The sequence below is a fragment of the Streptomyces sp. NPDC057137 genome, from assembly GCF_042670825.1.
GTDB lineage: Bacteria > Actinomycetota > Actinomycetes > Streptomycetales > Streptomycetaceae > Streptomyces.
The window spans coordinates 1-55468 of record NZ_JBHUUW010000031.1 but is presented as its reverse complement, the minus strand read 5'-3'; the positions used below and the strand labels follow the sequence as shown (position 1 = coordinate 55468).

General features: G+C 70.4%; 53 protein-coding genes and 2 pseudogenes (1 of these 55 cut by a window edge). 30 read left to right on the top strand and 25 right to left on the bottom strand.

Features of this window, described 5'->3' with window-relative positions:
- From atpA to ACFT9I_RS23525, 5 genes are all read left to right on the top strand, one after another.
- Positions 1-467 carry the 3' portion of a F0F1 ATP synthase subunit alpha gene (gene atpA / locus ACFT9I_RS23545; RefSeq protein ID WP_356586553.1) on the top strand. Its footprint begins 1132 nt before the window's first position, so 467 of the gene's 1599 nt are visible here — the last part of the coding sequence; its start codon lies off the left edge, out of view; the stop codon is at positions 465-467.
- A 20-nt stretch (positions 468-487) separates the two neighbouring features.
- Positions 488-1429 carry a F0F1 ATP synthase subunit gamma gene (locus ACFT9I_RS23540; protein ID WP_382567152.1) on the top strand — a complete coding sequence of 314 codons (942 nt, stop codon included), beginning with the start codon at positions 488-490 and terminating at the stop codon, positions 1427-1429.
- Entirely contained in the window at positions 1429-2883 is a 1455-nt protein-coding gene (gene atpD / locus ACFT9I_RS23535) for a F0F1 ATP synthase subunit beta (protein ID WP_382567150.1), read from the top strand. Before ACFT9I_RS23540 ends, atpD begins: the two co-directional genes overlap by 1 nt.
- A 141-nt stretch (positions 2884-3024) precedes the next feature.
- Positions 3025-3399, top strand: coding sequence for a F0F1 ATP synthase subunit epsilon (locus ACFT9I_RS23530; protein WP_354604884.1), 375 nt, complete (start codon positions 3025-3027; stop codon positions 3397-3399).
- 134 nt (positions 3400-3533) lie between these two features.
- Positions 3534-3980, top strand: coding sequence for a DUF2550 domain-containing protein (locus ACFT9I_RS23525; RefSeq protein ID WP_354604883.1), 447 nt, complete (start codon positions 3534-3536; stop codon positions 3978-3980).
- Between the two features lie 71 nt (positions 3981-4051).
- Here ACFT9I_RS23525 and ACFT9I_RS23520 read toward each other — a convergent pair whose 3' ends face one another.
- The 3 genes from ACFT9I_RS23520 to ACFT9I_RS23510 all read right to left on the bottom strand — a co-directional run bounded on the left by ACFT9I_RS23520 (position 4052) and on the right by ACFT9I_RS23510 (position 7956).
- Complete coding sequence (locus ACFT9I_RS23520; RefSeq protein WP_382567148.1) at positions 4052-5914, bottom strand: glycosyl hydrolase family 18 protein; 1863 nt, start codon at positions 5912-5914, stop codon at positions 4052-4054.
- 195 nt (positions 5915-6109) lie between these two features.
- Positions 6110-6760, bottom strand: coding sequence for a response regulator (locus tag ACFT9I_RS23515; RefSeq protein WP_382567146.1), 651 nt, complete (start codon positions 6758-6760; stop codon positions 6110-6112).
- Positions 6757-7956: a sensor histidine kinase gene (locus ACFT9I_RS23510; RefSeq protein WP_382567144.1), complete on the bottom strand. Its 1200-nt coding sequence runs from the start codon at positions 7954-7956 to the stop codon at positions 6757-6759. The genes ACFT9I_RS23515 and ACFT9I_RS23510 overlap by 4 nt, the downstream gene beginning before the upstream one ends.
- A gap of 151 nt (positions 7957-8107) precedes the next feature.
- Between ACFT9I_RS23510 and ACFT9I_RS23505 the strand changes: the two genes are divergently transcribed.
- Complete coding sequence (locus ACFT9I_RS23505) at positions 8108-8686, top strand: hypothetical protein (protein WP_382567141.1); 579 nt, start codon at positions 8108-8110, stop codon at positions 8684-8686.
- Positions 8687-8693: 7 nt separating this feature from the next.
- Here ACFT9I_RS23505 and ACFT9I_RS23500 read toward each other — a convergent pair whose 3' ends face one another.
- Genes ACFT9I_RS23500 through ACFT9I_RS23490 form a run of 3 tightly spaced genes read right to left on the bottom strand, consistent with a single transcriptional unit; the run spans position 8694 to position 10865 of the window.
- Entirely contained in the window at positions 8694-9266 is a 573-nt protein-coding gene (locus tag ACFT9I_RS23500; RefSeq protein WP_382567139.1) for a cob(I)yrinic acid a,c-diamide adenosyltransferase, read from the bottom strand.
- Positions 9267-9302: 36 nt separating this feature from the next.
- Positions 9303-10070 carry an ABC transporter permease gene (locus tag ACFT9I_RS23495; RefSeq protein WP_382567138.1) on the bottom strand — a complete coding sequence of 256 codons (768 nt, stop codon included), beginning with the start codon at positions 10068-10070 and terminating at the stop codon, positions 9303-9305.
- A gap of 12 nt (positions 10071-10082) precedes the next feature.
- On the bottom strand, positions 10083-10865 hold the full coding sequence (locus tag ACFT9I_RS23490) for an ABC transporter ATP-binding protein (protein ID WP_382567136.1): 783 nt from the start codon (positions 10863-10865) through the stop codon (positions 10083-10085).
- 105 nt (positions 10866-10970) lie between these two features.
- On the opposite strand from ACFT9I_RS23490, the gene ACFT9I_RS23485 reads away from it, so the two are divergent.
- The 4 genes from ACFT9I_RS23485 to ACFT9I_RS23470 all read left to right on the top strand — a co-directional run bounded on the left by ACFT9I_RS23485 (position 10971) and on the right by ACFT9I_RS23470 (position 15941).
- A complete protein-coding gene (locus tag ACFT9I_RS23485; protein WP_382567134.1) occupies positions 10971-11609 on the top strand; it encodes a TetR/AcrR family transcriptional regulator in 639 nt (212 codons plus the stop codon).
- A gap of 166 nt (positions 11610-11775) precedes the next feature.
- On the top strand, positions 11776-12624 hold the full coding sequence (locus ACFT9I_RS23480) for a 3-hydroxyacyl-CoA dehydrogenase family protein (protein WP_382567132.1): 849 nt from the start codon (positions 11776-11778) through the stop codon (positions 12622-12624).
- 178 nt (positions 12625-12802) lie between these two features.
- Entirely contained in the window at positions 12803-13126 is a 324-nt protein-coding gene (locus ACFT9I_RS23475) for an STAS domain-containing protein (RefSeq protein ID WP_356586576.1), read from the top strand.
- 271 nt (positions 13127-13397) lie between these two features.
- The gene (locus tag ACFT9I_RS23470; RefSeq protein WP_382567129.1) at positions 13398-15941 is read left to right on the top strand and encodes an ATP-binding protein; all 2544 of its coding nucleotides are present in this window, start codon (positions 13398-13400) and stop codon (positions 15939-15941) included.
- A 193-nt stretch (positions 15942-16134) separates the two neighbouring features.
- Here ACFT9I_RS23470 and ACFT9I_RS23465 read toward each other — a convergent pair whose 3' ends face one another.
- Positions 16135-17379: an MFS transporter gene (locus ACFT9I_RS23465; protein WP_382567128.1), complete on the bottom strand. Its 1245-nt coding sequence runs from the start codon at positions 17377-17379 to the stop codon at positions 16135-16137.
- 146 nt (positions 17380-17525) lie between these two features.
- Here ACFT9I_RS23465 and ACFT9I_RS23460 point away from each other — a divergent pair, with 146 nt between their 5' ends.
- Positions 17526-18002 carry a hypothetical protein gene (locus ACFT9I_RS23460; protein WP_382567126.1) on the top strand — a complete coding sequence of 159 codons (477 nt, stop codon included), beginning with the start codon at positions 17526-17528 and terminating at the stop codon, positions 18000-18002.
- Between the two features lie 34 nt (positions 18003-18036).
- A complete protein-coding gene (locus tag ACFT9I_RS23455) occupies positions 18037-18387 on the top strand; it encodes a hypothetical protein (protein WP_382567124.1) in 351 nt (116 codons plus the stop codon).
- Positions 18388-18421: 34 nt separating this feature from the next.
- Here the strand turns inward: ACFT9I_RS23455 and nucS are convergent, their stop codons facing one another.
- Positions 18422-19093, bottom strand: a complete 672-nt coding sequence (gene nucS / locus ACFT9I_RS23450) for an endonuclease NucS (RefSeq protein WP_354605251.1) — start codon at positions 19091-19093, stop codon at positions 18422-18424.
- 214 nt (positions 19094-19307) lie between these two features.
- On the opposite strand from nucS, the gene ACFT9I_RS23445 reads away from it, so the two are divergent.
- A complete protein-coding gene (locus ACFT9I_RS23445; protein ID WP_023538618.1) occupies positions 19308-19700 on the top strand; it encodes an SCO5389 family protein in 393 nt (130 codons plus the stop codon).
- 195 nt (positions 19701-19895) lie between these two features.
- On the opposite strand, the gene ACFT9I_RS23440 is transcribed toward ACFT9I_RS23445, so the two are convergent.
- Entirely contained in the window at positions 19896-20924 is a 1029-nt protein-coding gene (locus ACFT9I_RS23440; RefSeq protein ID WP_382567122.1) for an LLM class flavin-dependent oxidoreductase, read from the bottom strand.
- A gap of 211 nt (positions 20925-21135) precedes the next feature.
- On the opposite strand from ACFT9I_RS23440, the gene ACFT9I_RS23435 reads away from it, so the two are divergent.
- The gene (locus tag ACFT9I_RS23435) at positions 21136-21465 is read left to right on the top strand and encodes an ATP/GTP-binding protein (protein WP_382567120.1); all 330 of its coding nucleotides are present in this window, start codon (positions 21136-21138) and stop codon (positions 21463-21465) included.
- 80 nt (positions 21466-21545) lie between these two features.
- Here ACFT9I_RS23435 and ACFT9I_RS23430 read toward each other — a convergent pair whose 3' ends face one another.
- The 7 genes from ACFT9I_RS23430 to mce form a co-directional block, all read right to left on the bottom strand.
- On the bottom strand, positions 21546-22394 hold the full coding sequence (locus tag ACFT9I_RS23430; protein ID WP_382567118.1) for an ABC transporter permease subunit: 849 nt from the start codon (positions 22392-22394) through the stop codon (positions 21546-21548).
- Positions 22391-23617, bottom strand: a complete 1227-nt coding sequence (locus tag ACFT9I_RS23425; RefSeq protein ID WP_382567116.1) for an ABC transporter ATP-binding protein — start codon at positions 23615-23617, stop codon at positions 22391-22393. The genes ACFT9I_RS23430 and ACFT9I_RS23425 overlap by 4 nt, the downstream gene beginning before the upstream one ends.
- 196 nt (positions 23618-23813) lie before the next feature.
- Positions 23814-24593 (bottom strand): ABC transporter permease subunit, encoded by a 780-nt coding sequence (locus tag ACFT9I_RS23420; protein WP_382567114.1) that lies wholly within the window; start codon positions 24591-24593, stop codon positions 23814-23816.
- Between the two features lie 3 nt (positions 24594-24596).
- On the bottom strand, positions 24597-25583 hold the full coding sequence (locus ACFT9I_RS23415; RefSeq protein WP_382567111.1) for an ATP-binding cassette domain-containing protein: 987 nt from the start codon (positions 25581-25583) through the stop codon (positions 24597-24599).
- A gap of 147 nt (positions 25584-25730) precedes the next feature.
- On the bottom strand, positions 25731-26669 hold the full coding sequence (locus ACFT9I_RS23410) for a cellulose-binding protein (RefSeq protein WP_382567109.1): 939 nt from the start codon (positions 26667-26669) through the stop codon (positions 25731-25733).
- Positions 26670-26783: 114 nt separating this feature from the next.
- A complete protein-coding gene (scy, locus tag ACFT9I_RS23405; protein ID WP_382567107.1) occupies positions 26784-30524 on the bottom strand; it encodes a polarized growth protein Scy in 3741 nt (1246 codons plus the stop codon).
- 160 nt (positions 30525-30684) lie between these two features.
- Positions 30685-31122 carry a methylmalonyl-CoA epimerase gene (gene mce, locus ACFT9I_RS23400; protein WP_382567105.1) on the bottom strand — a complete coding sequence of 146 codons (438 nt, stop codon included), beginning with the start codon at positions 31120-31122 and terminating at the stop codon, positions 30685-30687.
- 141 nt (positions 31123-31263) lie between these two features.
- On the opposite strand from mce, the gene ACFT9I_RS23395 reads away from it, so the two are divergent.
- A complete protein-coding gene (locus ACFT9I_RS23395; protein ID WP_382567103.1) occupies positions 31264-32466 on the top strand; it encodes an acetyl-CoA C-acetyltransferase in 1203 nt (400 codons plus the stop codon).
- Positions 32467-32512: 46 nt separating this feature from the next.
- Positions 32513-33472 carry a methylmalonyl Co-A mutase-associated GTPase MeaB gene (meaB, locus tag ACFT9I_RS23390; protein ID WP_382567101.1) on the top strand — a complete coding sequence of 320 codons (960 nt, stop codon included), beginning with the start codon at positions 32513-32515 and terminating at the stop codon, positions 33470-33472.
- Between the two features lie 90 nt (positions 33473-33562).
- Here the strand turns inward: meaB and ACFT9I_RS23385 are convergent, their stop codons facing one another.
- Complete coding sequence (locus ACFT9I_RS23385) at positions 33563-34408, bottom strand: PepSY domain-containing protein (RefSeq protein ID WP_382567099.1); 846 nt, start codon at positions 34406-34408, stop codon at positions 33563-33565.
- Positions 34409-34523: 115 nt separating this feature from the next.
- Between ACFT9I_RS23385 and ACFT9I_RS23380 the strand changes: the two genes are divergently transcribed.
- Positions 34524-35186 (top strand): response regulator transcription factor, encoded by a 663-nt coding sequence (locus tag ACFT9I_RS23380; protein WP_382567096.1) that lies wholly within the window; start codon positions 34524-34526, stop codon positions 35184-35186.
- Positions 35183-36775 (top strand): sensor histidine kinase, encoded by a 1593-nt coding sequence (locus ACFT9I_RS23375; RefSeq protein WP_382567094.1) that lies wholly within the window; start codon positions 35183-35185, stop codon positions 36773-36775. The genes ACFT9I_RS23380 and ACFT9I_RS23375 overlap by 4 nt, the downstream gene beginning before the upstream one ends.
- On the opposite strand, the gene ACFT9I_RS23370 is transcribed toward ACFT9I_RS23375, so the two are convergent.
- The 4 genes from ACFT9I_RS23370 to ACFT9I_RS23355 form a co-directional block, all read right to left on the bottom strand.
- A complete protein-coding gene (locus ACFT9I_RS23370) occupies positions 36725-37201 on the bottom strand; it encodes a MarR family winged helix-turn-helix transcriptional regulator (protein ID WP_382567091.1) in 477 nt (158 codons plus the stop codon). The two genes, ACFT9I_RS23375 and ACFT9I_RS23370, sit on opposite strands and share 51 nt — an antisense overlap.
- Positions 37202-37306: 105 nt before the next feature.
- Positions 37307-38056 (bottom strand): AIM24 family protein, encoded by a 750-nt coding sequence (locus ACFT9I_RS23365; protein WP_382567188.1) that lies wholly within the window; start codon positions 38054-38056, stop codon positions 37307-37309.
- Between the two features lie 23 nt (positions 38057-38079).
- Positions 38080-38730, bottom strand: a complete 651-nt coding sequence (locus ACFT9I_RS23360) for an AIM24 family protein (protein WP_382567089.1) — start codon at positions 38728-38730, stop codon at positions 38080-38082.
- Positions 38730-39368, bottom strand: coding sequence for an AIM24 family protein (locus tag ACFT9I_RS23355; protein ID WP_382567087.1), 639 nt, complete (start codon positions 39366-39368; stop codon positions 38730-38732). Before ACFT9I_RS23355 ends, ACFT9I_RS23360 begins: the two co-directional genes overlap by 1 nt.
- Before the next feature lie 178 nt (positions 39369-39546).
- On the opposite strand from ACFT9I_RS23355, the gene ACFT9I_RS23350 reads away from it, so the two are divergent.
- From ACFT9I_RS23350 to ACFT9I_RS23335, 4 genes are all read left to right on the top strand, one after another.
- Positions 39547-39891: a DUF3817 domain-containing protein gene (locus tag ACFT9I_RS23350; RefSeq protein ID WP_382567085.1), complete on the top strand. Its 345-nt coding sequence runs from the start codon at positions 39547-39549 to the stop codon at positions 39889-39891.
- Positions 39888-40181, top strand: a complete 294-nt coding sequence (locus ACFT9I_RS23345; protein ID WP_382567084.1) for an MTH1187 family thiamine-binding protein — start codon at positions 39888-39890, stop codon at positions 40179-40181. Before ACFT9I_RS23350 ends, ACFT9I_RS23345 begins: the two co-directional genes overlap by 4 nt.
- Before the next feature lie 402 nt (positions 40182-40583).
- Positions 40584-42350 carry a glycosyltransferase family 2 protein gene (locus ACFT9I_RS23340; RefSeq protein WP_382567082.1) on the top strand — a complete coding sequence of 589 codons (1767 nt, stop codon included), beginning with the start codon at positions 40584-40586 and terminating at the stop codon, positions 42348-42350.
- Between the two features lie 3 nt (positions 42351-42353).
- Positions 42354-44312 carry a galactose oxidase-like domain-containing protein gene (locus ACFT9I_RS23335; RefSeq protein ID WP_382567081.1) on the top strand — a complete coding sequence of 653 codons (1959 nt, stop codon included), beginning with the start codon at positions 42354-42356 and terminating at the stop codon, positions 44310-44312.
- A gap of 16 nt (positions 44313-44328) precedes the next feature.
- Here ACFT9I_RS23335 and ACFT9I_RS23330 read toward each other — a convergent pair whose 3' ends face one another.
- On the bottom strand, positions 44329-45345 hold the full coding sequence (locus tag ACFT9I_RS23330; protein ID WP_382567079.1) for a glycoside hydrolase family 6 protein: 1017 nt from the start codon (positions 45343-45345) through the stop codon (positions 44329-44331).
- A 70-nt stretch (positions 45346-45415) separates the two neighbouring features.
- Positions 45416-46291: pseudogene (locus tag ACFT9I_RS23325) on the bottom strand (DUF5937 family protein); the annotation flags it as partial.
- On the opposite strand from ACFT9I_RS23325, the pseudogene ACFT9I_RS23320 reads away from it, so the two are divergent.
- From ACFT9I_RS23320 to ACFT9I_RS23305, 4 genes and pseudogenes are all read left to right on the top strand, one after another.
- Positions 46291-46853: pseudogene (locus ACFT9I_RS23320) on the top strand (MFS transporter); the annotation flags it as partial. The pseudogenes ACFT9I_RS23325 and ACFT9I_RS23320 sit on opposite strands and share 1 nt — an antisense overlap.
- Before the next feature lie 10 nt (positions 46854-46863).
- Positions 46864-47373, top strand: a complete 510-nt coding sequence (locus ACFT9I_RS23315; RefSeq protein WP_382567077.1) for a MarR family winged helix-turn-helix transcriptional regulator — start codon at positions 46864-46866, stop codon at positions 47371-47373.
- A 45-nt stretch (positions 47374-47418) separates the two neighbouring features.
- Positions 47419-47745 (top strand): DUF3817 domain-containing protein, encoded by a 327-nt coding sequence (locus tag ACFT9I_RS23310; protein WP_382567075.1) that lies wholly within the window; start codon positions 47419-47421, stop codon positions 47743-47745.
- Positions 47746-47829: 84 nt separating this feature from the next.
- A complete protein-coding gene (locus tag ACFT9I_RS23305; RefSeq protein WP_382567073.1) occupies positions 47830-49548 on the top strand; it encodes a methylmalonyl-CoA mutase in 1719 nt (572 codons plus the stop codon).
- A gap of 14 nt (positions 49549-49562) precedes the next feature.
- Here the strand turns inward: ACFT9I_RS23305 and ACFT9I_RS23300 are convergent, their stop codons facing one another.
- Positions 49563-50042, bottom strand: a complete 480-nt coding sequence (locus ACFT9I_RS23300; protein WP_382567071.1) for a MarR family transcriptional regulator — start codon at positions 50040-50042, stop codon at positions 49563-49565.
- Positions 50043-50122: 80 nt separating this feature from the next.
- On the bottom strand, positions 50123-50752 hold the full coding sequence (locus tag ACFT9I_RS23295) for a TetR/AcrR family transcriptional regulator (RefSeq protein WP_382567069.1): 630 nt from the start codon (positions 50750-50752) through the stop codon (positions 50123-50125).
- Positions 50753-51116: 364 nt separating this feature from the next.
- Here ACFT9I_RS23295 and ACFT9I_RS23290 point away from each other — a divergent pair, with 364 nt between their 5' ends.
- The 4 genes from ACFT9I_RS23290 (at position 51117) to ACFT9I_RS23275 (ending at position 55387) form a co-directional block, all read left to right on the top strand.
- Positions 51117-52097, top strand: a complete 981-nt coding sequence (locus ACFT9I_RS23290) for a tetratricopeptide repeat protein (protein ID WP_382567067.1) — start codon at positions 51117-51119, stop codon at positions 52095-52097.
- 610 nt (positions 52098-52707) lie between these two features.
- Positions 52708-53337 (top strand): DUF6230 family protein, encoded by a 630-nt coding sequence (locus tag ACFT9I_RS23285; RefSeq protein WP_382567065.1) that lies wholly within the window; start codon positions 52708-52710, stop codon positions 53335-53337.
- 117 nt (positions 53338-53454) lie between these two features.
- Positions 53455-54075: a DUF6114 domain-containing protein gene (locus ACFT9I_RS23280; RefSeq protein ID WP_382567063.1), complete on the top strand. Its 621-nt coding sequence runs from the start codon at positions 53455-53457 to the stop codon at positions 54073-54075.
- Positions 54065-55387, top strand: coding sequence for a hypothetical protein (locus ACFT9I_RS23275; RefSeq protein ID WP_382567061.1), 1323 nt, complete (start codon positions 54065-54067; stop codon positions 55385-55387). The genes ACFT9I_RS23280 and ACFT9I_RS23275 overlap by 11 nt, the downstream gene beginning before the upstream one ends.
- Positions 55388-55468: the final 81 nt, after the last annotated feature.

Sequence of the window (55468 nt, the reverse complement as noted above, 5' to 3'; positions counted from 1 at the left end):
TCGGCGGCTCCGCCCAGCACCGGGCCATGCGCCAGGTGTCGGGCCGACTGCGCGTGGACCTCGCCCAGTACCGCGAGCTGGAGGCGTTCGCCGCCTTCGGTTCCGACCTGGACGCCGCGTCGAAGGCGTCGCTCCAGCGTGGTCAGCGCATGGTCGAGCTGCTGAAGCAGCCGCAGTACGCGCCGTACCCCGTCGAGGAGCAGGTCGTCTCCATCTTCGCCGGCACCACCGGAAAGATGGACGACGTCCCGGTCGAGGACATCAGCCGCTTCGAGACCGAGCTGCTGGAGCACCTGCGCCGCGAGCGCAAGGAGCTGCTGACCAGCATCGCCGAGGGCGGCAAGATGTCGGACGACACGGTCGAGTCCATCGGTGACGCCATCGCCAACTTCAAGAAGCAGTTCGAGACCTCGGACGGCAAGCTTCTGGGCGACGACGCCCCGGCCGGCGTCAACGTCTCCAAGTGACGACGGAAGGGACCTGACTCATGGGAGCCCAGCTCCGGGTCTACAAGCGTCGCATCAAATCCGTCACCGCGACCAAGAAGATCACCAAGGCGATGGAGATGATCGCCGCCTCGCGCATCGTCAAGGCGCAGCGCCAGGTGACGGCATCCACGCCGTACGCGACCGAGCTCACCCGCGCGGTCACGGCGGTGGCGACCGGATCCAACACCAAGCACCCCCTGACCACGGAGGTCGAGTCTCCGGTCCGGGCCGCGGTACTGCTCGTCACGAGCGACCGCGGACTGGCCGGCGGCTACTCCTCCAACGCCATCAAGGCGGCGGAGCGGCTCACCGAGCGGCTCACGAGTGAGGGCAAAGAGGTCGACACGTACATCGTCGGCCGCAAGGGTGTCGCCTACTACGGCTTCCGTGAGATCAAGGTCACGGAGTCGTGGACCGGCTTCACCGACAGTCCGACCTACGCGGACGCCAAGAAGGTCGCGGGGCCGCTGATCGAGGCGGTCCAGCGGGACACGGCGGACGGCGGCGTGGACGAACTCCACATCGTCTTCACCGAGTTCGTCTCGATGCTGACGCAGACGCCGGTACAGAACCGGCTGCTGCCCCTCTCCCTCGCCGACGCGTCGGCGAGTCAAGGGGACGACGACAAGACAGACGCGGCGCAGAAGCACGAGATCCTGCCGCTGTTCGACTTCGAGCCGTCGGCGGAGGACGTCCTCGACGCCCTGCTGCCGCGCTACGTCGAGAGCCGAATCTACAACGCGCTGCTCCAGGCCGCCGCTTCCAAGCACGCGGCCACCCGCCGCGCGATGAAGTCGGCGACCGACAACGCCGGGGATCTCATCAAGAGCCTCTCCCGGCTTGCCAACGCGGCCCGCCAGGCCGAAATCACCCAGGAAATCAGCGAGATCGTCGGTGGCGCCAGCGCCCTGGCCGACGCGACCGCGGGGAGTGAAAAGTAATGACGACCACAGTTGAGGCGGCCACCCCGGGAAGCACGGCCACAGGCCGCGTGTCCCGGGTCATCGGCCCGGTCGTCGACGTGGAGTTCCCCGTCGACGCGATGCCGGAGATCTACAACGCACTGCACGTCGAGGTGGCCGACCCGGCCGAGGACGGCAAGAGGAAGACGCTGACGCTCGAAGTCGCCCAGCACCTGGGTGACGGAGTCGTTCGCGCCGTCTCGATGCAGCCGACCGACGGTCTGGTCCGCCAGGCCGTGGTGTCGGACACCGGCGCCGGTATCTCGGTGCCCGTCGGTGACGTCACCAAGGGCAAGGTGTTCAACACCCTCGGCGAGATTCTGAACGACCCGGAGGGCAAGGCTCAGATCACCGAGCGCTGGCCGATCCACCGCAAGGCCCCGGCCTTCGACCAGCTCGAGTCCAAGACCGAGATGTTCGAGACCGGCCTGAAGGTCGTCGACCTGCTGACCCCGTACGTCAAGGGCGGCAAGATCGGTCTGTTCGGTGGAGCGGGCGTCGGCAAGACGGTCCTCATCCAGGAAATGATCATGCGTGTGGCGAAGCTGCACGACGGTGTTTCCGTGTTCGCCGGTGTCGGTGAGCGCACCCGTGAGGGCAACGACCTCATCGACGAGATGACCGAGTCGGGCGTCCTGGACAAGACCGCGCTGGTCTTCGGCCAGATGGACGAGCCGCCGGGCACCCGTCTTCGGGTCGCCCTGTCCGCCCTGACCATGGCGGAGTACTTCCGCGATGTGCAGAAGCAGGACGTGCTGCTCTTCATCGACAACATCTTCCGCTTCACCCAGGCCGGTTCCGAGGTCTCCACGCTGCTCGGCCGTATGCCGTCCGCGGTGGGTTACCAGCCGACCCTGGCGGACGAGATGGGTGTGCTCCAGGAGCGCATCACCTCGACCCGCGGTCACTCGATCACCTCGATGCAGGCGATCTACGTGCCGGCGGACGACCTGACCGACCCGGCCCCGGCCACGACCTTCGCGCACCTCGACGCGACGACCGTGCTGTCGCGTCCGATCTCGGAGAAGGGCATCTACCCGGCGGTGGACCCGCTGGACTCGACGTCCCGCATCCTGGACCCGCGTTACATCTCGCAGGCGCACTACGACACGGCCAGCCGCGTCAAGGGAATCCTGCAGAAGAACAAGGACCTCCAGGACATCATCGCGATCCTCGGTATCGACGAGCTGGGCGAGGAGGACAAGCTCGTTGTCCACCGTGCCCGTCGCGTCGAGCGCTTCCTGTCGCAGAACACCCACGCCGCCAAGCAGTTCACCGGCCTGGACGGCTCCGACGTACCGCTCGACGAGTCGGTCGCCGCGTTCAACGCGATCTGCGACGGGGATTACGACCACTTCCCGGAGCAGGCGTTCTTCATGTGCGGTGGTATCGAGGACCTGAAGGCGAACGCCAAGGAGCTCGGCATCTCCTGAGCCGTCGACTCACCCGAGTCGTCGACTCGTTCGGCGGGGGGCGGGCTCGAACCGCCCCCCTCCGAAGCGCCGATCGTGAACCCCATAGAATCTAGACCAACACCCGGCGACAAAGCCGGGTGGTGACCCGAGGAGCCACCCTTGGCTGCTGAGCTGCACGTCGAGCTGGTCGCCGCGGACCGCAGTGTCTGGTCCGGCGAGGCCACCCTGGTCGTCGCGCGCACCACGTCCGGCGACATCGGCGTCATGCCCGGTCACCAGCCGCTGCTCGGTGTGCTGGAGTCGGGCCCCGTGACCATCCGTACGACCGAGGGCGGAACGGTCGTCGCCGCTGTGCACGGCGGTTTCCTCTCGTTCGCCGACAACAAGCTCTCGCTGCTCGCGGAGATCGCCGAGCTTGCCGACGAGATCGATGCCCAGCGCGCCGAGCGCGCGCTGGAGCGTGCCAAGTCGGGTGAGGACGACGCCGCCGAGCGTCGCGCCGATGTCCGACTGCGCGCTGTGGCGGTGCGCTGACGCACCGCTCCTGGAATTACCCTCAGCCGCGGCCCGTTCTGGAGTCATCCAGACCGTGTCGCGGCTGAGGTGATGCGGCCGCTGTTTCTGTTCGTTCGTACGGGTTACTCGATGAGGCGAGGAGGTCGGTATTGATGGTCCTCGCTCTGCTTGTCTGTGGACTCGTCGTCGTACTGGTTGCGGTGGGGCTCTTCGTCTTCGGGCTGCGCCGACGGCTGATCCAGCGGTCCGGAGGGACCTTCGACTGTTCACTGCGCTGGAACGTGGCCGAGGAACCCGACACGTCCGGCAAGGGCTGGGTGTACGGCGTGGCCCGCTACAGCGGCGACCGGATCAACTGGTTCCGGGTCTTTTCGTACTCCCCGCGGCCCCGCCGCAGCCTTGAGCGCTCGGCCATCGAGGTGCGCGCCCGGCGCGCGCCCGAGGGCGAGGAGGAGCTGGCGCTGCTCTCCGACTCCGTCGTGCTCGGCTGCGACCACAAGGGGACGCGCCTGGAGCTGGCGATGAGCGAGGACGCGCTGACCGGCTTTCTCGCCTGGCTGGAGGCGGCGCCGCCCGGCCAGCGGGTGAACGTCGCCTGAGTTCCTCACGGCATGACGAAGGGGGACGGTGCCCATGGGCGCCGTCCCCCTCGCCGTACCACTCAGGTGTGCTACTTCAGACCGTTGCTGATCGCGGTCACGAGTTCGCCGTTCGCGGTGTCACCGGTGAAGTCCCAGAAGAACGCGCCGCCGAGACCCTGGCTCTTGGCCCAGGTCATCTTCGAGGCGATCGTCGCCGGGGTGTCGTAACTCCACCAGTTGCTGCCGCACTTGGCGTACGCGGTGCCGCCGACGGTGCCGGTGACGGGGCAGGTGTTCTTGAGGACCTTGTAGTCCTCGATGCCCGCCTCGTACGTGCCGGGGGCCGCGCCCGTCGCCGTACCGCCCGGTGCGGCCTGCGTGACGCCGGTCCAGCCGCGTCCGTAGAAGCCGATACCGAGCAGCAGCTTCTTCGCCGGGACGCCCTGCGCCTTGTACTTGGCGATCGCGTCGGCGGAGTTGAAGCCGGCCTGCGGGATGCCCGGGTACGAGGTGAGCGGGGAGTGCGGGGCCGTGGGGCCCTGGGCGGCGAAGGCGCCGAAGAAGTCGTACGTCATGACGTTGAGCCAGTTCATGTACTGCGAGGCGCCGGCGTAGTCGGCGGCGTCGATCTTGCCGCCGCTGGACGCGTCGGCGGTGACGGCCGCGGTGACCAGGTAGTTGGCACCGAACTTGGCGCGCATGGCCTGCATCATGTTCTTCATCGCCGCCGGGCCGCTGGTGTCACAGCTCAGACCACAGGCGTTCGGGTACTCCCAGTCCAGGTCGATGCCGTCGAAGACATCCGCCCAGCGCGGGTCCTCGATCAGGTCGTAGCAGGACTGCGCGAACGCGGCCGGGTTCTTCACCGCGTCACCGAAGCCGCCGGACCAGGTCCAGCCGCCGAAGGACCAGAGGACCTTGATGTTCGGGTTGGCGGCCTTGAGCTTGCGCAGCTGGTTGAAGTTGCCGCGCAGCGGCTGGTCCCAGGTGTCCGCGACGCCGTCGACGGCCTGGTCGGCGGTGTACGCCTTGTCCGTCGCGGCGTACGCGTCACCCATGGTGCACTTGCCACCCTGGACGTTGCCGAACGAGTAGTTGATGTGGGTGATCTTGGACGCGCTGCCGGACGTCACCAGGTTCTTGACGTGGTAGTTGCGGTCGTAGACGCCCCACTCGGTGAAGTAGCCGAGCTTGACCTGGTCGCCGGGCGGGGTGCCCGGGTCCGTGCCGCCGCCGGTGGTCCTGACGGCCACCGAGCCGCTGACCGGGCCGGTCTGGTCGGCCGTGTCACGGGCCTGGACGCTGTACGAGTAACTGGTGCCCGCGGTCAGGCCGGTGTTCGTGTACGTCGTACCGGTGACCGTGGCGATCTTCGCGCCGTCCCGCAGGACGTCGTAGTTCTTGATGCCCTTGTCGTCGGTGGCCGCGCTCCAGCTGAGCTTCGCCGACGTGTTCGTGATCTCGCTCGCGGTGGGGGTGCCCGGGGCGGTGGGGGCCGTGTCGCCGGGGACACTGCCGCCGTCGCAGGAGGCGCCGTTGAGCTTGCAGCCGGAGGGGGAACCGGAGCCGGAGCCGGTGCCGTTGAAGCCGAAGGTGACGGAGGCGCCCGGGTTGAGGGTGCCGTTCCAGCCGACGTTCTTGGCGGTCCAGTGGTTGGTGCCGCTCTTGGTGACCGTGGCGTCCCAGGCGGAGCCGACGCCGGTGCCGGCGGGGAAGTCCCACTCGACGGTCCAGGAACTGAGGGTGGTGGTACCGGTGTTCTTCACCGTCCACGAGCCTTCGAAGCCGGTGCCCCAGTCGGACTTCTTGGTGTACGTGGCGGTCGCCGAGGTGGCGGCCTCGGCGGGGGAGGCCAGGCCGACCATGGCGGCGAGGGGGAGGAGCAGTGCGGTCAGCGCCGCGACGGATCTGGATCTGAATCTGGCTCTTCGGACGGACGTCTTCGTGCTCAAGGGGTACTCCTCGAGTGAGTTCGGAGCAGTTCGGGGATGGTCCGGGTTGGTCCGTGACACCCGACTCTTGCGAAAGCTCGCGCACTAGTCAGTGGCGTGAGAGTAAGGAGGTCTGGACCAATCGTCAATAGGTCCAGACCAAAGGCGTGACGAGGTTCGTCACGGCATCTGGTACGTCCCCGGCCCGGGGTCCGTTCAGATCCCCAACTCCTGCGCCAGAACCGCCGCTTGCACCCGGCTGCGCAGCTCCAGCTTGCCCAGCAGCCTGCTGACATGCGTCTTGACCGTCGCCTCGGCCATGTCGAGCCGCCGCGCGATCTCGGCGTTCGATAGCCCGTCGCCCAGGCTCGACAGCACCTCGCGCTCGCGTCGGGTGAGGGCGTCGAGCACCGTGAGGTCCGGCGCGTTCGCCGGTCGTACGGCCTTCGGCGAGGCGAACTCCGCGATCAGCCGGCGCGTCACGGCGGGCGCGATCAGACCCTCGCCACGCGCCACCGTCCTTACCGCCTCGATCAGTTCCCGCGCCTCGGTGTTCTTCAGCAGGAACCCGGACGCGCCGGCGCGCAGCGCGCCGAAGACGTACTCGTCGAGGTCGAACGTCGTCAGTACGAGGACGTCGGCCAGCTTCTCCTCGACCACCTGCCGCGTCGCGGACACCCCGTCGAGACGCGGCATCTGAATGTCCATCAGCACGAGATCCGGGCGCAGTTCGCGGGCCAGCCGGACGGCCTCCTCGCCGTCCCCGGCCTCGCCCACGACCTCGATCTCCTTCGAGCTGCGCAGGATCAGCACCAGTCCCGCGCGCACCGCCGACTGGTCCTCGGCCACCAGAACCCGGATCGTCATGAAGCGCCGTTCCCCTCGTCGACGGGCAGTTCCGCCCGTACCCGCCAGATCTTGCCGCCGTCCGCGTCGTCCGACGTGACCGGTCCCGCCTCGAACTCCCCCTCCAGCAGGGCGACTCGCTCGCGCATCCCGACGAGCCCGGCGCCGGAGCCCGGCGCGCGGGGGCCGGGCCGGTCGCCGTACCTGCTGACGACCTCGACGCGCAGCGCGCGCCGCGAGTGGTCCAGGGACACCGTCACCGGGCCCGGCGGCGCGTGCTTGAGCGCGTTGGTCAGCGACTCCTGGACGATGCGGTACGCCGCCATCTCGACCGGCGCGGGCAGCGGCGCGCCCTCGCCCCGCCGGTCCGCCAGTGTGAACGTGAGCTCGCTGGACGCGCCGTTCGTACGGGCCTGCTCGACGAGCGAGTCGAGCGCCCGCAGCGTCGGCGCCGGGGCCGGGTCCTGGTCGTCGGCGGCGTCCCGCAGCAGCCCGATGAGCCGCCGCATCTCGGCCAGTCCGGCGACGCTGTTCTCACGGATCACCGTCAGCGCGTCCTTCGTGGTCCGCGCGTCGTCGAGCGAGAGCGCGGCGGTGGAGTGGATCGCGATGGCCGAGAGATGGTTGGCGACCATGTCGTGCAGCTCACGGGCCATCCGCGCGCGCTCGGCCGTCACGGCCTGCGTACGGTCCATCTCGGCCAGCAGCGCGGTCTGTTCGGCCCGCAGCCGGGCGGCCTCGGCGGCGTCGCGGTGATTGCGCACCAGGACACCGGTGGTGGCCGGGGCGACACTGATCGCGGCGGCGACCACACCGAGCAGCAGCGCCTCGGGCGTACGGAGCCAGCTCAGCGTCCCCACGGTGATGCTGATCGAGATCAGCGCCGTGCCCCAGGGGATCCGGCGGGCGGCGGACGGGCTCCCGTACAGCACCGCCGCGTACACGAGGTCCGTGAACATCGCGATCGTCGCCACACTGCCGGTGGTGAACTGGTCCGCGACCAGTGCCACGGTGCCGACGGCCAGGGCCGTGCGGGGCGCGCTCCTGCGCACCAGCTCCATCAGGGAGATGACGACGAGGGGCACCAGCACCCAGAAGCCGGACAGCCACCGGCCGCCCTGGGTGTGCAGCCCGAGCGACCACAGCAACACGCCACCCAGCAGGCCGCCCGCGCCGATCAGGACGTCCTCGCGGTGCGGGCGCGGGAAATCGGTCATCCCACCATCAAACACGGCGCCGCGCGCGGGCACGTCCCCGTAACGGCCGAGGAGGCGGTACATCGAAGGATGCAGTCACGGTTCGTCACTGCCGACGACGATCGGGGCCCGGAACGGCGGGAGGCTTGGAGTGAGCCGGAAGGGGGCTGTCGTGATCGTCACGCTGATCATCATCTGTGAGGTCGGGTTCTGGGTGCTGCTGGGCATCGGGCTCGCCCTGCGCTACTTCGCCAGGATGCCGCGCGCCTCGGTCGCGGTGCTGCTGTGCGAACCGCTGTTGGAGGTCCTGCTGCTGGTCGTGACGGCGATCGACCTCAAGAACGGCGCCGAACCGGACTGGAAGCACGGCCTCGCGGCGGTGTACATCGGGTTCTCCGTGGCCCTCGGCCCGGAGCTGATCAAGTGGGCCGACGCGCGCTTCGCCCACCGCTTCGCGGGCGGCCCGCCGCCGGTGAGGCCGCCGAAGTACGGCAAGGCCCGCGCGATCCACGAGTGGTGGACGGCTGCGCGGTGGATCGTGGCGTCGGGCATCGCCATCGCTCTGCTCCAGGCCGCGATCTGGTACGTCGGCTCCGACGGGAAGATCGACTCGCTGCGGATGTGGCAGCAGAAGATGGTCTTCCTGATCGGCGTCAACATGGTGTGGGCGCTCGCCTACACGGTCTTCCCGAAGAGGGCCCCGGGCGGGACCGCCGACGCGGAGCGGGCCAAGTCCCTCAGCGACCGCTGAGGTCCGGTCAGCGCTCGCCGCCCGGCACCCACAGCACGTCTCCGACCTCCTTGTTGGCCACCCTGGCCAGGATGAACAGGAGGTCGGAGAGCCGGTTGAGATACGTGGCCGTCAGCGGGTTCATGGTCTCCCCGTGCGTCTCGAACGCCGCCCACGTCGAGCGCTCCGCGCGCCGTACGACCGTGCACGCCTGGTGCAGCAGCGCCGCCCCCGGCGTACCGCCCGGCAGGATGAAGCTCCGCAGCTTCTCGACTTCCTCCAGGAAGAGGTCGCAGTCCGCCTCCAGCTTGTCGATGTACGACTGCTCGACCCGCAGCGGCGGGAACTCGGGCGCCTCGACCACCGGCGTGGAGAGGTCGGCGCCGACGTCGAAGAGGTCGTTCTGGACCCGCACGAGGACCTTCACGACGTCGTCCCTGAGCTGCCCCAGCGCGATCGCCCCGCCGATGACGGCGTTCGCCTCGTTGGCGTCGGCGTAGGCGCCGATCCGCGGATCGGTCTTGGCGGTACGGCTCATGTCACCGAGCGCCGTGGTGCCCTGGTCGCCGGTACGGGTGTAGATACGCGTCAGATTGACCATGTGCCCAGCCTAGGTCGCCCCGGCGGCGTGTGGGGCTCAGGCGTCGGCCTTGCGGAAGACCCGGGTGCCGACGGTCAGTGACACCGCCGCGAGGGCCACCGCCATCAAGGCGCCGTACAGCATCGCGGCGCTCGTGTAGTCGCCCACGTATCCCGCCCGTACCGCGTCCACCAGGAAGCGCAGCGGTACGACGCGCGACAGCAGGTCGAGCCAGTGCGGGGCAAGGGTCATCGGCAGCACCAGACCGGAGAGCAGCATCGCCGGCATCGTCAGCGCGTTGATGACGGGGCCGAACTCCTGCGGCGTCGAGACGTTCATCGCCAGGGCGTACGAGAGCGAGGCCAGCGCGGCGGCCAGGACACCCACGAACACGAACCCGATGAGCACCCCGCCCAGCGGCGCCCGCAGTCCCATCAGCAGCGCGGCGAGGACCAGCAGCACGGACTGGAACACGAAGAGCGCCGCGTCGCGCAGCACCCTCCCCAGCAGCAGGGCGAGCCGGCTGACCGGTGTCACCCGCATCCGTTCGAGCACCCCCGTCTGCTTCTCGATCAGGATCGAGAACCCCGCGAACGAGGCGCCGAGCAGCGCGAGTTGGAGTACGAGTCCGGGCACCAGGATCTGCCAGGAGTCCGCCTTCGTGCCGAGCGGCAGATCGGTCAGCAGCGGCCCGAAGAAGAACAGGAACAGCAGCGGCATCAGGATGCCGAAGAGGATCTGGAACTTGGAGCGCAGGGTCTGGCGGGCGTACCGCCCGAAGACCAGCGCGGTGTCCGAGAGCAGGGACGAGACGAGTGGGGACACGACGGGAGCCTCCTAGACGGCTACGGGAACGGCGTCGCCCGGCGCCGGGGCGCGGCCGGTGATCGCGAGGAAGGTGTCCTGGAGCGAGGCGCCGGGGGAGCCGCCGTACTCGCGCTTCAGCGCGTCGGGCGCGCCCTCGGCGACCACCACGCCGTGGTCGACGACGACCAGCCGGTCGGAGAGTTCGTCCGCCTCGTCGAGGTAGTGCGTGGTGAGGACGACGGTCGTGCCGTGCTCCTGACGGATCCGGCGGATCAGGTCCCACAGACCGGCCCTGCTGCCCGGATCGAGGCCGGTGGTCGGCTCGTCCAGGAACAGCACCTCGGGACGGTGCGTCAGACCCATCGCGATGTCCAGACGCCGGCGCTGCCCGCCGGAGAGCGCCGCGCACTTGCGGTCGAGCAGGCCGGACAGGCCGAGGTCGTGCGCCAACTCCTCGGCGCGGGCGGCGGCTTCGGCCTTCGTCAGCCGGTAGAGCCGGGCCTGGGTGATCAGCTCCTCGCGCAGGGAGATCTGCGGGTCGACGCCGCCGGACTGCGCGACGTAACCGATCCTGCGCCGCACCTGCGCGGCCTCGCGGGCGAGGTCGAACCCGGCGACCGTCGCGACACCGCCGGTGGGTGCCAGCAGCGTCGTGAGCATCCGCAGGGTGGTGGTCTTGCCCGCGCCGTTGGGACCGAGGAAGCCGAGGATCTCCCCGGCCCGCACGGTCAGATCGATGCCGCGCACCGCCTCGACGGTGCCCTGTTTGGTGGCGAAGGACCGGGTGAGCCCGGCCGTACTGATGATTGGCATGGCCCCAGAAAAACAGAGTCACTGAAATTTTGCAATGACTCCAAAAATTCAGAGGGCCCAAACGGCCACGGCGCCGGGCGGGCGCCGCGCCCTAAACTGAGGCGCATGTCCGAAGGGCTCAGGGAGCGCAAGAAGCGCCAGACCAGGCAGTTCATCTCCGACGTCGCCACGCATCTGTTCGTCGAGCGCGGCTTCGACGCGGTCACCATCGCCGAGGTCGCCGAGGCGTCGGACGTCTCCGTCAACACGGTCTACAACTACTTCTCGACGAAGGAAGACCTCTTCCTCGACCGCAGCCAGGGCGTCGTCGAGCGGCTCTCCCGGTTCGTACGGGGCCGTGACGCGGGCGAGTCGGCGGCGGACGCCGTCCTGCGCGAACTGCGCGAGCTGACCGAGACCGTCTCGCCCAACATCGGACTGCACAGCGGCCACGACCGGTTCATGAAGGTCGTCGAGGACTCGCACTCGCTCAGGTCCCGCCTCTGGTACATCCAGCAGGAGCTTCTCGTCCATCTGGAGAAGACGCTCCGCGAGGAGACCGGCGCCGAGGAGACCGACACGCTGCCCACCCTGGTGGCCGGTCAGCTCGCCTGGGCGCACGGCACGCTCATGGCGTTCGTCGGCCGCCGGATGCTCGCCGGCCGGACCCCCGAGGAGACCTCGCGCGAAGCCCTCGCACTGCTGGACGACATCGAGGAAGTGCTGGGCGAAAAGGTGCTCAAGTACGCTGTACGGCAAGGCTGATGAGCCGCCCCGGCGCGCCTGCGGATGTGACGTCCGTCATGTGAGACGTGACGCGCATCTCTTCACCACCACAGGGCAGCTCACGACCGATAACCTCCGGCAGAGGGAAATGTAAAGCGCGTGTTAAGCCGCGCGCCGTTCCGGAGCGGAAATCAAGGGGTACGTCGTGGCCAGGAAGCTCGCCGTCATCGGTGCCGGACTCATGGGGTCCGGAATCGCGCAGGTCTCGGCCCAGGCGGGCTGGGACGTCGTTCTGCGAGATGTGACCGACGAGGCCCTGACCCGTGGCAAGGACGCGATCCGCGCCTCGTACGCCAAATTCGTCACCAAGGGCAAGCTCGAAGAGGCGGACGCGGACGCCGCGCTCGCCCGGATCACCACGACCACCGATCTGGACGCCGCGGCCGACGCCGACATCGTCGTCGAGGCCGTGTTCGAGAAGCTCGACATCAAGCACGAGATCTTCCGGACGCTCGACAAGCTCGTACGCGACGACGCCGTCCTGGCCTCCAACACCTCGGCCATCCCGATCACCAAGATCGCCGCCGTGACGGAGCGCCCCGAGCGCGTCGTGGGCGCGCACTTCTTCTCGCCCGTACCGATGATGAACCTCTGCGAGCTGGTACGCGGCTACAAGACCAGCGACGAAACTCTCGCCACCACACGGGAGTTCGCCGAATCGGTCGGCAAGACCTGCATCGTCGTCAACCGTGACGTCGCGGGCTTCGTCACCACCCGGCTGATCACCGCCCTGGTCGTCGAGGCGGCCAAGCTCCAGGAGTCGGGCGTCGCCACGGCCGAGGACATCGACATCGCGTGCAAGCTCGGCTTCGGCCACGCCATGGGGCCCCTCGCCACCGCCGACCTCACGGGCGTCGACATCCTGCTGCACGCCGCCGACAACATCTACACGGAGTCGCAGGACGAGAAGTTCGCGGCGCCCGAACTGATGCGCCGGATGGTGGACGCGGGTGACATCGGGCGCAAGAGCGGGCAGGGCTTCTACAAGCACTGACCGTTCTGCCCTCACCCCACCGGGTGAATTCGGTATCAGTTCGCTCACGGACGGCAACTTCCTCGGCCGCACGGCTGTCAGTTGTTGCACAAAGGCATTGCACGAAGACATCGCACGAAGACATCGCACAACGACCGAGAACACAGACGCGGAGCACATAAGCATTCGGGGAGCGCATATGTACATCAGGGGCGACCACGCCGAGCTGGTCGTCGAGGGCCGCCTCGACGTACGCAGCGCGGCGGACGCCCGTACGGTCCTGCACTCGGCCGTCGACGACGGAGCCGGCGACCTGGTGCTCGATCTGACCGGACTCGATTCCTGGGACGCCACGGGCCTCGGCGTCATCATGGGCGCGCACCGACGGGCCGGACGGTGCGGGCGCAGACTCGTACTGCGCGGTGTGCCGGCCCAGATGCAGCGCCTGCTGGTGGCCACCCGGCTGCACCGCATCCTCGCCATCGAGGGCGGGATCGCAGCAGAATCGCTTCCGCGCGTCTGAACACGCCGAGCGGTCCGTACCGCTCCGACGCCGAGCGGTCCGTACCGCTCGAACTCACCGGCTCCGCCCGTGAAACCGCGCACAATCCTCACGAGACCGTGACGTCTCGGACGGGGTGGCACCCCGGCTGTTCCTGGATACTGTGCGGAGGTTTAGGGTTTCGGCCGTCGGCCGACCAACAACCCATGCGGCGGGCACCGGACCAGAAGTGACAGCGGGGCGTGCGAGGCCGGGAGGGCAACCGCACGCCACGATCTGGGGGGCTTTGACGATGAACCCGACCGACCCGACACACCCGACGGACCCACGTCCCGAGGGTGCCGGTCCTGCGGGCAGCGGCCCCGCCGGAGCGGGGCGCGGCGACGAGAGACCCGCCGAGGCCGCCGACCGGCCGAACCCGTGGCTCACGCACCCGACGCCCGCGCGCACCGTCGAGCTGATCTCGGGCGACTTCCTGATCACCGTCAACCCCGTCGACGGCAGCGAGATCGAGCCATGCCCGCCGGGCTCGCAGCCGCCCACCCTCGTCAGGCTCGACGCCGACGAGCGCGCCGAGCAGCGCCGCGCCGGCCGTCCGCCCATACCGCCGGGCCCCGGCGCGCCCCCGCTCCCGCTGCTGGAGCGTCAGGAGGAGCGCGAACAGCTCGTCGGACTGCTGGGCCGCGGCCGCTCCGTACGCCTCACCGGGTCGGCGGGCTCCGGCCGTACCGCACTCCTCGAAGCCGTCGCCGCCGACTGCGAGGACCTCGCGCCGGACGGGGTCGTACGGCTCTCCGGCCACCACCGCACCGTCACCGAGCTGCTGTACGAGCTGTACGCGGGTGTGTACCGGTCCGTGCTGCACCGCCCCGACCGCGCCGGACTGCTGCGGCTCGTCAACGGCATCGGCGCGATCGTCGTCGTGGACGACCTCGAATTCGGCGGCGAGCCGCTGGACGAACTCCTCGAAGCCGCACCCGAATGCGCCTTCCTCCTCGCCGTCACCCCCGACGTCGACGCCCCCATATCGCGCTCGCGGCTCGAAGAGGTCCTGCTCGGCGGTCTCGGCCGCGGCGCCTCGCTCGACCTGCTGGAGCGCGCCACGGGGCGCCCGCTGACGGACGAGGAGGCGAACTGGGCCGGCGACCTCTGGTTCGAGTCCGAGGGGCTGCCGCAGCGTTTCGTCCAGGCCGGGGCGCTGCTGCGCGGGCGCGACCGCCTGCGCGCCGACCCGGAGCCGTACGAGGCGGACGGGGTCTTCGTCCACGAGCTGGCGGACGCGCCGTACGGCCAAGGACAGCGCCGGAGCGAGGGATTCGCCGACGAGGCGCTCACCGCCGACGGCTACGACGTACCGCTGCCGACCCTCGGCGAGGGCGCCGCGCCCGCGGTGCTGCTCGCCTCCCGGCTGGGCGAGGCCGCGCGGGAGACGTTGCGGTTCGCCGTCGCGCTCGGCGGCGAGGTGCCGCACCAGGCCCATCTGCCGGCCCTGGTGGGCGACACCCACGCCGACGCCGCCGTCGGCGAACTGATGAACGCCGGTCTCCTCTCGCCCGTCGGCCCGCGCTACCGGCTCGCCGCCGGAGCACTCGCCCAACTGGAGGCGCGGGGTTACGGCGACGAGGCCACGTCCCGCGCGCACGTCGCCGTCCAGCACTTCACCTGGTGGGCGGGCCATCCGTCGGTCACCCCGCGACGGGCCTCCACGGAGGCGGACGCGCTGCTCGCCGCGATGACGCCCCTGGTGTCCAGCGGCGAGGCGGGCCACGCGAGCGCCGCGGTCCTGCTGGCCAGGGGCGCGGCACCCGCCTTCCTGGCGGGGCTGCACTGGGGCGCGTGGGAGCGCGCGCTGCGGATCGGCCAGGAGGCGGCCAGGATCGCCGGAGAGGTCGCCGAAGAGGCGTACTTCCACCACGAGTTGGGGATCCTCGCACTCTGCGTCGGGAGCCTGGACCGGGCCCGCGCCGAACTGGAGACCTCGATCGGCATGCGCGGGGCGGTGGCGGACAAGCGGGGCACGGTGTCCGGCCGCAGGGCGCTGGCCCTGGTCACCGACCGCGAGAACGGGAACACCCCGGTCGCCTTCCGCCCGGCCAATAACGAGCTGCCGGTGTCGCCGCCGCGCGGCGTCTCGATGGTCGTCCCCGTCCTGAGGCCACCGTCGCCGGACGACCGGATGACGCTGGTGACCCGGCGCGACGACACCCCGGTGGCGGGCAGCGCCACCGCCGGACCGTCCGTACGCCGACGCCGTCCGGTGCTGGGGGGCGCCCGCCGCAACCTGGTCGCCGCCGGGGCCGGCGCGGTGCTCGCCGCCGTACTGGGCACGGTCGTGACCCTCGGCGCCTCGGGCAACGACACCTCGCCCACGGACCGGGTCCAGACGGACCATTCGGCGGACGACGACGGCACCGGCGGCTACGACGACACCGAGACGCCGACGGACGCGAGCACGAAGAAGCCGGCCAAGCCGGGCGGCGTCCCGGCCACGACCGGTTCGGGCACGCCGACAGTCGGCACGACCGAGGGCTCCGAGTCCCCGGACCCGTCCGGCAGCCCGTCGGACGACCCGTCGGACCCGGGCGACGACCCGAACCCCCCGGACCCGACGAAGACCACTCCGGGCCCGGACCCGTCGACCCCCACCTCGCCTCCGCCGTCGACTCCCACGTCCTCTCCGCCGTCCACCCCGACGTCGCCCCCGCCGGCGACGACTCCGCCACCGCCCCCGGAGTCGGCGACGGTGGGCATCCCGGCGGACCCGACGTCGGCGTCCCCGTCGGACGACGCGTCGTCTCCGTCGGACTCGCCGGACACGACTCCGTCGGTGATCTGACCGGCGTCGGTGATCCGACCGGCCCGGACGACACGACAACGGGGCGGCCCCGGACGGCATGGCACTCGTCAGGGTCGACGACTACGTCGAGGTCACGTCCACCGAGGTCCCGGCCGGGCCGGCGTCCTGACGGGGCCGGGCAGGAGGCGGCAACACAGACGCCCAACGCCCCTGCCACGAGCGGCCCCGGACGTCACGGCGTCTCTATTCGCCGCAGTGACGGCAGCAGGAGCGGCAGCAGCATGGCCACCGCCACCAGCACGCCGCCCGTGACGGCCACCGGCGCCGTGCCGAACGCCGCCGCGAGGATCGGGACGGACAGTTGGCCGAGCGGGATGGACACGAACGATCCGAACTCGTCGTAGGCGCCGACCCGGGAACTCAGGCGCTCCGGGACGTGGACGTGCCAGACCGTCGACCATACGACGGTGAAGAACTCGGCGGCCACCCCGGCGGCGAACGCCGCCGCGGCCAGCCAGAAGGTGTTCGCGCCGGTGCCGAGGAGGATCAGTGGGGCGGCGGCCAGGGTCATCAAGGAGAGGGCCGGCACCATGGGCCGTCGTACCGTCAGCCTCATCATCGCCACGGTGGCGATCAGCGACCCGGCGGCGCGGGCGCTCAGCACCAGGCCCCAACCCTCGGCGCCGATCGTGTCGTCGGCCAGCACCGGCCCCAGGATGTGCCAGACGCCCATGGTGACGGCGTTGAGGGCGGCGAAGGCCAGCGTCACCGACCAGATCCACGGCCGGGAGCTGAAGTAGCCCCAGCCCTGCCGCAGTTCGGCGAGCATCGTCGGGGCGCCCTTGGCCCGGGGCGGCAGGTCAGGGAGGGACATACGGGCGAAGCAGCCGGCCGCCAGGAAGAAGGACGCGGCGTCCACGGCGATCGCCCAGCCACCTCCTACGGAGACGGTCAGCAGACCGGCGAGGGCGGGACCGACCATCCGGGCGGTGTTCCCGGCGGAGGCCAGCAGGGAGTTGGCCGGCTGGATGCCCTGTCCGCTCGCCAACTGCGGGACGATGCCCCGCATCGCCGGTTTGGTCAGCGCCTGGCAGACGCCGTTGAGGGCGGCCAACGGCAGCAGAAGCGCCGGGTGTTGGTGGGTGAGAAGGAGGATCGCCACACCGGCCTGGCCGACGCCGGCGCCCAGGCTCGCGTGGCGCAGCACGGTGTCGCGGCGGTAGCGGTCGGCGATGCCGCCGCCGAGGATCATCGTCGCGATCATCGGGACCATGGAGGCGATGAGGACAGCGGAGAGCCATGTGGCGCTGTCGGTGACCTCCAGTACGCCGAAGGCCAACGCGATGGGCGACATGGCGCTGCCGGCGGCGGAGACCGACCAGCCGGCGAAGTACCACCGGAAGGCGGGGGAGTGGAGCGGTCGCCCCGACGCCAGGCCGGTACTGGAGGGCGGCGGCACCGCGTCGGTTTCGGGCACGAGGGGCGACGCTGCCAGCGGGCGCGGTGTCCGGCAAGCGATTTCCGTCGGCCGGGGAGGAATGTCAGTGGGATGCGATAGACAACTCCAAAGACAACAACTCCAAAGACACCTCCACAGACAGCTCTACGGACGAGGGGCCCACCATGGCAGTCGACGGAACACAGGCGGGCACCTCACCGGTGAACGAGACCGTGGACCTGACCGCCGGGCTGCCCGGTCGTACCGGTGCGATCGGCGGGATCGAATCGCTGGTCCTCGACGGCCGCCGCTTCTTCTTCGGCTTCGACTTCACGTCCGACCAGGTGCTCTCGCCGCTGATCGACGACGCGGCGGCCATGGCGCGGTTCGCCGCACGGCACATGCGCCAGCGCACGGGCGCCCACGACGAGCGCTACTGGGCGGACCTGGTCCGGGCCTCGGTCGACGGCTCGGGCCTGGTGTGGACCGACGAACAGCGCACGTTCACCACCACGACCCTGGAGACCGGCGACGCCGGCGCCGCCCAAGGGCACCTGCTGTACCTGCTCGCCGCGGCCACGAGGGAGGCCGGACACCCACCCGGCTCCACCGTGGCCAACTGGCACCTGCTGTTCGCGCCGTACGCCCGGGGAGCCTGCTGACTCCGGCCCAGCTGTCCCCTGCGACGATTCGCCCATGACCTACGACCTCGCCGTGTGGCACGGTGAACGTCCACTCGACAACCACCGGGCCTGCGACGTCTACGACGAGCTCTATGAGCGCTACCTCGACTCGGACGACGACGTCGTGCCTCCGGCGCCGTCCGTCGTGGCCTACGTCGAGGCGCTGCTCGACCGATACCCCGACGACGTCGACGGGAGAGTCGTGTGGGCGTCGCCACCGGTCATCGACGAGGCCTCGGGGCCGATCGTGTATCTGCTCATGTCCTATAGCAAGGCTGACGAAGTGTCCGAGTACGCCGCCACGCTGGCTCGCGAGCACGGGCTCGTCTGCTTCGATCCGCAGGGCGAGTGCCTGCGGCCGTGAGCGCGAGGCGCAACGGGCGGCGGGGGCTCGTGCCTCAGAACAGCCGCAGTTTGTCGTCCTCGATGCCCCGCAGCGCGTTGTAGTCCAGCACCACGCACCCGATGCCGCGGTCCGTCGCCAGTACGCGGGCCTGGGGCTTGATCTCCTGGGCCGCGAACAGGCCGCGGACCGGGGAGAGATGGGGGTCGCGGTTCAACAGATCGAGGTAGCGCGTCAGTTGTTCCACGCCGTCGATGTCGCCGCGGCGTTTGATCTCGATCGCGACCGTCGCGCCGTCCGCGTCCCGGCACAGGATGTCCACCGGGCCGATCGCGGTGGGGTACTCGCGGCGGATCAGGCTGTAGCCGTCGCCCAGTGTCTCGATGCGGTCGGCGAGAAGCTCCTGGAGGTGTGCTTCCACGCCATCCTTGATCAGGCCCGGATCGACTCCGAGTTCGTGTGACGAGTCGTGGAGGATCTCCTCCATCGTGATGATCAGTTTCTCGCCCGCTTTGTTCACGACCGTCCATACTCCGACATCGTCGCCGGTGCCCTCTTTGAGGGTGCAGGGCGGTGACATCCAGTTGAGCGGTTTGTACGCCCTGTCGTCCGCGTGGATCGACACGCTCCCGTCAGCTTTGACCAGGATCAGACGGGGGGCGGTGGGCAGGTGGGCGGTGAGCCGGCCCGCGTAGTCGACGGAGCAGCGGGCGATGACGAGACGCATGGTCCGCAACGCTACTCGACTGTCGACGTTCGCCGCGATTCGCCCCTCAAGCCCCGTTCGTTTGTGGCCGGTTGTGTTCCCATTCGCCTGGTGCGGTCCGGACAGCACGCATAACGTGGATGCAGGAGGTCGCCGGTCGTGCACGCTGCGTCGTCGTCTCCCCCTTCCCTGCCCGTAAGGCCCCAGTTTGTCTGGGGTCACGAGAGGAGAACCCATGTCGCTCGACGTCTCACCGGCACTGTTGGAGCAGGCCGAGCGAGGCGAGGTCGACGAAGCCGAATTCGTCGACTGCGTCCGGACCTCCCTGCCTTTCGCGTGGGAGATGATCAGCTCCTTGGTGGCCCAGCTGAAGGTGGACGGCGGAGAGTTCGCCGACAACCAGACGCCGCCGCCGGACGAGCAGGCACGTGGTCAGCTGCTGCGCGCACTCGCCAGTGACGCGATCCGCGGTGCGCTTCAGCGCCACTTCGGAGTGCGTCTGGCATTCCAGAACTGTCACCGGGTCGCGGTGTTCCCGCTGGACCCCTCGGTCGACGAGAGGCTCGCCCGCTTCACTTCCATCAGGGGACAGTTGCTGAACCAGTCCCCGGAGCTCCGGGACTGCTGACGGCTTCGGTCTGTCGGCGGATTCCTGGGCCGACACAGGGATCCGCCGGACGACCGGCCCGACCTCGCCAGGCCCAGACCTCGCCCGGCGTACGTCGTCCAGCGTCCAGCGTGATACCGACCGCGTGATACCGAGCGCCTGAGCCCGAGCGCCTGAGCCCGGCCTCGTACCGCGACGAGCGTACGCGCCGCCGCCTCAGCGCAGTTGGGGCAGCACCTCGGCCCCCACCCTCCGTACGTTCTCCTCCGTGGCCGCCAGGTCCCCGGAGCCCTCGACGAGCAGCGCGAAGCGCGTGATTCCGGTGCGTTCCGCCGTGGCCGCCAGCCGGTCGGCGGCGAGCCGGGGAGGCCCCACCGGATGCAGACCGCACAGCAGCTCCGTGTACGCGACGGGATCGCGCATCGACCTGGGCCTGCCGTCCACCGTCACATGGGCGCCGAGGCCCTGCCGCAGCCAGCCCGGCATGGCCTTCACCAGCGTCTCGGTCGCCTCCGTACGGCCGTCGGCGATCTGCGCCACCCCCGCCGACACGTGCGCCGCGCCGTCGGCCTCCTCGGGTGTGCGGCCGGCGGCGATGGCGTGGGTACGCCAGAGGGCCACCATCTCTGCCTTCTCCTCGTCCCCGCAGTGCATCCCCAGCAGCATCGGCAGTCCCCGCTCGGCCGCCAGCCGCACGCTCTTCGCGGACGTGCACGCCACGACGACCTCGGGCCCGCCGGCGCCGTCGATCAGTTCGTCCGGCCTTGGTACGACGGGGACTTCACGGAACCGGTAGCGCTCGCCGTCCGCCGACACCCGCGGTTCGCGCAGCCAGCGCAGCAGCAGGTCGAGCGATTCGGGGAAGTCCCGTTCGTACGCCTGGAGACCCGACCCGAAGACCTCCAGGTCGACCCACGGCCCGCCCCGGCCCACGCCGAGCGTGAAGCGCCCGCCGGAGAGCAGGTGCAGCAACGCCGCCTGCTCGCCGAGCGCCACCGGATGTATGTTCGGCAACACGCTGACCGCCGTACCCACCCGTATGCGCCGGGTGCGCCCCAGCAGCAGGCCGGCCAGTGTCACGGCCGACGGGCAGGTGCCGTACGGCACGAAGTGGTGCTCGGCCAGCCAGACCGAGTCCAGTCCGGACTCCTCGGCGACCTCCGCCGTGCGCACCGCTCTGTGCAGCGCTTCCCCCTGGCCCTGGCCCGGGAACTGGGCCGCCAGTACAAAAGCTCCAACTCGCATCGCCTTCTGCCTCCTTGCGGCTGACGCGGCTCCCCCCTACTGGCATTAACGTCTGACACGTGCCATGGGCACGGGCGCCACGGAAGTTGTTGCGATTGTCCGCTAACTGCACCGTGCGGGTGCCCACGGTCTCACGCCGCGCGGGCATGGCACCGGGAGAGCGGCCCGTACGCTGGAGGGGAACCGTGCTGTCAGCCCCGTGAGGTGTCATGTGTCCCCGCGCCGCAACCGCCCCCGAGGCGGCGAGACCCCGACCGACCACGCCGGAGAGGCGACGGACCGGTACGGCGGCTTCCAGCGGACCGAGTCCTGGCAGGGCGAGGAGTGGGCGGTCCGGACCGTCGCCGGCGCGAGCGCCGCGGGCAAGCGGTACCGCTGCCCCGGCTGCGACCAGGAGATCCCCTCGGGTGTGCCGCACGTGGTGGCGTGGCCGGAGTACGGCGGCGTGGACGACCGGCGGCACTGGCACAAGGCGTGCTGGAACGCGAAGGACCGCCGCGCCTCGCGGGTGCAGCGGTCCCGTAACGCGCCGAAGTTCTGAGCGCCGGAGTTCCGCACCGGGCGGGACGGACCGTCCGGGCGTGACCGGCGCCGTACCGGCCCGACAGCCGCCAACCGGCCTTACACGTCGCGCCGGTTGAGCGCGAGGGTGGCGAGGGCCATCATCACGGCCGTGACACCCGCCCCGATGAACAGCGGGTCCCAGCCGCTCGGCCCGGCCCCGGTCATCGAGGTGTCGTAGAGCACCGCGAGCTGGCTCGGGATCGAGTACGAGAAGAGGGCCTCCTGCACGTCCGCCAGCGACGGCGAGAACATGAACATCGCCAGCACCAGCGGCAGCAGCACCACCCCGATCATGATGGTGATCGCGCCCGCCGAGTGCCGGATGAGCGCGCCGACGGCCAGGGCCAGCAGGCCCAGCAGCGCCACGTAGAGCCCGACTCCGAACGTGGCCCGCAGCCACTCCTCGCCGCTGGGCGTGCGCCCGCCCAGGATCGCGAACTGGATGCCGCCCACCAGGGTCGCGGTCACCGTCGTGGTCGTGAACACCAGCAGGAAGAAGACGATCGACTTCGCCGCCAGCACCCGGCCCCGGCTGGGGCAGGCGGTCAGGGTGGTGCGGATCATGCCCGTGCCGTACTCGGACGCGATCGTCAGCACGCCGAGGGTGATCACACAGATCGAGCCCAGCAGTACGCCGAAGAAGCCCATCGGCAGCATCGACTCCCCGGTGGGGGCGGGCTCCGAGAGAGAGATGGCCCAGGCCACGAGCGAGCCGATGCCCACCATCAGGACGATCATGACGCCGAGCGTCCACACGGTGGAGCGGACGGACCGGATCTTGGTCCACTCCGAGGCGAGCGCGTCACCGAGGGTGGCCCGGCGGACCGGGATCGGCGAGATGTACGACCCGAGGGGCTGGCCGCCCTGCCAGATCGGGGCCTGCGGCTGCTCGTACGGGGCGGTCATCGGGCGTCCTCGGTGCTCTCGGCCGCGGCTGCGGTCTCGTCGGGCTTCGCGTCGCTCAGGCTTTTGGCGAAGTCGGCGGCGGTCGCCGGGGCCGGTGCGGGCTTCGCGGGGGCGGGTGCGGGCGCCGGCGGGGCGGTGGGCGGCGCGGCAGCCGCACCGACCGGTGCGTCCGTCGCGTACGGGTTCTCCCCGGGCGGCGGCGGTGGGTACCAGCCCTGCGTCGGCACGTCGGGCACGACCGGCGGCTCGTACAGCTGCACCGGGTAGCCCTGCTGCGGCGGCGGCGCGAAACCGGCGAGCTGATCGGCCGTAGACCGGTAGTCCACGGCGCTCTGGGTCAGCCGCATGTACGCCTCCTCCAGCGACGCCTGGTGCGGGGACAGCTCCCAGAGCCGTACGTCCGACTCGTGCGCCAGATCGCTGATACGGGGCAGCGGCAGCCCGGTGACCCGCAGCGCGCCGTCCGGCTCGGACAGCACCTGGCCGCCCGCCTCGCCCAGCGCGACGATCAGCTTCTCGCGGGCCTCCGGGGCGGTCTGCGCGGGGCGGATCCGCGCGAAGTCCGCCGAGTTGTGCGAGATGAAGTCCTTGACGCTCATGTCGGAGAGCAACTGCCCGCGCCCGATCACGATCAGGTGCTCGGCGGTCACGGCCATCTCGCTCATCAGGTGCGAGGAGACGAAGACCGTACGGCCCTCGGCCGCCAGCTGCTTCATCAGATTGCGGACCCAGAGGATGCCCTCCGGATCGAGCCCGTTCACCGGCTCGTCGAACAGCAGCACCTGCGGGTCGCCGAGCAGCGCGGCGGCGATGCCGAGCCGCTGGCCCATACCGAGGGAGTAGCCGTTGGAACGGCGCCGTGCCACGTCCTGGAGGCCCACCACGCCCAGTACCTCGTCCACGCGGGCCGCCGGGATGCCGGAGAGCTGCGCGAGCGACAGCAGGTGGTTGCGGGCGCTGCGCCCGCCGTGCACCGCCTTGGCGTCGAGGAGCGCGCCGACCTGGCGGGGCGCGTTGGGAAGCTGCCGGAAGGTGTGCCCGCCGACGGTCACATGGCCGGCGGTCGGCTGGTCGAGGCCGAGGATCATCCGCATGGTCGTCGACTTGCCGGAACCGTTGGGGCCCAGGAACCCGGTGACGGTACCGGGCCTTACCTGGAAGGAAAGGTTGTACACGGCCGTCTTGGCGCCGTAGCGCTTCGTCAGGCCGACTGCCTCGATCATTCTCCAGCCCCATCGACAGTTCAGTCAGGTGGTCGGGGCAGTGGCCGCTCCGGGCCGACGGCCCCCGTTAGAGTTAGGAGGATATCCGGGCCTTGACGGTTCCAGCCAAGTCGTTACGGCGGAGCGGCGGCGCGGAGCTTCCTGAGAGAGCCGCCGCGGAGAGAGCTTGCGCGGACGGAGCTTGCGCGGACAGCGCCTACGCGTCGCGCTTCTTCAGTACGAGGTAGCCGCCGGCCAGCGCGGCGACGACCCACAGCACCATGATCCCCATGCCTTCCCAGGGACTGTACGGAGCCGGGGTCGAGTTCAGCGCGTCGGGAACCACCTGCATGATCTTGGAGCCCGCCTGGTCGGGGAAGTACTTGGCGACCTCCTTCGCCTTCGGCACGGACGCGAGGATCTGCGAGACGAGGAAGAAGAACGGCATCAGGATGCCGAGCGACAGCATCGAGCTGCGCAGCATCGTCGCGACGCCCATCGAGAACAGCGCGATCAGCCCCATGTAGAGACCGCTGCCGATGACCGCGCGCAGCACGTCCGGCTCGCCGATGCTCGTCCCGTGGTCGCCGAGCGCCGCCTGGCCGAGGAAGAACGCCACGAAGCCCGTGACGATCCCGACCCCCAGGGCCAGCGCCCCGGCGACCAGGAGCTTGCTGAAGAGGAACGTGCCGCGCTGCGGTACGGCGGCGAGCGAGGTACGGATCATGCCCGAGCTGTACTCCGAGCCGACGACCAGGACGCCGAAGACCACCATCGCCAGCTGACCGAGAATCATCCCGGAGAAGCTCACGAAGGTCGGGTCGAAGGTGGCGCGCTCGGCATCCGACAGATCGTCGAACGTGGAGCTGAACAGCAGGGACAGACCGAAGCCCATGGCCACGGTCACGAGGAACGCGACGGCGAGGGTCCAGATCGTGGAGGAGACCGTACGGATCTTGGTCCACTCGGACTGGAGGACCGCTGGTACCGATGCCATGGGTCAGGCTCCCTTGCCCTGGTTGCCGTGCTGTCCCCACTGGGGACCCGGGGCCGTGTTGGCCGCCGGGGCCACGCCGTCGCCGCCGGAATGGGCGTGGTACTCGACCGACTCGGCCGTCATCTGCATGAACGCCTCTTCCAGCGAGGCGCGTTGGGAGCTCAGCTCATGCAGCGTGAGCTGGTGCCGGGCGGCGAGGTCGCCGATCTCCTCGGCGGTGGAGCCGTCGACCTCCAGCGCGCCGTCGGCCGCCTCCACGACGGCGATACCGCCCTGGTGCAGCGCGTCACGCATCTGCTCCCGCTGCGGGGAGCGGAGCCGTACGAAACTGCGTGAGTTCTCCTGGATGAAATCCGCCATCGAGGTGTTCGCCAGGAGCTTTCCCTGGCCGATCACGATCAAGTGGTCGGCGGTCAGCGCCATTTCACTCATCAGATGGCTGGAGACGAAGATCGTCCGGCCTTGGCCCGCGAGGGCTTTCATCAGGTTGCGAATCCAGTGAATGCCCTCGGGGTCCAGACCATTTACCGGCTCGTCGAACATCAGGATCTCGGGATCACCGAGCAGCGCCGCCGCGATTCCCAGCCGTTGGCCCATACCAAGTGAGAAGCCTTTCGACTTCTGCTTGGCCACGGCCGTCAGACCGACGGTGTCGAGGACCTCGTTGACCCGGCTCACCGGGATGCGATTGCTCTGGGCCAGACACAGGAGGTTGTTGTACGCGCTCCGCCCGCCGTGCATGGCCTTCGCGTCGAGCAGCGCGCCGATGTACTTCACCGGCTCCGAGAGCTCCCGGTAGTGCTTCCCGTCGATCCGTACCGATCCACCGGTCGGGATGTCCAGGTCGAGCATCATCCGCATCGTCGTCGACTTGCCGGCTCCGTTGGGTCCCAGAAAACCCGTCACCACCCCTGGCCGGACCTGGAAGGAGAGGTGGTCGACCGCGATTTTCTTCCCGAAACGTTTGGTGAGCCCTTCGACCTCGATCATGCGGACAACCTAAGGGCGCGCAAAGCCCCCCGCCACTCCACTGGCGGGGGGCTTGCACGATCGTTACTTACGGAACGGATCCGTCTATCAGCCGTACATCGGCCGTCCAGCTACTCAGCCGTCCAACCGTCCAACCGTCCCGCTGTCCTAGCGCGACTGCTGCGCCGGGACCCCACGGGAGATCGGCTCGTCCTCGGCCGGCGTACCCGCCGCGGCGACGGCCGCACCGGTCAGCGTGGCCAGCATCTCGCGGACGTTGGTCAGCTGGGCGTTGATCGAGTCGCGGCGGTTGGTGAGCGCCGCCAGCTCGCGCTCCGATTCGCTGCGGATCCGGTCGGCCTTGGCGTTCGCGTCGGCCACGATGTCCTCGGCCTGGCGCTGAGCGGTCTCCACCGTCTGACGGGCGCGACGCTCCGCGTCCGTACGGAGCTTCTCCGCCTCCAGCCGCAGCTGCTCGGCGCGGTGCTCGATCTCCGCCAGGCGCTTCTCGGCCTTCGCCTGACGCGAGGCCAGGTCACGCTCGGACTGCTCACGCCGCTTGGCGAGGTTCGTCTCGAAGTCCGCGGCGGCCTGGGCGGCCTTGGCGCGGGTCTCCTCGAAGAGCGCGTCCGCCTCCTCGCGCTTCTGCTGCGCGTCCTTCTGCGCCTCGGAGCGCAGGGTCGAGGCTTCGCCCTTCGCCTTCTCGACGATGCGGACGCCCTCGTCCTCGGCCTTCGCCTTGCGCTCGGAGGAGAACGCCTCGGCGTCGTTGCGCACCTGCTGGGCCGCCGACTCCGCCAGCTCACGGTGCTGTTCGGCCGCGCGACGGGCCTCTTCGCGCAGGTCCTTCGCCTCCTCCTCGGCGAGGCGGAGGATCTTCTCAACACGCGCTCCCAGGCCGGCGTACGACGGCTCCGCGTCGGTGACCTGGGCCTGAGCGTTCTGCGTTTCGAGGTGGAGCTCCTCGATGCGCTTTTCCAGTGCGGTGATCCGTGCGAGAGCGCTGTCACGGTCGGCGACGAGTTTGGTAATGCGGTCATCCACCTGACCGCGGTCGTAACCACGCCGCACGAGCTCGAAGCCGAATGGGGAGGAAGTGTCGCTCATGGGGTTCCTGTCGAATGAGACCGGTGAGGTGATAGGGGGAATCCTAGGGGCCGAAGCGGCGTGTCATCGAGCGGATGCCGGTTTGATCTGGAGAATGTCCAGCCTTTTGAGTGGCTAACTGTCGGACGGCTTGCCACCCGAACGGGTAACACCTGCTGCCGCACCCGCCTTGACGCTACCCCCGCCGGCGCCGCCACCTGAACCCGTCTTGCCACTCGCGGCCGGTGTCTCAAAGGATTCCAACGCCTCCAACACATCCTGGACACGGGAGATCTCGGCCTGGATGTCCTCGCGCCTGCGTACCAGGACGTCGAGTTCACGCCTGCCCTCCTCGACGGTGCGGGTGGCCTCCTCCTGGGCGTCGGCGCGCAACTTCTCGCCCTCGCGGGTCAGTTCGGCCTTCTTCAGCTCCGCTTCCTTCAGCAGCGCCTCGGCCTTCTTCACCGCCGCGATCCGGACCTTGCTCGCTTCCGAACCGGCGTCCGCCACCAGGGACTTGGCCTTCTCCTCGGCCTCCGTCAGCTGTTCGGTGGCCGCCTTGACCAGTTTGTCGACGCGTTCGCCCGCGTTCTTCATCTGCTCGGCCGTCTCGCGGCGCGCCCGCTCGTGGAGCTGGTCGATCTCGCCCTCGACCCGCGTCCGCAACTCCTCCGTGCGCTCGCGGATGGCCGTGGAGTCCCGGCGCGCGCCCACGAGCAGTTCGTCGGCATCCGTACGGGCCTTCTCCACCAGGGAGTTGCCCTCGACCGTCGCGTCCGACGTGATGCGCGCGGCCTCGGAGCGCGCGGCGCCCACCATCGTGTCGGCCTGCGCCTCGGCCTCGGTGGCGGCGCGCAACGCCTCCTCCTGGGCCTTGTTGATGAGCTGGTCGGCCTGCTCGGCCGCGTCGGCGCGGCGCTTGGACGCGTTCGCACGGGCGTCGTCGAGGAGCCGGTCCGACTCCGTGATCGCCTCGCTGACGGTCCGTTCGGCCATGGCCTCGGCGTCCGACCTGATCTGCGCGGCCTCCGTACGGAGCCGTTCGGCCGCCCGCTGGGCCGAGTTGACGGTCTCGGCGGCCTCGGCGCGCATACGCTCCGACTCGCTCGACGCCTCGCCGATGAGCCGGTCCGCCTGCTCCGCGGCGTCGCCCCGGATGCGGTTGGCGTCGTCGCGCGCCTCCTGCCGGGCGCGGGCCGCGTCCTGCTCGGCCGCGGCCAGCGAGTCCGACGCCTCGGTCCGTACGCGCTGCGCGTACTCGGAGGTCTCCGCGCGCAGCCGCTCCGCCTCGGTGACCGCCTCGCCGACGGTGCTCTCGGCCAGCGCCTGCGCGGCGTCCGTCTCCTCCTGGGCGCGGGTGCGCAGCCGTGCCACGTCCTCCGCGGCGCGCTCGCGCTCGGCGTACGCGTCGGAGCGGACCCGGTCCGCCTCCTCCTGCGCCTCCGACCTCGTCCGGTCCGCGGCGTGCTCGGCGGCGGAGCGCAGTCCCGCGATCTCCTGCTCGGCCTGGTCGTGCAGCCCGGCGACCGCGTCCCGTACCTGCTGCGCCGTCTGCTCGGCGGCCGACACCATCTCCGTGGCGCGGAAGTCGGCCTCCTCGACCAGCCGCGCCGCCTCGGTCTGCGCCTCGTCGACCCGCTTACGGGCCGACGCCAGCAGATCCTCGCTCTGCTCACGGGCCCGCTCGCGCTCCTGGTCCGCCTCCGAACGGGCGGAGGCCAGCAGCTCCTCCGCCTCACGCCGGCGGCGGCTCGCCTCCTCCTGCGCGGCGTCCAGCGCCTCGGCGGCCTCGGCCGCCACGCGCTCGGCAGCGGCGCCGGCCTCGGCACGCAGCCGGTCCGCGCTCTCCTGGGCCTCGGACTTGATCCGCTCGGCCTCCTGGGCGGCCTCGTCGCGCAGCCGTACGGCGGTCGACTCGCCCTCAGCGCGGGAGCGCCCCGCGTCCTCGGCGGCCTCGGTGCGCAGCCGCTCGGCCTCCTGCTCGGCCTGGGCCTGGAGCGTACGCAGCCGCTCGGCGGCCTCCGCGCGCAGCCGCTCGGTCTCCTCGGCGGCCTCGCGGCGGATCCGCTCGCTCTCGGCGCGCGCGTCGGTCAGCGCCGACTCCGCGCCGCTCAGGCGCTGTTCGGCCTCGGTGTGCAGCCGGGTCAGCTCGTCGGACGCCTCGTCCTTACGGGCCTCGACACCGCGCTCGGTCTCCTCGCGCAGCTCGACCGCGGCCTGCTCGGCGGCGGCCTTCGTCGCCTCCGCCTGCTCCTCGCCCTCGGCGCGCAGCCGGTCGGCCTCGGCGCGGGTGCGCTCCAGGGTCTCCTCGGCCTGCTTGCGCAGCGTCGTGGCGCGCTCGATGGCCTCCGTACGGACGCGCTCGCTGTCCGTGGACGCGGTGGCGCGCATCTCGTCGGCGTCGGCGCGGGACTTCGTCAGCAGTTCCTCGGCGGTGCTGGCCGCCTCCTCGATCTGCTGGACGGCCTCCCGGCGCGCCTCGCTCCGGATGCGCTCGCCCTCGGCGACGGCCTCGGACCGCAGGGTCTCGGCCTCGCCGCGCAGCCGGCGCGCCTCTTCCTGAAGCTCGACCGTCTTGGCGCGGTACTCCTTGGTGTCGTCCTTGGCCGCGCCCTTGAGCTGGTCGGCCTGTTCGGCCGCCTCGCCGCGCAGCCGGTCCGCCTCGGCGTCGGCCTCGCGGCGGATCCGCTCGGCCTCCTCGCTCGCGGCGCGGGTGGTGGCCCTGGCGTCCTCGGACGCCTTGGTGAGGACCTCCTCGGCCGACCGGGCCGCCTTGGCGAGCTGGGCCGCGGAGTCCTCCGCGGCGGCCGTACGCGCCTTCTCGGCGGCCTCGGCGACCATCTTCTCGGACTCGGCTCGGGCGTCGGCGAGCGCCTGCTCGGCCTCCGCCTTCAGCGCCTCCGACTCCTTCGTCGCCTCGCCGACGAGCCGGGCGATCTCGGACTTGGCGGTACGGGTGCGCTGCTCGTACTGGGTCTCGGCGCCGGCCAGCCGCTTGACCGCGGTCTCCTTGGCCTCGGCGACCATCTTCTCGGCCTCGGCGCGGGCCTCGCGCAGCCGCTCGTCCGCCTCCTGTATGCGCTGTTCGGCCGACCGGCTCAGCTCGCCGGCCTGCTGGCGCGCCTGGTCGGACTCGGCCGTCGTCGTCGTGCGGAGCTGCTCGGCGTGGCTGGTGGCCTCCTGCGCCTGCGTGGACGCGGCGTTGAGCAGCCGCTCGGCGTCCTTGCGGGCGCGCTGCAGGATCGCCTCGGCCTCGGCACGGGAGGTCTCGGACTCGGCGCCGAGCCGGCGGCGGGCCTCCTCGGCGACCCGGGTGGCCTCGGCGCGCGCGGCGGCCAGGGACTTCTCGGCCTCGGCGCGCGACTCGTCCAGCAGCCTGCGGGCCTGCGTCTCCGTACGGCCGCGCAGCTGCTCGGCCCAGGCGACGTTCTCGTTGACGTGCGACTCGACGGTCTGGCGGCGCTCGGCCAGCTCCTGGTCGAGCCGCTGGCGGCGCTGGACGGCCTCGGCGTGCAACTCGGCCTGGAGCCTGGCCTGGTGCTCGGCGTGCTCCTGGAGGATGCGCTGCGTCTGGGCGCGGGCGTCGCGCAGCTCGCGCTCGGCGTCGGTGCGCAGCTGGTCGGCCTGGATCTGCGCGTTGCGGAGCATCTGCTCGGCCTGGTAGCCGATGTCGGCGTTGTCGTAGGAGGGCCGGGACGCGAGACTGCGGCGCGCCTCGTGGAGTTTCGCGCGCAGCACTTCGACCTGGTAACCGAGGTCTTCGGCGTGCTGGACGGCCTTCTCCCGCGCGGTCTTCAGCCGATCCATCTCGGCTTCGAACCGCGAAAGGTGGTCGTCGTCAGCTCGGTGGCTCTCCTGGCGTTCGTAGCCCCGCACTGCGCGGTCCCATCCGTCCCCTGGTCGCAACTCTGCAATAGGTACCGCCCGACGGGCGAACGGCCCCCCGGGGAATGGTGACAGATCATCGGCCGAGGCGCCGCCCCGACCCGGCCCCGGCCCGGAGCGGCCCACTCTACCGGGCCGGGAATCGTTCGGGTCAGTGCTCCGAAGGCTTCGCGGCGGAGGTGACGAGTTCCGTCAGGACGCCGTGGCAGTCCTTGGGGTGGAGGAACGTGATGCGCGAGCCCATCGAGCCGGAGCGCGGCTCGTCGTACAGAACCCGCACACCCTTGTCCCGGATGGCCTCCGAGTCGCCGTCGACGTCGGCGGTGCCGAAGGCGATGTGGTGCACGCCCTGGCCGTTCTTGGCCAGCCACTTGCCCACGGCCGAGTCCTCACGGATCGGTTCGAGGAGCTGGAGGTAGGAGGCCCCGCCGTCCGACGTCTCGTTGATCTTGAGCATGGCCTCCCGTACGCCCTGCTCCTCGTTGATCTCGGTGTGGAAGACCTCGAAGCCGTAGGTGGCCCGGTAGAACTCGACGGTCGCGTCGAGATCGTGGCAGGCGATTCCGATGTGGTCGATTCGCGTCAGCATCCGCATAGTGCAGCGCCTACCGCGCGGTTACGCAACGTGCGCGCTGTCACACTCGCGGCCGGGTGACCCGGGACCTGTGCGCTCAGTACATTTGGTGAACCCTCGTTAACCCTCAATCCTCAGGCAAAGGGGTCGCATCTCATGCCGGATTCGAACACCACCACTTCCGTCATCGTCGCGGGTGCCCGTACGCCCATGGGCAGGCTGCTCGGATCGCTGAAGTCCTTCTCCGGCGCCGACCTCGGCGGCTTCGCCATCAAGGCCGCGCTGGAGCGGGCCGGCGTCACCGGCGAGCAGGTGCAGTACGTGATCATGGGGCAGGTGCTCCAGGCCGGGGCGGGGCAGATCCCGGCGCGCCAGGCCGCGGTCAAGGCCGGCATCCCGATGAACGTCCCCGCGCTGACGATCAACAAGGTCTGTCTCTCCGGCCTCGACGCGATCGCGCTGGCCGACCAGCTGATCCGCGCGGGCGAGTTCGACATCGTGGTCGCCGGCGGCCAGGAGTCGATGACCAACGCGCCGCATCTGCTGCCGAAGTCCCGTGAGGGCTACAAGTACGGCGCGATCGAGATGCTGGACGCGATGGCGCACGACGGTCTGACCGACCCCTTCGAGTCCATCGCGATGGGCGCCTCCACGGAGAAGCACAACACCCGCCTCGCCATCGCCAGGCCGGAGCAGGACGAGGTCGCGGCGGCCTCCCACCAGCGGGCCGCCGCCGCGCAGAAGAACGGCGTCTTCCAGGCCGAGATCACGCCCGTCGAGATTCCGCAGCGCAAGGGCGACCCGGTGGTCTTCGACCAGGACGAGGGCATCCGCCCGGAGACCACCGCCGAGTCCCTGGGCAGGCTGCGGCCCGCCTTCGCCAAGGACGGCACGATCACGGCGGGCTCCTCGTCGCAGATCTCCGACGGCGCGGCGGCCGTGGTGGTCATGAGCAAGGCCAAGGCGCTGGAGCTGGGCCTGGAGTGGATCGCGGAGATCGGCGCGCACGGCAACGTGGCGGGGCCGGACAACTCGCTCCAGTCGCAGCCCGCCAACGCGATCCGGCACGCCCTCAAGAAGGAGGGCATCGCCGTCGAGGACCTGGACCTGATCGAGATGAACGAGGCGTTCGCCGCGGTCGCCGTCCAGTCGACCAAGGAGCTGGGCGTGTCCCCTGAAAGGGTGAACGTGAACGGCGGTGCCATCGCGCTCGGCCACCCGATCGGCATGTCCGGCGCCCGGCTGGTGCTGCACCTGGCGCTCGAACTGCAGCGGCGCGGCGGCGGGGTCGGCGCGGCGGCGCTGTGCGGCGGCGGCGGGCAGGGCGACGCGCTGATCGTGCGGGTGCCGAAGGCGTAGGTCCTTCTTTCCAACCTTCAGCAACCAGGAACGGAGCGCGGTACGGATGACGGTGGACGTCCCCCAGCTGGTGGCCCAGGCACGGGAGGGCCGGCCCAGGGCCGTGGCCCGGCTGATCTCGCTGGTCGAAGGGGCGTCGCCGCAGCTGCGCGAGGTGATGGCCGCGCTGGCGCCGCTGGCCGGCGGCGCGTACATCGTCGGGCTCACCGGGTCGCCCGGTGTCGGCAAGTCGACATCGACGTCCGCGCTGGTGTCCGCGTACCGGAAGGCGGGCAAGCGCGTCGGCGTCCTGGCCGTCGACCCGTCGTCCCCCTTCTCCGGGGGAGCGCTGCTGGGCGACCGGGTCCGGATGTCCGACCACGCGTCGGATCCCGGCGTCTACATCCGCTCCATGGCGACCCGCGGCCATCTCGGCGGGCTCGCCTGGTCGGCGCCGCAGGCCATCCGGGTGCTCGACGCGGCCGGCTGCGACGTGATCCTCGTGGAGACCGTCGGGGTCGGGCAGTCGGAGGTGGAGATCGCCTCGCAGGCGGACACCTCGGTGGTGCTGCTCGCGCCGGGCATGGGGGACGGCATCCAGGCGGCCAAGGCCGGGATCCTGGAGATCGGTGACATCTACGTCGTCAACAAGGCGGACCGGGACGGCGCCGACGCGACCGCCCGCGAGCTGAACCACATGCTCGCCCTCGGCGAGGCCCGGGGGCCCGGCGACTGGCGCCCGCCGATCGTCAAGACCGTGGCGGCACGGAACGAGGGCATCGACGAGGTCGTCGAGGCGCTGGAGAAACACCGCGCGTGGCTGGAGAAGCACGACGTCCTCACCGAACGACGGGCCCGGCGCGCGGCCCGCGAGGTCGAGACCATCGCCGTCACGGCGCTCCGCGAACGCATCGACGACCTGCGCGGCGACCGCCGCCTGGGCGCGCTGGCGCGGCGGATCGTCGCGGGCGAACTGGACCCGTACGCGGCGGCGGACGAACTGGTGGCGGGGCTGACGGGCGGCTGACGCGAGAGGCCGGTGGCAGAGGAGGGGATGTCCTCTGCCACCGGCTGTCTCGGGCGGACGCGTCAGGCGTCAGGTGCCGTACGCGGGATGTCAGTCGTCGTCGCCGTCGTCGTCACCGCGGTCGTCGTGACCGTCGTCGTCCCGGCCGTCGTCGTCGCCCTGGTCGTCGTTCCGGTCGTCGCGGTCGTCCGCGTGGTCGTCCCGGTCGTCACTGTCGTCGTCCCGGTCGGCCGCCACCGCGCCGGAGGACATGTCGACCGTCACCGCGTGCGAACGGCCGTCGTCGCCCCGCACCGTCACCTCCCAGTGGTCGGCCTTGCGGTCGTCGTCGTCCGCGTCGATCGACGTCACGGCGCCGGGGTGCTTCTTGAGCGCGGCCGCCGCCGCTCCCTGGGCGTCCACCTTGGCGCCGCGCACCGCGGCACGCTCGCCCCGGTCGTCGTCGCTGTCGTCATCGTCGTCGTTGTCCGCGCGGACCGTGCCGGTCGAGGCGTCGACCCGCAGGTCGTACCACTTGCCGTCCTGACCGATGATGTCGATCTCCCAGTGGCGGCCGGCGGACGAGCCGCCGTCGTCGTCACCGTCGTCGTCCAGGTCGACGGACTCCACCTTGCCCGGGTGCTTCTTCAGCGCGGCCGCCGCGGCCTGCTCGGCGGTGACCTTCGAGCCCGCCGCCGGGGCCTTGGTGTCGTCCTTGCCGTTGCCGTTCCCGTTGACGTCGTCCCGGTCGTCCCTGTCGTCGTTGAAGCCGTCGTTGACGTCGTCGTCCCGGTTGTCGTCCGTGGCGCCCGCACCGTTCACCAGTGACGCCGAGGAGACCGTCTTCGGCGCGGTGTCCGCGCCGTTGTCGGTGGCTGCCAGGGCGACCGTGGTGTACGTGCCGGCGCCGATCAGAGCGGCGGCGGTGATGCTGGCGATGACAAGATTGCGCTTCATGAGGGTTCCTCCCCGTCGGGCCGTTTTCGCTTGACCTCAATCTGGCTGAGGGAAGCTGAAGGCAGCCTGAAGCCACCTGAAGGTTTCTTCAGGTTCGTTTTGGGAGGCTGTGCTCATGCGCCTGTTGATTGTTGAGGACGAGAAGCGGCTCGCGGTGTCCCTGGCCAGGGGCCTGCGCGCCGAGGGCTTCGCCGTGGACGTCGTGCACGACGGCCTCGAAGGGCTGCATCTGGCCGGTGAGGGCGCGTACGACCTGATCGTGCTCGACATCATGCTGCCCGGCATGAACGGCTACCGCGTCTGCGCCGCCCTGCGCGCCGCCGGCAACGACGTACCGATCCTGATGCTGACGGCCAAGGACGGCGAGTACGACGAGGCCGAGGGCCTGGACACCGGCGCCGACGACTATCTGACCAAGCCGTTCTCGTACGTCGTGCTCGTCGCACGGGTCAAGGCGCTGCTGCGCCGCAGGGGCTCCGCCGGCGCCTCGCCCGTCCTGCGTATCGGCACCCTCACCGTCGACACCGCGACCCGCCGTGTCCACCGCGAGGACACCGAAGTCACGCTCACCGCCAAGGAGTTCGCGGTCCTCGAACAACTCGCGGTCCGCGCCGGGCAGATCGTCGGCAAGCCCGAGATCCTGGAGCACGTCTGGGACTTCGCGTACGACGGCGACCCCAACATCATCGAGGTCTACATCAGCGCGCTGCGCCGCAAGCTCGGCCCCACGACGATCCAGACGGTGCGCGGCGCCGGGTACCGGCTGGTCGCCGTATGAGACGCCGCCCCTTCTCCTCCGTACGGTCCCGGGCCGCGCTCGCCGCGACCGCCGTGGTGGCCGTGGCGCTGGTGGCCGCCGCGGTCGCCCTGCTGTTCGCGCTCAGCTCGAACCTGACCGGCCAGGCGGAAGGGCAGGCCGACCAGTTCTCCAACGAGGTCGCCCAGCAGATCGCGAGACAGGTGCCCGTCGGCAAACTGGATCTGGAGGGGAGCGAGGACCATCCGACCCAGGTGACCGACGCGAAGGGCCGGCTGCTCAGGGCGAGTGAGGACCTGGAGAAGATCACCGGCACCGGGGTGTCCGCCGTGAAACCCGCGTCGCCCCCGCCCACGACGGCGCCGACCCCCACCCCCACGCCGACGCCCACCCCGACCGGCGACGACGATGACGACGACAGCGGCGGTGACGACGACAGCGGGGACGACAGCGACGACGACAGCCCGACTCCGGGCGACCCGGTGGACGGAACGGTCTCCGTGGACGTGAAGCACCACACCGGAAGCGCGACCGTCGACGGCAGGACCGTGGACTACGTCTTCGCCGAGCGCCGGGTCAGCGACCTCGCGGGCGGCCCGTACACCGTCTTCACGGGCGCCTCGCTCGCCTCGCAGCAGAGCGCGGTCCGCGCGACCACCGTCGCGATGGCCATCGGCGTACCCGCCCTGCTGATCGTCGTCGGCGGCGTGACCTGGCTGGTCACGCGGCGCGCGCTGCGGCCCGTGGAGGGCATCCGGCGCGAGATGGCCGCCATCACCGCCTCCGAGGATCTGACCAGGCGGGTGCCCGAGCCGGGCACCCACGACGAGGTCGCCAAGCTGGCCCGTACGACCAACGAGACGCTCACCGCGCTCGAAGCCTCCGTCGACCGCCAGCGGCGCTTCGTCGCCGACGCCTCGCACGAGCTGCGCAGTCCGATCGCCTCGCTCCGCACCCAGCTCGAAGTGGGCGAGGCGCACCCGGAGTTGCTGGACGTGCCGGGCGCGGTGGCCGACACCGTACGGCTCCAGCAGCTCGCCGCCGACCTGCTGCTGCTCGCCCGGCTGGACGCGGGGGAGCAGGCCGGGCGTACGCGGCTGGATCTGGTCGCGCTGGTGCGTGAGGAGGTCTCGCAGCGGTCGACCGACCGGATCCCGGTGACGCCGGACGTCGGGGGCAGCGCCGAAGTGACGGGCTCGCGCGGTCAGTTGGCGCGGGTGCTGGGCAATCTGCTGGACAACGCCCAGCGTCACGCGGCGGGTGAGGTACGGGCCACGGTGCGCCGCGAGGGCGGCCAGGTGGTGCTCGCGGTCTCCGACGACGGGTCGGGGGTGCCGGAGGAGGAGCGGGAGCGGATCTTCGAGCGGTTCGTACGGCTCGACGACGCCCGCAGCAGGGACGACGGCGGCGCGGGGCTGGGCCTCGCTATCGCCCGCGACGTGGCGCACCGGCACGGCGGCACGCTGGACGTCGGCCGGGCCGAGGCGGGCGGCGCGCTGTTCGAGCTGCGCCTGCCCGCCGCCGGCCGGGACCCGGAGCGGCCGGTCCCCACCGGTGCGTCAGCTCTTGGCTCGGCGCCCGCGCAGGTGCTCGGCGACCGGCGTGAGTGACTGGCTCAGCGCGGTGAGCGCCTCGGGCGGCAGCAGGTCGAAGAAGTGCTTCCGTACGGAGGCGACGTGGTGCGGGGCGACCTCCTGCATCGTCTCCATGCCGTGATCGGTGAGGACGGCGAAGAGGCCGCGGCGGTCGGACTCGCAGTTCTCGCGGCGGACCAGGCCCGCGGTCTCCAGCCGGGTGATCTGGTGCGAGAGACGGCTCTTGGACTGGAGCGTGGCGGCGGCGAGGTCGCTCATCCGCAGGCGCCTGTCCTCGGCCTCGGAGAGGTTGACCAGGATCTCGTAGTCGTTGTTGGTCAGCCCGAACGGCTGGAGGTCCTTCTCCAGCTGGTGCATCAGCAGCCTGCTGACATCCAGGTGGGTGCGCCAGGTGCACTGCTCCGCGTCGTTCAGCCAGCGGGTGGCCGTCTCGGTCTCCATATATGAATTCTACCTAAGATGTTGAAAATTGGACGAAGTCGGCGAGTGTGACCCCGGGCACATAAAAGGCGCACACGTTCGAGGTCACACTCCGCAGACTACCGCTCACAGCCCGAAGCGGCGCTGGAGATCGCCCAGCTGTCCCGGCATCCGCGGCACACCGCTGCCCGGCTGCCCCGCGGGCTGACCGCCGCCGGGTACGCCGGGTTCGTTCGGCACCACGCCGCGCGCCGTCTCGGCCATCAGCGCCTCGCTCGACTGGAGCAGCACCGTACCCGCCCCGACGAACTCGAACTGATGCTCCTCGCCCGACGACCCGCCGAGTCCGCTCATCGCCCGCAGCCCGCCCATGATCCCCGTCATATAGGCGTGGTCGTAGTGGTGGCACGGCGACGGGCAGTCGGCCCAGCCCACCAGCGCCTGCGGGTCCACCCGGATCGGCGGCTCCATGAAGACCACCGGACCGTTCGACGCGGCTACGAACTTCCCCGTACCGATCAGGGTCAGAAAGCCCGGCACGATCGACTGCTTGAGCGCCAGGGACGGCTCGTACGCCAGCAGATTCCCGGAGCGGACGGTCAGATTGCCGTTCTCCAGGTCGAAGGAGTTGACGTCGAAGGCGCGGTCGGCGAGCAGCATCTTGCCGCTGCCCTCCGCCACCACCCAGTCGGCCGCGTGCAGCGGTGAGTGGAAGCTGCTGCGCACCAGCCGGTCGAGCCGGCCATGGCCGATGCCGTTGAAGTCGATCCGCCCGTAGTAGGCGATCATCTTGCCCTTCTGGAGGAACCACTGGCTCCCCTTCAACTCCACACAGAAGGTGTACGCGTTGACGTTGTCGTTACTCGGCAGCGTCATCGGGTCGTGGATCACGGGCGCGCTCACAGCTTCTCCTCTGACGCCTGGACGTACACCGCACCGTTGCCGCTCAGCTCCAGCTGGAACGCCTCGCCCGAGCCACGCCCCACCATGTCGCGCCAGCCGACGGCGGTGGAGAGTTTGTTCCGTACGTCGCCGTGGTGGGCGACGTAGGCCTGCGGGTCGACATGGACCGTACGGCCCTGGCCGATCGGCAGCTCGATGATCCCGCCGTGCGCCATCACGGCGACCGCGCCGTGGCCCTTGAGCGTCGTGGTGAACAGGCCCTGGCCGGTCACCTGGCCGCGCACCATGCCCATCACGCCGCCCTGCGAGCCCATGAACATCGTGCCCTGCTCCAGCGTCCCGTCGAACGCGAGCAGCCGGTCGGCCTCCACGTACAGGGTGTCGCCGGTCAGCCCGATCACCTGGATGTGGTGCCCGCCGTGGCCGAACATCACCGTGCCGTTGCCCTCGACCGTCATCAGCGGGGTCGCCTCGCCCGCCACGCGCCGGCCGATCATCGACATCAGGCCGCCCTGGCCGCCCGCCATGTTCGGGGTGAACGTGACGTCGCCCCGGTACGCGAGCATCGCGCCGCGCTGGCTGAACATCTTCTGGCCGGGCGCCACCGTCGCCTCGACCATCTTCGAGTTGATCTCCCGGAACGGCATCAGACATCGCCCCCGACGGTGTTGCGCTCGCTCGGCTGTACGTACACGAGTCCGTCGCCCTCGAAGCGCATCTGGAAGGCCTCGCCGCCGCCCTCGCCCATGATGGTCCGGAAGTTCACCCCGGACTGGAGGTTCTGCTGGAGGTTGCCCTGGTGTGCCACGTACGCGCCGGGGTCGACGGAGAGCGGGTACTGGGGTGTCACCCGCAGCACCACGGCCACGCCGTCCGACATGATCGCGGCCATGCCTGTGCCCTCGACGGTCGTCGTGAACAGACCGTTGCCGCTCGCGCCGCCGCGCAGACCGGTGAAGCTGGTGCCTGTGCGCAGACCGCCGTCCGTGCACAGGAGATTGCTCGCCTCCACGTACAGCTTGTCGCCGTGCAGCGACACGAGACTGATCTCGCTCGCGCGGTCCGCGAAGAAGCAGGTGCCCTCGCCCTTCACCTCCATCATGACCATCTGTTCGCCGGTGAGGCGCCGGGTCACCATGCCCCGTATGCCCTCACCGCCACCGGACAACTTCTTGAACGCCATCCGGCCGTCGTAGGCGACCATCGAGCCGTTCTTCGCCCGCACGGAATCGCCCGCCATGTCGACGGCGAGCACCTTGCTGCCTTGGAGTCGGAACTGAGCCACAGGCAGAAGATATCCGGACCCGGATAAAAAGCGGGCAAAGCCTGGTGCCACAATGGGACGTCGCTTGTGCGCGCGTTCACAAGATGATCACGCGCGTGGTGCTTCCGCGCGCGACAACCGCGGTGATCGCCCGGCGACGATCACGACGCCTCCCCCCGACGACGAAGGTGCCTGCCTCGTGGACATCAAGACCGCCTCATCCCTCCACCGTCTCCGCCTGGTATCGGCGCCGGAGGCCGTGTCGTTCCTGCTGCTGCTCGTCTGCTCCGTGCTCAAGCGCACGACGGACTTCAACGCCGTCCCGGTGATGGGCGCGATCCACGGGCTGCTGTTCGTCCTGTACGTGATCTTCTGGCTGGACGCCTGGAAGCGCGCCAAGTGGTCGCTGGGCACCGCCGCCCTCTACTTCGTGCTGTCGGTCCTGCCGACCGGCGGCTTCTTCGCCGAGCGCAAGCTCAAGCGTGAGGCCGAGGACGAGGTCATCGCCTCGCGCGCCCGCCGCGAGGGTACGGTCAGCGCATGATCGTCGCTTTCTCCATCACACCGCTCGGGGTGGGCGAGGACGTGGGCGAGTACGTCGCCGACGCCGTCCGCGTCGTACGCGAGTCCGGGCTGCCGAACCACACCGACGCGATGTTCACCTCCGTGGAAGGTGAGTGGGACGAGGTGATGGACGTGGTCAAGCGCGCGGTCGCCGCCGTCGAGGCACGGGCGCCGCGCGTCTCACTGGTCCTGAAGGCCGATGTCCGCCCCGGGGTCACCGACGGCCTCCACTCGAAGGTCGAGACACTGGAGAGGCACCTCGCCGGCTGACGGCAGGCGCTCTGCGGAGCGCGGCCGGTCGGTCCGAGCAGGCGGCGCCCACCGCTACGCGGCCGGCCCGCCATGGTGTCGCCCCCGGCCCGACCGGCGCTTCCCGCCGTACTCCCGTCCCGCGCCCGCCGTCAGGTGCGGTCCGGCTCTCTCCTGGTCCTGGCCCGCCGTCAGGTCGCCCCGGCCGGGTGGCCGGCCGGCATCGCCCGCGCGCCGGCGCCCCGTCATGTCCCGCCGTACCCCTCCCGCGCCGCCCGGCACCCCGTCAGATCCGGCACCGCGGCCGCCGCTTCGGCGCCCCTTACCGCCACTCGCACGGACGACTCCAGTCGACACGCCGAGGTATATCCACTTTTCTGAGGATATCGACCTCGCCACATCGCTGGAGTTGCTGGAGGCACCGTGCTGCCGGAGGGCTACGACTACGACACCCACAGCTGTCTCGCCGGTCCGCTGACGGAGCCGGACCGGACGGCCGCCTACCGGGTGGGGTACCGCAGTCTCCTCGCGCAGGAGCCCCATCGCGTGCGCGCCGTCGTGCTCATGGTCATGGCCCCGCTGCTCTCCGGAGTGCTCCTGGTCTATCTGATCTGGCCGACGCACTGGACCGAACGCGAGGGCGGCGCCCGCTGGCTGGTCGCCTTCGACACCGTGATGCTCGTGTCGATCGGCCTCATCGCCTTCTTCATGCTGGTCAACGTCGCCTCCATCGCGCACGCGACACTGGTCGCCAGAGACCCCGTCCCCGTCGTCGCCGAGGTGGGCACCCGCGTCGCCTTCCTCACCACGTACGTCCCCGGCAAGGAACCGCTCGCCATGCTGCGGGCCACCCTCGAAGGAGCGTCAAGGCTGCGCCACCGCGGCCCCCTCGACGTCTGGCTCCTCGACGAAGGCGACGACCCGGCCGCCCGGCTGCTCTGCCGGGAGCTGGGGGTGCGTCACTTCAGCCGCCTCGGGGTGCCGGAGTGGAACCGGGGGAAGGGCGTCCACAAGACCCGGACCAAGCACGGCAACTACAACGCCTGGCTCGCGATGTACGGCGACGACTACGACTTCTTCGCCTCCGTCGACACCGACCACGTGCCGCTGCCCAACTTCCTGGAGAGGATGCTGGGCTTCTTCCGCGACCCCGACGTCGCCTTCGTCGTCGGACCGCAGGTGTACGGCAACTACGACTCGGCGGTCACCAAGGCGGCCGAGTCCCAGCAGTTCCTCTTCCACGCGCTGATCCAGCGGGCCGGCAACCGCTACCACGCGCCCATGTTCGTCGGCACCAACAACGTCGTACGCATCAGCGCCCTCAAGCAGGTCGGCGGCCTGTACGACTCCATCACCGAGGACATGGCCACCGGCTTCGAACTGCACCGCAGGAAGAACCCGCTGACCGGCCGGTTCTGGCGGTCCGTCTACACGCCCGACGTGCTCGCCGTCGGTGAGGGCCCCGCCTCCTGGACCGACTTCTTCACCCAGCAGCTGCGCTGGTCGCGGGGCACGTACGAGACGATCATCAAGCAGTACGGCAAGGCGCTGTTCCGGGTGCCGCCCGGCCGGCTCGTCAGCTACACGCTGATGCTCGTCTACTACCCGATGACCGCGATCAACTGGTTCCTCGGCATCCTCAGCTGCGTCCTGTTCCTCTGGCTCGGCGCGTCCGGCACCCAGGTGTCGTCCTCGCTCTGGCTGATGCTCTACAGCGACGCCGCCGCCTTCCAGATCGGCCTCTACCTCTGGAACCGGCGCCACAACGTCTCGCCGCACGAGCCCCGCGGCTCCGGCGGGCTGGCCGGCATGGCCATGTCCGCGCTCTGCGCGCCGATCTACCTCAAGTCGCTGGGCTCGGCGGTGCTGCGCACCAGGGGCCGGTTCGTGGTCACCCCCAAGGGGGGTGAGACCAGCGCCGACGGGCCCCTGACGTTCCGGCTGCATCTGTTCTGGGCCGCCGTGCTGACGACGTCACTCGCGGCGTCCGTGTACTTCGGCCACACCCACGCCGCGATGCGCACCTGGGCCGTACTGGCCCTGGTCATCTCGCTCGCCCCGGTCGCCGTCTGGAGCTGGACCACTCTGCGCGGACGCCGCGACGGGGCGCGGATCCCCGTGCGGGCCACGGAGGACGGTCCGGAGCAGCCGGAGCCGGCACTCGCCACGACGACGACAGGAGGGAACTGAGTCATGGCCTACCGGCCCTCGCACAAGTTCAAGAAGACGCTGCTCGGTGGCGGGGCGGTGGTGGTGCTGATGTCGCTCAACGCGCCGGCGGCCATCTCCTTCGCGACGGACAAGTACCACGCGTACGAGATCGCGCAGCCCGGCTACAAGGCGCGGTACGGCTCCTGGGAGGTGCTCGACGTCCCCAAGGAGTACCGCACCAACGCGATCCACGCCGCGCTGCTGCACACCGGCAAGGTGCTGCTCATCGCCGGGTCCGGCAACAGCCAGGAGAAGTTCGACGCGGGCACCTTCGACACCGTCCTGTGGGACCCGGCGGACAACTCGTACAAGAAGATCCCCACCCCCGAGGACTTCTTCTGCTCCGGCCACTCCCAACTGCCCGACGGGCGGCTGCTGGTGGCGGGCGGCACCGCGCGCTACGAGGTACTCGACGGCGAGGTCGACCGGGCGGGCGGCGGGATGCGGGTGAAGAACGAGAACCCGGACCGGGCGCGGACCTTCAAGAAGGGCACCCGCTTCCGGTCGCCGTCGGGTGTCGAGTACGCGACCAGGTTCGACGTCACCGTGCCCAAGGCGAAGCGGGACTTCAAGATCTCGTACGCCGAGAGCGGTCGGATGCTGCCCTGGAAGACCAAGGTCACGGCCGGTGAGGCCCGGGTCTTCGTGGAGGCCGTGGACAAGGGTCCGCGGGCGCTGACGACGGAGGCCGCGCAGTACGAGATCGTCGGCCTCAAGGGCAAGGACGCGGACAACTACTACGGCCTGGCGCAGAAGCTGACCACGGAGAAGCAGGACTTCCAGGGCATCAAGGCGGCGTACGAGTTCGACCCGGTGGCGGAGCGGTACATCCCGGTCGACCCGATGAAGGAGGCCCGCTGGTACCCGACGCTGGTCACCCTCGAGGACGGCCGGGTGCTCGCCGTCTCGGGCCTGGACGACGTCGGCGCGGTGCTCACCGGGGACAACGAGATCTACGACCCCAAGTCCAAGACGTGGTCCAAGGGCCCGACGCGCTACTTCCCGACGTATCCCGCGCTCTTCCTCACGAAGGGCGGCAAGGTCTTCTACTCGGGGTCGAACGCGGGGTACGGGCCCGCCACGGCGGGCCGGCAGCCGGGTCTGTGGGACCTGAAGAAGAACATCTTCACGAAGGTCGACGGGCTCACCCGGCTCGACGAGACGGAGACCTCGGCGTCGCTGGTGCTGCCGCCCGCGCAGGACCAGAAGGTGATGGTCATGGGCGGCGGCGGGGTCGGTGAGTCGTCGAAGTCGACGGCCCGTACGGCGATCGTGGACCTGAAGGAGGACAGCCCCGCCTTCCGGGCCGGGCCGGACCTGCCGCAGGGGACGCGCTATCTCAGCAGCGTGATCATGCCGGACGACACGGTCTTCACGAGCGGCGGTTCGTCCGACTACCGGGGGCGGAGCGCGTCCGACATCCTCAAGGCGCAGTTCTACGACCCGAAGACCAACGCCTTCCGGAAGGCGGCCGACCCGACCGTGGGCCGCAACTACCACTCCGAGGCGCTGCTGCTGCCCGACGGGCGGGTGGCGACCTTCGGCTCCGACCCGCTCTTCGACGACGCCGACAACACGAAACTCGGCACGTTCGAGCAGCGGGTGGAGATCTTCACGCCGCCCTCCTTGGAAGGCGACCGCGCGAAGTCGCGGCCGGTGCTGGGGGAGGGGCCGGCGGAGCTGGACCAGAACGGGCGGGCCACGTTCCGTACGGACGCCCCGGAGCGGCTGGCTACGGCGCGGCTGATGCGGCCGAGCGCCGTCACGCACAGCACGGATGTGGAGCAGCGCTCGATCGACCTGGGGATGACGAAGCGGGGCGGTTCGGTGACGGTGGACGTGCCGTCGGACCCGACGCTGGTGCCGCCGGGCTGGTACATGCTGTTCGTGACGGACACGGCGGGGGTGTCGTCGGAGGCGAAGTGGATCCAGGTGAAGTAGGCCCGGGTCCTGTGCCCTACGTGCCCGAGCGGCGGGCGAGTCCCAGGGCGTAGTCCGGCCACCACGTACCGGCGGACGGGCCGCCCCGGCAGGGGCCGTCCGAGTCGCCGGGCCGCTTGATCCACAGATACGCGTCGACCAGGGCGTCACCGGTCTCGGCGGTCGGCGGCGTACCGAGCGACCTGCCCGGCGGGTTGCACCAGGCCTCCTCCCGCTCACCGGGGAGGGGGCCTTCGCCGTTGCGGCTGGTGTCGACGGTGAAGTGGGCGCCGTCGAGGAGCCCGGACAGCCGGGTGCCGAAGGCCTTCACAGCGTCGTCCGTCTGGAAGTTGGAGACGTTGAGCGAGAAGCCGTCCGCCTTGGCGACCCCGGCCGTGCGCAGCGGCTCGGCGATCTTGGCCGGCTCCTTGATCCAGGCCGGGTTGCCCGCGTCCAGATAGACCTTGGTGCCCGGCTGCTGCTTCAGCCGGTCGATCGCCTCCGCCAGCAGTTGGCTGCGCTCCCCGTGGTGCTCGGCGGGGGTGCAGCCGTCCACGAGGTGGGAGACGGCGTCCGGCTCCAGGATCACCAGGGCGCGCGCGTCGCCGATCGCGTCGGCGAAGGAGTTGATCCAGTCGAGGTAGGCCTGGCCGTCGGCGGCGCCGCCGGCCGAGTAGAGGCCGCAGTCGCGGTGCGGGATGTTGTACGCGACGAGGACCACCGTGCGCTTCCCGGCGGCGCCCCGTACGGCCCTGCGGATCTCGGGCACGGGGTCGTCACCGGCGGGCCAGTCGGCCACGGGGCGCTCGGAGATCCGCCTGAGGACCTTGGCGTCGTCGGTACGGCCCTGGGCCTGCCACTCCTCCACCTGGCGCGCGGCGTCGCTCCGCGGGTCCACCCAGAACGGCGAACCGGCGGTGGGGGCGGCCTCGCCCCGTACGGCCGGGGCGCCGGTGTCGTCGCGGGCGGGGCCGGCGGAGGAGCAGCCGGCGAGCGCCAGCGCGAGCGCGAGGGCGACGGTGGCGGCGATGCTGTGCGGTGTGCGGCTGGACATCCAGCCCCCTTGAACGACTGGAGAAGCACAGGACCGGGCAATCGTGACATAACGGTCACGTTCCGTGGTGTTACGACACCGCCAGCGCGATCCCGAGCGGTGTCCGCTCGTACAGCACCTGGTGCGAGTGGCGCCGCGACGTCAGCAGCCCCGCGTCGCGCAGCACCGACAGATGCGCGGACACGGAGGACGGCGCGAGGCCCAGCCGGTGCGCGAGCGCGGTGGTCCCGGCGGGTTCGTCGAGCGCGCACAGCACGTCGGCCCGGACCCGGCCGAGCAGCCGGGCGAGCGCGTCCGGCGTACGGTCGGCGGCCTCCGTCCACAGCCCGCCGATGCCGCGCGCCGGATAGATCACGGAGGGCTGCCACGGTGGCTCGTGCCCGCCGATGATCTCGGGCCAGGTGAAGACGCTCGGTACGAGGACGAGACCGCGCCCGCCGAGCACGCGGTCGTGGTCGCCGCGCGTGCCGACGACGGTGAGGGTGGAGTCCGACCAGACGAGCCGGGGGCTCAACTCGCCCAGCAGCGCCCCGAATCCGACCTCGGCGAGCCGCCGCGAGTGATAGGCGACATCGGCTTCGAGCAGCGCGCGCAGCCGGGGCCAGTCGGGCTCGACCAGCCGCTCCCAGACCTGCTCCAGCAGCCCGGCGAACCGCTGGACGCTCCGCGCGGGATCGGCCAGCATCTCGCGCCCGAGGCCGCTGTCGGCCGCGCCGGGCGTCTCGGCGAGCGCGAGGGCCAGATCCCGGCGGGCGACCTCCGGAGGCGTGGACCGCATCAGCGCGATCTCCTCGGCGAAGGTGACGACGGGGCTCTCGGGCGGCGGGCAGAAGAAGTCGGGATTGTGCCCGACGCGGGGCATCACCAGCCACAAGGGCCGCAGATCGAGCCCGGCGGCGGCGCTCTTGATCCGCCGCAGCCACGGCAGGTGATACCCGTGCCGTCTGGGTGCCCGCCATGTTCGTCGTGGCGCCCGAGGCGCTCATGGCGCCGTACGCCGACCGGATCGGCGTCGGCCCGGCCGCGCTCGGCCTGATGATGTGCGCGATGCCGGTCGGGCACATCGCCGCCGAACTCGTCGCGGGGTCCGCCCTCAGCCCCCGCACCCGCTCGCGGATCGTGCTCCCCTCGGCCGCCGTCGGGCTGGTTCCCCTGCTCGTCTACGCCGTCACGCCCGGCATGACCCTGGCCCTGGTCGCCCTCGCGCTGTCCGGTGTCGGCGCCGTGTACGTCATCGGCCTCGACCAGTGGTTCGTGGACGCCGTCCCGGACGAACTCCGCGGCCGGGCCATGACGTTGATGACCGCCGGGCTGATGACGATCCAGGGCCTCGGCATGGCGCTGGCCGGTCTCGCCGCCGAGTTCCTGCCCGTGCACCAGGTCGTCGCCGGGTCCGGTCTGGTCGGGACCGTCTGCTCCCTGCTTCTCGTGTACGAGGTCCGCCGGACCGCCCCGGAGAACGGGAGTAAACGGGAGTAGGGGCAGACCGCCAAATAAGCACTCGGTAAGGTCGTTGACGTGTCCAAGCCGCTCAGCCTTGCCTTCGATCCCATCGCCCGAGCCGACGAGCTCTGGCAGCAGCGCTGGGGCCCCGTTCCGTCGATGGGCGCGATCACCTCGATCATGCGCGCCCACCAGATCCTGCTCGCCGAGGTCGACGCGGTCGTCAAGCCGTACGGACTGACCTTCGCCCGGTACGAGGCACTGGTGCTGCTCACCTTCTCCAAGGCCGGTGAGCTGCCCATGTCCAAGATCGGCGAGCGGCTGATGGTCCACCCGACGTCCGTCACGAACACCGTGGACCGCCTGGTCAGGTCCGGCCTGGTCGACAAGCGCCCCAACCCCAACGACGGCCGCGGCACCCTCGCCTCCATCACCGACAAGGGCCGTGAGGTCGTGGAGGCCGCGACCCGCGACCTGATGGCGATGGAGTTCGGCCTCGGGACGTACGACGCGGAGGAGTGCGCCGAGATCTTCGCGATGCTGCGCCCGCTGCGCGTCTCCGCCCAGGATTTCGAGGAGAGCTGAGCCCCGCCGTCCGCGGGGATTTTTCGGGGCGTTACGCTCATGGCCATGAAACAGAGCATCCTGACCCGCTACCGGGTCATGGCGTACGTCACCGCCGTCTGGCTGCTGGTCTTCACCGTCGCCATCGTGCTGAAGTACGGCTTCGACACCGGCGACACCATGGTGATCTCCCAGATCCACGGTGTGCTCTTCATCGTCTACGTCGTCTTCGCCTTCGACCTGGGCTCCAAGGCGAAGTGGCCCTTCGGCAAGCTGCTGTGGGTGCTGGCCGCCGGCTGCATCCCGGTCGCCTCGTTCTTCGTCGAACCGAAGATCACCCGCGAGATGCAGCCGTTGATCGTCCGGGACGAGACCGCCCCCGTCGAGGCCTGAGGCCCCCACGCTGTCCCCGCCGTGAGGAAACTCGCGGCGTTCAGCGTTCGACATTTACTAGGACGTCCTAGTAAATTCAAGAGCATGGACGCTCACGCGCACGCCGACACCGCAGCCATCGAGGAAGGCCGCCAGCGCTGGCAGGCCCGTTACGACAAGGCCCGCAAGCGCGACGCCGACTTCAGCACGCTCTCCGGCGACCCCGTCGACCCGGTCTACGGGCCGCGCCCGGGTGACCGTTACGAGGGCTTCGAGCGGATCGGCTGGCCGGGTGAGTACCCCTTCACCCGCGGACTGCACGCGACCGGCTACCGGGGCCGTACGTGGACGATCCGCCAGTTCGCCGGCTTCGGCAACGCGCGCCAGACCAACGAGCGCTACAAGACCATCCTCGCCAACGGCGGCGGCGGCCTCTCCGTCGCCTTCGACATGCCGACCCTCATGGGCCGCGACTCCGACGACCCGCGCTCGCTGGGCGAGGTCGGCCACTGCGGCGTCGCGATCGACTCCGCCGCCGACATGGAGGTCCTGTTCGGCGACCTCCCGCTCGGCGACGTCACGACGTCCATGACCATCAGCGGCCCCGCCGTCCCGGTCTTCTGCATGTATCTCGTCGCCGCCGAGCGCCAGGGCATCGACCCCGCCGTACTGAACGGCACGCTCCAGACCGACATCTTCAAGGAGTACATCGCGCAGAAGGAGTGGCTCTTCCAGCCCGAGCCCCATCTGCGGCTGATCGGCGACCTGATGGAGCACTGCGCGGCGTCCATCCCCGCGTACAAGCCCCTCTCCGTCTCCGGCTACCACATCCGCGAGGCCGGGGCCACGGCCGCGCAGGAGCTGGCCTACACCCTCGCCGACGGCTTCGGCTACGTGGAGCTGGGGCTCTCGCGCGGCATGGACGTCGACGTCTTCGCCCCCGGCCTGTCCTTCTTCTTCGACGCGCACCTCGACTTCTTCGAGGAGATCGCCAAGTTCCGCGCCGCGCGCCGGATCTGGGCGCGCTGGATGAAGGAGGAGTACGGCGCGCAGACCGACAAGGCGCAGTGGCTGCGCTTCCACACCCAGACGGCCGGCGTCTCGCTCACCGCGCAGCAGCCGTACAACAACGTCGTACGGACCGCCGTCGAGGCCCTGTCGGCGATCCTCGGCGGTACGAACTCGCTGCACACCAACGCCCTGGACGAGACCCTGGCGCTCCCCAGCGAGCAGGCCGCCGAGATCGCGCTCCGCACCCAGCAGGTGCTGATGGAGGAGACCGGCGTCGCCAACGTCGCCGACCCGCTCGGCGGCTCCTGGTACGTCGAGCAGCTCACCGACCGCATCGAGGCCGACGCGGAGAAGATCTTCGAGCAGATCAAGGAGCGCGGCCTGCGGGCGCACCCCGACGGGCGGCACCCCATCGGCCCGATCACGTCCGGCATCCTGCGCGGCATCGAGGACGGCTGGTTCACCGGCGAGATCGCCGAGTCCGCGTTCCAGTACCAGCGCGCGCTGGAGAAGGGCGAGAAGCGCGTCGTCGGCGTCAACGTCCACCACGGCTCGGTCACCGGCGACCTGGAGATCCTGCGGGTCAGCCACGAGGTCGAGCGCGACCAGGTGGCCGAACTGGCGGACCGCAAGGCCGGCCGCGACGACGCCCGTGTGCGTACGGCGCTGGACGCGATGCTGGCCTCCGCGCGCGACGGGTCGAACATGATCGGGCCGATGCTGGAGGCCGTCCGCGCGGAGGCGACGCTGGGCGAGATCTGCGGGGTGCTGCGGGACGAGTGGGGCACGTACACGGAGCCGCCCGGCTTCTGAGGACCGCCCGGCGCTCAGCGGCCGGCGCGCGGGGTCGTCCGCGGCAGGTCGCTGTCGCCGCCCAGGTTGTCGATCATGCGGCGCAGGACGTTCAGTGTCGCGGCGTACTCCCGCGGCGTGATGCCCTTGTGCACCCGCTCGTTCACCCCGTTCAGCCGCTCCTTGGCGCGCAGCCGGCCGGCCTCTCCCGCCTCCGTGAGGACGAACGTGCCGGATTCCTCGGTCAGCCAGCCGCGGGCGATCAGATCGCCGTACACGGCCTCGAAGTCGGTGTCCTGGTCGTCGAAGGGCGCGAGTTGGTCGGTCAGCCGGGCGCGGCCCCACGCGCCGGGGGCGCCCGCGACCTGGTTGAGCGTCCACCAGTGCGGCTGGGTGAGGTGCTCGACGGCCAGCTCCGCGCGGATGCCGCCGACGACATGGCGCATCGTCGCGCCGCTCCAGTAGCCGATGGGCTGGGCGGCCAGTTGCTCGGTGGTGTACTCCTGAACGGTCATGACGGCGTCCTCCGTTGAGCGGAATCGGTACGCCCACGACGCTAGAAGCCCAAGTCCACTTGAGGTCAAGGGCCGCCGGCTCACGACCCCTGGATGGCGCCCAGCCCCGTCACCAGCAGCAGCGTGAAGCCGCGCGCCCACTCCTCGTCCACCGGCTCCGCGCTCACCAGCGTCCGGTGCACCACCGCGCCCGCGATCACGTCGAAGATCAGGTCGGCGTTGCGGGCCGCCACCTCGGGGTCGTCCTCGTACGCCAACTCGCCCCGGGCCTGGGCCCGTTCGCGCCCCTTGATCACCAGCCCCTTCTGCCGGTCCACGATCGCCGTACGGATCCGGTCCCGCAGCGCGTCGTCCCGCGTCGACTCGGCGACCACCGCCATCAGCGCCGTCTTGGTCTCCGGCCGCTCAAGCAGGGCGGCGAACTGGAGCACGACCCCCTCGATGTCGGCCGTGAGGCTGCCCCGGTCGCGGATCTCGATCTCGTCGAAGAGGACGGCGACCGCGTCGACCACCAGCTCGTTCTTGCTCGCCCAGCGCCGGTACAGCGTGGTCTTGGCGACGCCCGCGCGCGCCGCGACGTCGCCCATCGACAGCTTGGACCAGCCCAGTTCCACCAGCGCCGCCCGGGTCGCCAGCAGGATCGCGGTGTCGGCCGCGGCGCTGCGGGGGCGGCCGGAACGGGTGGGGTTGTCGTGGCGGCGACTCAGCATGCCCGCGACCATACCCGCCGGTAGGGAATTCGCTGTGAGTCAGTTCACCGGATGAATCTCACACGGACGGGGCAGCTTCCGGTTACGCTACGACCCGTAGCGAAAGACCGTTTCTTCCCTTGCGGTTCTTGAGCGACGACCACTGACGCGGGGTGGGGACCCCGTGTCGAACCCAGGTCCCCCACGGGGGACTTGCCCCGTACGTGTTCAGGTCATGCACGGGGCTTGTTCAGGCGTGACGACCGTGTCCGCCCGTGCGCCCCGCGGCCGGTGGGGAGCGCGGGGACGGGCGCGGTTCTGTGTGGACGGTACAAACTGTCCGATTGCTTTTCACATGCGCGCGCGGAGAGGGGAGGATGTACTCATGCAGCCTAGGAACATGTCCATGAGCGGCGTCGTCGATCTCGCCGCGGTGAAGGCGGCCGGTGAGGCCAAGGCCAAGGCCGAGCAGGCCCGCGCCGAGGCGGCCCGTCGGGGCGACACCGGCGCCGTACCCCCCTCCAGTCTGGTGATCGACGTCGACGAGGCGGGCTTCGAGCGCGACGTCCTCCAGCGCTCCTCCGAGGTCCCGGTCGTCATCGACTTCTGGGCCGAGTGGTGCGAGCCGTGCAAGCAGCTCAGCCCCGTGCTGGAGCGGCTGGCCCGTGAGTACAACGGCCGGTTCGTGCTCGCCAAGGTCGATGTCGACGCCAACCAGATGTTGATGCAGCAGTTCCAGATCCAGGGCATCCCCGCGGTCTTCGCCGTGGTGGCCGGCCAGGCGCTGCCCCTCTTCCAGGGCGCGGCCCCCGAGATCCAGATCCGCGAGACGCTGGACCAGTTGATCCAGGTCGGCGAGCAGCGCTTCGGCCTCACCGGGATCACGGTCGACGCCGACGCGGAGGCCGGCGCCGACGACGAGTCGGCCGAGCCGGTGGAGCAGGCGGGGCCGTACGACGCGCTGCTCGAAGCCGCCGTACGCGCCCTGGACGCCGACGACTTCGGCGGCGCCGCGCAGGCGTACCGGAACGTGCTCGCCGACGACCCCGGCAACACGGAGGCGAAGCTCGGGCTCGCCCAGGCCGAACTCCTCGCCCGGGTAAAGGGGATGGACCCGCAGCAGGTGCGCAAGGAGGCGGCGGAGCGGCCGGACGACGTCCCCGCGCAGATCGCCGCGGCCGACCTCGATCTGGTCGGCGGTCATGTGGAGGACGCCTTCGGCCGGTTGGTCGAGGCCGTACGGCGCACGGCGGGCGAGGAGCGGGACGCGGCGCGGGTGCGGCTGCTCGAACTCTTCGAAGTGATCGGCTCGGACGACCCCCGGGTGACCGCGGCCCGGTCGGCACTTGCCAGGGTTCTTTTCTGACCGTGTCCCGCGTCCGTTCCGGGCACTGAGCGGGCGCGTACCGATTTGCCGACTCGACGACACCGACGACCCCGCTTTACCAAAACTTGGTAAAGCGGGGTCGCTGTTACTCCGAGTAAATCAACCTGCTTGGTCTGTCCGGTTATTGGCGGTATTCGCGAGTTCTGTCGGGTCGATTTGGGGCACCCTGTGTGCCCGCGCGGCGCCGCCTCGTGGCTCCTCCGTGAACCACTCATTACTTGCCAGTAACGAACCCCCTTGTGTCCCGAGCGTGAATACACCACGATCGTCCACGCTCGGTCCAACAACGCACCGGCGCGGCAGTCCAGCCGTGGCCACCGCAAGTTGGAACCCCACCGGGCGGGCCGGCGGAGCAGTGGCGCCGACCCACGGACAGGGGGGTTCCCGTCGACCGGCGGGGCCTGTCCGGCGGCCACGCGACGCGCGTGGTCCAGTGGTTGTCGCTCGGGGGTGATCGTCGGTGATTCTGACGCGGCTCGTTCCGCGTGATACGCACGGGCGCTCTCCTTCCCGAGGACGTAGCACTTCTCCCATCCCAGGACGGGCTCAGGCCCGATCCGGAGATGTACGTCCGAGAAGGAGGAAAGTGATGGAGTCCCAAGCACGTGGCGGGACCAGATGGAAGCGGTTCGCCGTCGTCATGGTGCCGAGCGTGGCCGCGACGGCCGCGATAGGTGTCGCTCTCGCACAGGGCGCGCTCGCCGCGTCGTTCAGTGTGTCGGGGCAGAGTTTCAAGGTCTCGGCCGACCAGTTGGTGGGCCAGGACTTCGTTCAGTACGGAAGCATCGCCGACGGCACCGATCTCAAGGGCAACAAGACCGCCCATCCGGTGGCCGTTTCCGGCTTCAGCTCGGCGACGATCAGCAACATGTGCCAGTCGGTGGTCACACCGGACGTCCCGATCTTCGGCAGCATCAGCCTTGAGCTGCGCGCCGGCACGAACAGCCAGAAGCCGGTCAAGGCGACCAACCTGTATCTGGACGTCGCCCAGCTCGACGCCGACGCCAAGTTCAAGAACATCGACATCGGTGTGGCGGCCGGCGACACAAGGATCCAGCCGGGGACCGAGAAGAAGGTCAACCCGTTCGGCTTCGCGCAGCGCGCCGAAGAGGCGACGCTGACCAATGTGAAGCAGACGGCCTGGGCGACCACGGCCGGCACCTTCGAGCTCAGCAATCTGAGCCTGAAGCTGCACAAGGGCGTCAAGGAGTGCTACTAGACCCTGACCGGGTCCTGAGCACTTCGCCCCCTGGGGCGGGCGTGTCCGTATGACGCGGCCGCGTCCGCCCACTCCCCAATCTCTCACAGCAACACCGGTTCCAGGGAGCTGTTTTCCATGAGCGCCGAGTCTTCGGATCCCCGCGGCCGATTCACGTACTGGCGGCTGCGCTTCCGCGCCTGGCGGGGTACTCGGCCGTTCTGGGCGGGCCTGTTGACACTCCTCAGTGGAGTGCCGATCGCCTACTTCCCGTACGCCGAGCTCAAGATCGGCCATCTCACGATGACCATGGCCACCACCGCGGGCGCGGGCTCGCTGATCATCGGTGTCCTGCTCGCCACCCTGGGTCTGACCATGTGGTTCCAGAGCATCGTGCGGGTGTTCGCCGGTGTCGCCACGATCCTGCTGGCACTCGTCTCGATACCCGTGTCGAACCTCGGCGGATTCATGCTCGGCGCGATGCTCGCCCTCATCGGCGGCGGGCTGTCCATCTCCTGGGCGCCGGGCCGGCCGGCGGGGCCGGCGGACGATGAGCACGCGGACGCTTCCGGCGACGGACGGCCGGCCAAGCACGCGGCCGTACGGCGGGAGACGTTCAAGCCGGCGGGCGGCGCCGTCGACCAGGGAACCCCGGACGGGGGCGGGGACGACCCTTTTCTCCCCGGCCCGCCTGACGGGGACCCGAATCTGACGGACACGACTGCCCATGCCAACGGCGGGAGGAACAGTGCGGGGTGACGACACGCGGCCGGAGACGGCCGGAGGCGGGCAGGCCCGCGAGAGAAGCGGCCCGCGCCACGCCGCCCCCAGGAAGTCGCTGCTGACGAAGCTCCAGATCCCGGCCGGAAAGGCGTTCGCGCTCGCCGCGATGCCGACGGCGGTGTTCGTCGGGATGGGGCTCACGCCCAGGCTCGCGCTCGCCGAGGACGCCAAGGACATCCCGTTCGCGCCGGGGCCGTGCGTCACGCGCTCCGACGAGCCTCCGGAGGAGTCGGCTTCGCCGTCGCCGTCCGAGAAGCCGTCGGACGAGGAGTCCGGCAAGCCGTCCGAGGGTCCGTCAGGGGACGCCACGGGCCGGCCGAAGCCGCCCGCGGGCGATGACGGGGACGACGACGGTCCCGAGCCCTCGCCCGGCGAGACACCGCCCGCGTCCGACGCCGAGAAGCCTGCCGCGCCCAAGGAGCCCGCGCCGGAGCCGAGCGAATCGAAGTCCAAGGACCCGCTGGACCCGCTGGGTCTGGGGGACGCGCTGGGTGACCTTCTCGGCGTACCGGACAAGGACACGGACAAGCCGGCCGACCCGGAGTCCGAGAAGCCCGAGTCCGACAAGCCCGAGGCCGGGAAGCCGGCGGACCCGAAGCCGGACGAGCCGGAGTCGGACAAGCCCGACGCCGACAAGCCGGACACCGGCAAGCCCGACTCGGACACGTCCGACCGGACCGAGGACGCCATCAGGGACGCCGCGGACAAGGCCGGGGCGGAGGTCGAGGAACTGGACGACGCCGCGAAGGGGCTCGACGCCCGCAAGGACGACGACATCCCCGAGGGCGCCGACGGCAAGCCGCGCTTCCCCTGCCCGGAGGCCGACCCGGAGGCGCTCGCCGCCGCCGAACTGGAGCCCGGCATCCCGCTGTTGCCGGACGACCCGTGGAAGCTGGAGAGCACCATGCTCACGCTGCGGGGTCTCGACTACCACGGCATCGTCGAGGTGAAGACGGGCAGCGGAAAGATCAAGAAGGCCCTGAAGTTCACGGCCTCGGAGGTGGACATCAAGGACCTGCACCAGAAGGTCGTCTACCCCGAGGGCCGCACGGCGCACGTGGCGAGCCGGGCGGACTCCACGTCGACCATCCGCGACGGTCAAGTCACCATGTACACGGAGGAGTTGAAGGGCAACCTGTTCGGTCTGATCCCGATCACGTTCAGCCCGGAGACCCCGCCGCCGCTCAATGTCCCGTTCGCGTTCTTCACGGACGTCGAGGTGCTTCAGGCGGGCCAGTTCGGCGGCACGCTCACCGTTCCCGGACTGCGGAACTACATCACCGACTAGGTCTTGTCCGCCCGGACGGACCCGACCTGACCTGAACGCCGAACGCCGGACGGGGCCGCACAGTCGCTGTCTCTTATACAC

Coding starts and splice junctions, on each gene's coding strand:
- ACFT9I_RS23540 (WP_382567152.1), top strand. CDS start 488: ATGGGAGCCCAGCTCCGGGTCTACAAGCGTCGCATCAAATCCGTCACC.
- atpD (WP_382567150.1), top strand. CDS start 1,429: ATGACGACCACAGTTGAGGCGGCCACCCCGGGAAGCACGGCCACAGGC.
- ACFT9I_RS23525 (WP_354604883.1), top strand. CDS start 3,534: ATGGTCCTCGCTCTGCTTGTCTGTGGACTCGTCGTCGTACTGGTTGCG.
- ACFT9I_RS23515 (WP_382567146.1), bottom strand. CDS start 6,760: ATGACGATCCGGGTTCTGGTGGCCGAGGACCAGTCGGCGGTGCGCGCG.
- ACFT9I_RS23510 (WP_382567144.1), bottom strand. CDS start 7,956: ATGACCGATTTCCCGCGCCCGCACCGCGAGGACGTCCTGATCGGCGCG.
- ACFT9I_RS23500 (WP_382567139.1), bottom strand. CDS start 9,266: ATGGTCAATCTGACGCGTATCTACACCCGTACCGGCGACCAGGGCACC.
- ACFT9I_RS23490 (WP_382567136.1), bottom strand. CDS start 10,865: ATGCCAATCATCAGTACGGCCGGGCTCACCCGGTCCTTCGCCACCAAA.
- ACFT9I_RS23485 (WP_382567134.1), top strand. CDS start 10,971: ATGTCCGAAGGGCTCAGGGAGCGCAAGAAGCGCCAGACCAGGCAGTTC.
- ACFT9I_RS23475 (WP_356586576.1), top strand. CDS start 12,803: ATGTACATCAGGGGCGACCACGCCGAGCTGGTCGTCGAGGGCCGCCTC.
- ACFT9I_RS23470 (WP_382567129.1), top strand. CDS start 13,398: ATGAACCCGACCGACCCGACACACCCGACGGACCCACGTCCCGAGGGT.
- ACFT9I_RS23460 (WP_382567126.1), top strand. CDS start 17,526: ATGGCAGTCGACGGAACACAGGCGGGCACCTCACCGGTGAACGAGACC.
- ACFT9I_RS23455 (WP_382567124.1), top strand. CDS start 18,037: ATGACCTACGACCTCGCCGTGTGGCACGGTGAACGTCCACTCGACAAC.
- nucS (WP_354605251.1), bottom strand. CDS start 19,093: ATGCGTCTCGTCATCGCCCGCTGCTCCGTCGACTACGCGGGCCGGCTC.
- ACFT9I_RS23445 (WP_023538618.1), top strand. CDS start 19,308: ATGTCGCTCGACGTCTCACCGGCACTGTTGGAGCAGGCCGAGCGAGGC.
- ACFT9I_RS23440 (WP_382567122.1), bottom strand. CDS start 20,924: ATGCGAGTTGGAGCTTTTGTACTGGCGGCCCAGTTCCCGGGCCAGGGC.
- ACFT9I_RS23430 (WP_382567118.1), bottom strand. CDS start 22,394: ATGACCGCCCCGTACGAGCAGCCGCAGGCCCCGATCTGGCAGGGCGGC.
- ACFT9I_RS23425 (WP_382567116.1), bottom strand. CDS start 23,617: ATGATCGAGGCAGTCGGCCTGACGAAGCGCTACGGCGCCAAGACGGCC.
- ACFT9I_RS23420 (WP_382567114.1), bottom strand. CDS start 24,593: ATGGCATCGGTACCAGCGGTCCTCCAGTCCGAGTGGACCAAGATCCGT.
- ACFT9I_RS23415 (WP_382567111.1), bottom strand. CDS start 25,583: ATGATCGAGGTCGAAGGGCTCACCAAACGTTTCGGGAAGAAAATCGCG.
- ACFT9I_RS23410 (WP_382567109.1), bottom strand. CDS start 26,669: ATGAGCGACACTTCCTCCCCATTCGGCTTCGAGCTCGTGCGGCGTGGT.
- mce (WP_382567105.1), bottom strand. CDS start 31,122: ATGCTGACGCGAATCGACCACATCGGAATCGCCTGCCACGATCTCGAC.
- ACFT9I_RS23395 (WP_382567103.1), top strand. CDS start 31,264: ATGCCGGATTCGAACACCACCACTTCCGTCATCGTCGCGGGTGCCCGT.
- meaB (WP_382567101.1), top strand. CDS start 32,513: ATGACGGTGGACGTCCCCCAGCTGGTGGCCCAGGCACGGGAGGGCCGG.
- ACFT9I_RS23385 (WP_382567099.1), bottom strand. CDS start 34,408: ATGAAGCGCAATCTTGTCATCGCCAGCATCACCGCCGCCGCTCTGATC.
- ACFT9I_RS23380 (WP_382567096.1), top strand. CDS start 34,524: ATGCGCCTGTTGATTGTTGAGGACGAGAAGCGGCTCGCGGTGTCCCTG.
- ACFT9I_RS23375 (WP_382567094.1), top strand. CDS start 35,183: ATGAGACGCCGCCCCTTCTCCTCCGTACGGTCCCGGGCCGCGCTCGCC.
- ACFT9I_RS23370 (WP_382567091.1), bottom strand. CDS start 37,201: ATGGAGACCGAGACGGCCACCCGCTGGCTGAACGACGCGGAGCAGTGC.
- ACFT9I_RS23365 (WP_382567188.1), bottom strand. CDS start 38,056: ATGACGCTGCCGAGTAACGACAACGTCAACGCGTACACCTTCTGTGTG.
- ACFT9I_RS23360 (WP_382567089.1), bottom strand. CDS start 38,730: ATGCCGTTCCGGGAGATCAACTCGAAGATGGTCGAGGCGACGGTGGCG.
- ACFT9I_RS23345 (WP_382567084.1), top strand. CDS start 39,888: ATGATCGTCGCTTTCTCCATCACACCGCTCGGGGTGGGCGAGGACGTG.
- ACFT9I_RS23335 (WP_382567081.1), top strand. CDS start 42,354: ATGGCCTACCGGCCCTCGCACAAGTTCAAGAAGACGCTGCTCGGTGGC.
- ACFT9I_RS23330 (WP_382567079.1), bottom strand. CDS start 45,345: ATGTCCAGCCGCACACCGCACAGCATCGCCGCCACCGTCGCCCTCGCG.
- ACFT9I_RS23310 (WP_382567075.1), top strand. CDS start 47,419: ATGAAACAGAGCATCCTGACCCGCTACCGGGTCATGGCGTACGTCACC.
- ACFT9I_RS23305 (WP_382567073.1), top strand. CDS start 47,830: ATGGACGCTCACGCGCACGCCGACACCGCAGCCATCGAGGAAGGCCGC.
- ACFT9I_RS23300 (WP_382567071.1), bottom strand. CDS start 50,042: ATGACCGTTCAGGAGTACACCACCGAGCAACTGGCCGCCCAGCCCATC.
- ACFT9I_RS23295 (WP_382567069.1), bottom strand. CDS start 50,752: ATGCTGAGTCGCCGCCACGACAACCCCACCCGTTCCGGCCGCCCCCGC.
- ACFT9I_RS23290 (WP_382567067.1), top strand. CDS start 51,117: ATGCAGCCTAGGAACATGTCCATGAGCGGCGTCGTCGATCTCGCCGCG.
- ACFT9I_RS23285 (WP_382567065.1), top strand. CDS start 52,708: ATGGAGTCCCAAGCACGTGGCGGGACCAGATGGAAGCGGTTCGCCGTC.
- ACFT9I_RS23280 (WP_382567063.1), top strand. CDS start 53,455: ATGAGCGCCGAGTCTTCGGATCCCCGCGGCCGATTCACGTACTGGCGG.